At 72.0% G+C, this 50,606-nt stretch carries 45 protein-coding genes; 28 read left to right on the forward strand and 17 right to left on the reverse strand.

Going from position 1 to position 50,606, the window contains the following annotated elements:
- Positions 1 to 101: 101 nt before the first annotated feature.
- From ACFWBY_RS36160 to ACFWBY_RS36170, 3 genes are all read right to left on the reverse strand, one after another.
- On the reverse strand, positions 102 to 1,082 hold the full coding sequence (locus ACFWBY_RS36160; protein ID WP_385345253.1) for a carbohydrate kinase family protein: 981 nt from the start codon (positions 1,080 to 1,082) through the stop codon (positions 102 to 104).
- 56 nt (positions 1,083 to 1,138) lie between these two features.
- The gene (gene metK, locus ACFWBY_RS36165; RefSeq protein WP_385409754.1) at positions 1,139 to 2,347 is read right to left on the reverse strand and encodes a methionine adenosyltransferase; all 1,209 of its coding nucleotides are present in this window, start codon (positions 2,345 to 2,347) and stop codon (positions 1,139 to 1,141) included.
- A gap of 166 nt (positions 2,348 to 2,513) precedes the next feature.
- Positions 2,514 to 4,289: an MFS transporter gene (locus ACFWBY_RS36170; protein WP_385343976.1), complete on the reverse strand. Its 1,776-nt coding sequence runs from the start codon at positions 4,287 to 4,289 to the stop codon at positions 2,514 to 2,516.
- A gap of 195 nt (positions 4,290 to 4,484) precedes the next feature.
- Between ACFWBY_RS36170 and ACFWBY_RS36175 the strand changes: the two genes are divergently transcribed.
- Both ACFWBY_RS36175 and ACFWBY_RS36180 read left to right on the forward strand, forming a co-directional pair.
- Positions 4,485 to 5,180: an N-acyl homoserine lactonase family protein gene (locus ACFWBY_RS36175; RefSeq protein WP_385343973.1), complete on the forward strand. Its 696-nt coding sequence runs from the start codon at positions 4,485 to 4,487 to the stop codon at positions 5,178 to 5,180.
- 13 nt (positions 5,181 to 5,193) lie between these two features.
- Positions 5,194 to 5,520, forward strand: coding sequence for an antibiotic biosynthesis monooxygenase family protein (locus ACFWBY_RS36180; RefSeq protein ID WP_385343970.1), 327 nt, complete (start codon positions 5,194 to 5,196; stop codon positions 5,518 to 5,520).
- A gap of 75 nt (positions 5,521 to 5,595) precedes the next feature.
- Here the strand turns inward: ACFWBY_RS36180 and ACFWBY_RS36185 are convergent, their stop codons facing one another.
- Genes ACFWBY_RS36185 through ACFWBY_RS36205 form a run of 5 tightly spaced genes read right to left on the reverse strand, consistent with a single transcriptional unit; the run spans position 5,596 to position 12,518 of the window.
- A complete protein-coding gene (locus ACFWBY_RS36185; protein ID WP_385343967.1) occupies positions 5,596 to 5,997 on the reverse strand; it encodes a cupin domain-containing protein in 402 nt (133 codons plus the stop codon).
- Between the two features lie 4 nt (positions 5,998 to 6,001).
- Positions 6,002 to 7,840 carry an AMP-binding protein gene (locus ACFWBY_RS36190; protein ID WP_385343965.1) on the reverse strand — a complete coding sequence of 613 codons (1,839 nt, stop codon included), beginning with the start codon at positions 7,838 to 7,840 and terminating at the stop codon, positions 6,002 to 6,004.
- Positions 7,837 to 11,151 carry an FAD/NAD(P)-binding protein gene (locus tag ACFWBY_RS36195; RefSeq protein ID WP_385343962.1) on the reverse strand — a complete coding sequence of 1,105 codons (3,315 nt, stop codon included), beginning with the start codon at positions 11,149 to 11,151 and terminating at the stop codon, positions 7,837 to 7,839. The genes ACFWBY_RS36190 and ACFWBY_RS36195 overlap by 4 nt, the downstream gene beginning before the upstream one ends.
- On the reverse strand, positions 11,148 to 11,669 hold the full coding sequence (locus tag ACFWBY_RS36200) for a cobalamin B12-binding domain-containing protein (RefSeq protein WP_385343960.1): 522 nt from the start codon (positions 11,667 to 11,669) through the stop codon (positions 11,148 to 11,150). Before ACFWBY_RS36200 ends, ACFWBY_RS36195 begins: the two co-directional genes overlap by 4 nt.
- A gap of 51 nt (positions 11,670 to 11,720) precedes the next feature.
- A complete protein-coding gene (locus tag ACFWBY_RS36205; protein WP_385343958.1) occupies positions 11,721 to 12,518 on the reverse strand; it encodes a hypothetical protein in 798 nt (265 codons plus the stop codon).
- A gap of 411 nt (positions 12,519 to 12,929) precedes the next feature.
- Here ACFWBY_RS36205 and ACFWBY_RS36210 point away from each other — a divergent pair, with 411 nt between their 5' ends.
- The 3 genes from ACFWBY_RS36210 (at position 12,930) to ACFWBY_RS36220 (ending at position 16,517) form a co-directional block, all read left to right on the forward strand.
- A complete protein-coding gene (locus ACFWBY_RS36210) occupies positions 12,930 to 13,682 on the forward strand; it encodes an SDR family NAD(P)-dependent oxidoreductase (protein WP_385343956.1) in 753 nt (250 codons plus the stop codon).
- A 140-nt stretch (positions 13,683 to 13,822) separates the two neighbouring features.
- Positions 13,823 to 15,265, forward strand: a complete 1,443-nt coding sequence (locus ACFWBY_RS36215; RefSeq protein WP_385343953.1) for a multicopper oxidase family protein — start codon at positions 13,823 to 13,825, stop codon at positions 15,263 to 15,265.
- Positions 15,266 to 15,323: 58 nt separating this feature from the next.
- On the forward strand, positions 15,324 to 16,517 hold the full coding sequence (locus ACFWBY_RS36220; protein WP_385343950.1) for a cytochrome P450: 1,194 nt from the start codon (positions 15,324 to 15,326) through the stop codon (positions 16,515 to 16,517).
- Here the strand turns inward: ACFWBY_RS36220 and ACFWBY_RS36225 are convergent.
- Positions 16,507 to 17,058 carry a MarR family winged helix-turn-helix transcriptional regulator gene (locus ACFWBY_RS36225; protein WP_385343947.1) on the reverse strand — a complete coding sequence of 184 codons (552 nt, stop codon included), beginning with the start codon at positions 17,056 to 17,058 and terminating at the stop codon, positions 16,507 to 16,509. The genes ACFWBY_RS36220 and ACFWBY_RS36225 overlap by 11 nt on opposite strands.
- A 98-nt stretch (positions 17,059 to 17,156) precedes the next feature.
- Between ACFWBY_RS36225 and ACFWBY_RS36230 the strand changes: the two genes are divergently transcribed.
- From ACFWBY_RS36230 to ACFWBY_RS36245, 4 genes are all read left to right on the forward strand, one after another.
- Positions 17,157 to 17,645, forward strand: a complete 489-nt coding sequence (locus ACFWBY_RS36230) for a hypothetical protein (protein ID WP_385343944.1) — start codon at positions 17,157 to 17,159, stop codon at positions 17,643 to 17,645.
- Positions 17,646 to 17,877: 232 nt separating this feature from the next.
- Positions 17,878 to 19,233: a TolB family protein gene (locus tag ACFWBY_RS36235; protein WP_385343941.1), complete on the forward strand. Its 1,356-nt coding sequence runs from the start codon at positions 17,878 to 17,880 to the stop codon at positions 19,231 to 19,233.
- A gap of 50 nt (positions 19,234 to 19,283) precedes the next feature.
- On the forward strand, positions 19,284 to 20,093 hold the full coding sequence (locus ACFWBY_RS36240) for a hypothetical protein (protein WP_385409755.1): 810 nt from the start codon (positions 19,284 to 19,286) through the stop codon (positions 20,091 to 20,093).
- Positions 20,093 to 21,862, forward strand: a complete 1,770-nt coding sequence (locus ACFWBY_RS36245; RefSeq protein ID WP_385343935.1) for a hypothetical protein — start codon at positions 20,093 to 20,095, stop codon at positions 21,860 to 21,862. The genes ACFWBY_RS36240 and ACFWBY_RS36245 overlap by 1 nt, the downstream gene beginning before the upstream one ends.
- Before the next feature lie 110 nt (positions 21,863 to 21,972).
- Here ACFWBY_RS36245 and ACFWBY_RS36250 read toward each other — a convergent pair whose 3' ends face one another.
- The gene (locus tag ACFWBY_RS36250; RefSeq protein ID WP_385342524.1) at positions 21,973 to 23,562 is read right to left on the reverse strand and encodes an FAD-dependent oxidoreductase; all 1,590 of its coding nucleotides are present in this window, start codon (positions 23,560 to 23,562) and stop codon (positions 21,973 to 21,975) included.
- The gene (locus ACFWBY_RS36255; RefSeq protein ID WP_385342522.1) at positions 23,559 to 24,398 is read right to left on the reverse strand and encodes a methyltransferase; all 840 of its coding nucleotides are present in this window, start codon (positions 24,396 to 24,398) and stop codon (positions 23,559 to 23,561) included. Before ACFWBY_RS36255 ends, ACFWBY_RS36250 begins: the two co-directional genes overlap by 4 nt.
- Positions 24,399 to 24,821: 423 nt before the next feature.
- Between ACFWBY_RS36255 and ACFWBY_RS36260 the strand changes: the two genes are divergently transcribed.
- From ACFWBY_RS36260 to ACFWBY_RS36280, 5 genes are all read left to right on the forward strand, one after another.
- Complete coding sequence (locus ACFWBY_RS36260; RefSeq protein ID WP_385342520.1) at positions 24,822 to 25,322, forward strand: SgcJ/EcaC family oxidoreductase; 501 nt, start codon at positions 24,822 to 24,824, stop codon at positions 25,320 to 25,322.
- 79 nt (positions 25,323 to 25,401) lie between these two features.
- Complete coding sequence (locus tag ACFWBY_RS36265) at positions 25,402 to 25,920, forward strand: MarR family winged helix-turn-helix transcriptional regulator (RefSeq protein WP_385342518.1); 519 nt, start codon at positions 25,402 to 25,404, stop codon at positions 25,918 to 25,920.
- A gap of 97 nt (positions 25,921 to 26,017) precedes the next feature.
- The gene (locus ACFWBY_RS36270; protein ID WP_385342516.1) at positions 26,018 to 26,596 is read left to right on the forward strand and encodes a DUF4865 family protein; all 579 of its coding nucleotides are present in this window, start codon (positions 26,018 to 26,020) and stop codon (positions 26,594 to 26,596) included.
- Between the two features lie 41 nt (positions 26,597 to 26,637).
- Positions 26,638 to 28,869 carry an MMPL family transporter gene (locus ACFWBY_RS36275; RefSeq protein ID WP_385342514.1) on the forward strand — a complete coding sequence of 744 codons (2,232 nt, stop codon included), beginning with the start codon at positions 26,638 to 26,640 and terminating at the stop codon, positions 28,867 to 28,869.
- Between the two features lie 412 nt (positions 28,870 to 29,281).
- A complete protein-coding gene (locus ACFWBY_RS36280; protein WP_385342512.1) occupies positions 29,282 to 30,775 on the forward strand; it encodes a peptide MFS transporter in 1,494 nt (497 codons plus the stop codon).
- 17 nt (positions 30,776 to 30,792) lie between these two features.
- On the opposite strand, the gene ACFWBY_RS36285 is transcribed toward ACFWBY_RS36280, so the two are convergent.
- On the reverse strand, positions 30,793 to 31,764 hold the full coding sequence (locus tag ACFWBY_RS36285; protein ID WP_385342510.1) for a helix-turn-helix transcriptional regulator: 972 nt from the start codon (positions 31,762 to 31,764) through the stop codon (positions 30,793 to 30,795).
- Positions 31,765 to 31,827: 63 nt separating this feature from the next.
- Here ACFWBY_RS36285 and ACFWBY_RS36290 point away from each other — a divergent pair, with 63 nt between their 5' ends.
- Entirely contained in the window at positions 31,828 to 32,961 is a 1,134-nt protein-coding gene (locus ACFWBY_RS36290) for an epoxide hydrolase family protein (RefSeq protein ID WP_385342508.1), read from the forward strand.
- A 50-nt stretch (positions 32,962 to 33,011) separates the two neighbouring features.
- Here ACFWBY_RS36290 and ACFWBY_RS36295 read toward each other — a convergent pair whose 3' ends face one another.
- Complete coding sequence (locus ACFWBY_RS36295) at positions 33,012 to 33,749, reverse strand: helix-turn-helix domain-containing protein (RefSeq protein ID WP_385342506.1); 738 nt, start codon at positions 33,747 to 33,749, stop codon at positions 33,012 to 33,014.
- A 223-nt stretch (positions 33,750 to 33,972) separates the two neighbouring features.
- On the opposite strand from ACFWBY_RS36295, the gene ACFWBY_RS36300 reads away from it, so the two are divergent.
- Both ACFWBY_RS36300 and ACFWBY_RS36305 read left to right on the forward strand, forming a co-directional pair.
- Positions 33,973 to 34,638: a DUF4097 family beta strand repeat-containing protein gene (locus ACFWBY_RS36300; RefSeq protein ID WP_385342504.1), complete on the forward strand. Its 666-nt coding sequence runs from the start codon at positions 33,973 to 33,975 to the stop codon at positions 34,636 to 34,638.
- 72 nt (positions 34,639 to 34,710) lie between these two features.
- On the forward strand, positions 34,711 to 36,993 hold the full coding sequence (locus tag ACFWBY_RS36305; RefSeq protein WP_385342502.1) for a DPP IV N-terminal domain-containing protein: 2,283 nt from the start codon (positions 34,711 to 34,713) through the stop codon (positions 36,991 to 36,993).
- A gap of 101 nt (positions 36,994 to 37,094) precedes the next feature.
- Here ACFWBY_RS36305 and ACFWBY_RS36310 read toward each other — a convergent pair whose 3' ends face one another.
- Positions 37,095 to 38,264 carry an alpha/beta fold hydrolase gene (locus ACFWBY_RS36310; protein ID WP_385342500.1) on the reverse strand — a complete coding sequence of 390 codons (1,170 nt, stop codon included), beginning with the start codon at positions 38,262 to 38,264 and terminating at the stop codon, positions 37,095 to 37,097.
- A 332-nt stretch (positions 38,265 to 38,596) separates the two neighbouring features.
- On the opposite strand from ACFWBY_RS36310, the gene ACFWBY_RS36315 reads away from it, so the two are divergent.
- The 8 genes from ACFWBY_RS36315 (at position 38,597) to ACFWBY_RS36350 (ending at position 45,599) form a co-directional block, all read left to right on the forward strand.
- Positions 38,597 to 38,740, forward strand: coding sequence for a hypothetical protein (locus tag ACFWBY_RS36315; protein WP_159046065.1), 144 nt, complete (start codon positions 38,597 to 38,599; stop codon positions 38,738 to 38,740).
- Positions 38,741 to 38,819: 79 nt separating this feature from the next.
- On the forward strand, positions 38,820 to 39,554 hold the full coding sequence (locus ACFWBY_RS36320) for a hypothetical protein (RefSeq protein ID WP_385342497.1): 735 nt from the start codon (positions 38,820 to 38,822) through the stop codon (positions 39,552 to 39,554).
- Between the two features lie 48 nt (positions 39,555 to 39,602).
- Complete coding sequence (locus ACFWBY_RS36325; protein ID WP_385342495.1) at positions 39,603 to 40,370, forward strand: hypothetical protein; 768 nt, start codon at positions 39,603 to 39,605, stop codon at positions 40,368 to 40,370.
- A 50-nt stretch (positions 40,371 to 40,420) separates the two neighbouring features.
- Complete coding sequence (locus ACFWBY_RS36330) at positions 40,421 to 41,788, forward strand: MFS transporter (protein WP_385342494.1); 1,368 nt, start codon at positions 40,421 to 40,423, stop codon at positions 41,786 to 41,788.
- Entirely contained in the window at positions 41,785 to 42,924 is a 1,140-nt protein-coding gene (locus ACFWBY_RS36335; RefSeq protein ID WP_385342492.1) for an insulinase family protein, read from the forward strand. The genes ACFWBY_RS36330 and ACFWBY_RS36335 overlap by 4 nt, the downstream gene beginning before the upstream one ends.
- Positions 42,921 to 44,042, forward strand: coding sequence for a hypothetical protein (locus tag ACFWBY_RS36340; RefSeq protein WP_385342490.1), 1,122 nt, complete (start codon positions 42,921 to 42,923; stop codon positions 44,040 to 44,042). The genes ACFWBY_RS36335 and ACFWBY_RS36340 overlap by 4 nt, the downstream gene beginning before the upstream one ends.
- 138 nt (positions 44,043 to 44,180) lie before the next feature.
- A complete protein-coding gene (locus ACFWBY_RS36345) occupies positions 44,181 to 44,348 on the forward strand; it encodes a hypothetical protein (protein ID WP_385342488.1) in 168 nt (55 codons plus the stop codon).
- A gap of 54 nt (positions 44,349 to 44,402) precedes the next feature.
- Positions 44,403 to 45,599 (forward strand): JmjC domain-containing protein, encoded by a 1,197-nt coding sequence (locus ACFWBY_RS36350; RefSeq protein WP_385342486.1) that lies wholly within the window; start codon positions 44,403 to 44,405, stop codon positions 45,597 to 45,599.
- A 31-nt stretch (positions 45,600 to 45,630) separates the two neighbouring features.
- On the opposite strand, the gene ACFWBY_RS36355 is transcribed toward ACFWBY_RS36350, so the two are convergent.
- Together ACFWBY_RS36355 and ACFWBY_RS36360 are read right to left on the reverse strand one after the other, a co-directional pair.
- Positions 45,631 to 46,014, reverse strand: coding sequence for a hypothetical protein (locus ACFWBY_RS36355; RefSeq protein ID WP_385342484.1), 384 nt, complete (start codon positions 46,012 to 46,014; stop codon positions 45,631 to 45,633).
- A gap of 158 nt (positions 46,015 to 46,172) precedes the next feature.
- Positions 46,173 to 47,192 (reverse strand): LuxR C-terminal-related transcriptional regulator, encoded by a 1,020-nt coding sequence (locus ACFWBY_RS36360; protein WP_385342482.1) that lies wholly within the window; start codon positions 47,190 to 47,192, stop codon positions 46,173 to 46,175.
- Positions 47,193 to 47,339: 147 nt separating this feature from the next.
- Here ACFWBY_RS36360 and ACFWBY_RS36365 point away from each other — a divergent pair, with 147 nt between their 5' ends.
- From ACFWBY_RS36365 to ACFWBY_RS36375, 3 genes are all read left to right on the forward strand, one after another.
- Positions 47,340 to 47,528, forward strand: coding sequence for a hypothetical protein (locus ACFWBY_RS36365; RefSeq protein WP_385342480.1), 189 nt, complete (start codon positions 47,340 to 47,342; stop codon positions 47,526 to 47,528).
- Positions 47,529 to 47,578: 50 nt separating this feature from the next.
- A complete protein-coding gene (locus ACFWBY_RS36370) occupies positions 47,579 to 47,812 on the forward strand; it encodes a response regulator transcription factor (RefSeq protein WP_385342478.1) in 234 nt (77 codons plus the stop codon).
- A gap of 82 nt (positions 47,813 to 47,894) precedes the next feature.
- The gene (locus ACFWBY_RS36375; protein ID WP_385342477.1) at positions 47,895 to 48,737 is read left to right on the forward strand and encodes a hypothetical protein; all 843 of its coding nucleotides are present in this window, start codon (positions 47,895 to 47,897) and stop codon (positions 48,735 to 48,737) included.
- A gap of 325 nt (positions 48,738 to 49,062) precedes the next feature.
- On the opposite strand, the gene ACFWBY_RS36380 is transcribed toward ACFWBY_RS36375, so the two are convergent.
- The gene (locus tag ACFWBY_RS36380; protein WP_385342475.1) at positions 49,063 to 49,485 is read right to left on the reverse strand and encodes a hypothetical protein; all 423 of its coding nucleotides are present in this window, start codon (positions 49,483 to 49,485) and stop codon (positions 49,063 to 49,065) included.
- Between the last annotated feature and the right edge of the window lie 1,121 nt (positions 49,486 to 50,606).

Genomic DNA, 50,606 nt, shown 5'->3' on the forward strand with positions numbered 1-50,606 from the left:
CTGCGCCTGGAGCATCGTCCCCATCGCCCCGTCGGCCACCACCACACGCGAAGCGAACGCCTCACGCAGCGCGGCGACCCGCGACCGCTGGTCCCGCGCCATCACAGCGCCCGCAGGTGGGGGACGAGGCGCTCGACCGTGTCCGCGCCGTAGCCGGCGGACAGCCGGTCCAGGAGCGCGCCGGGGTCCAGCTCGTACTCCTGGGTGCCGCGGGACTCCAGGGCCAGCGCCGCCACCCCGCTGCCCAGCCGGGCCGCGTCCTCGTGGCCCAGGCCCCAGGCCAGTGCGGCCAGGAAGCCCGAACGGAAGGCGTCCCCCGCACCGGTGGGGTCCACCGTCTCGACGGAGGGCAGCGGGGGCACGCTCAGCGGCGCCGCGTCGGCGCCGGTGACGTGAGCGCCCTTGGATCCGTGCGTGGTCACCCAGGTTCCGACGCGGTCCAGGATCTGCCGCTCGGTCCAGCCGGAGCGCTCCTGGATGAGCACGGACTCGTAGGCGTTGGTGAACAGGTAGAGAGGGCCGTCGAGCAGCGCTCGGACCTCGTCCCGCTCCAGCCGGGCCAGCTGCTGCGAGGGGTCGGCGACGAATGGGATGCCCAGTTCGACGCAGTCCCTGGTGTGGCGCAGCATCGCCGCCGGATCGTTGGGCGAGACGACGACGAGGTCGACCGCGCCGGTGCGCCGGACGAGTTCGCCCAGGTCGATCTCGTGCGCCTCGGCCATCGCACCGGCGTAGAAGAAGCCGATCTGGTTCTGCTCGGTGTCGGAGGCGCACACGAAGCGGGCGGTGTGCAGGGTCTCGCTGATGCGCACGCCGTCGGTGTCGACACCGTGCGCCTTGAGCCAGAGTTGGTGGTCGGAGAAGTCCACGCCGGCGGCACCGGCCAGCAGCGGCGACAAGCCGAGCGAGCCGAGCCCGAAGGCGATGTTGGCGGCGACGCCGCCGTGGCGGATCTCGAGTTCGTCCGTCAGCAGCGAGAGCGAGATCTTGTCCAGCTGCTCAGGGATGAGCTGATCGGAGAATTTCCGGGGAAAGGCCATCAGATGATCTGTGGCGATGGAACCTGTCACTGCGATGCGCATCTCTGCTCTCCTCTGCCGGCCCGTGTGGCGGCCGCGTGTCGCTCGTCGGGGCGGCTTCAGAGCCCGGCGACCTCGCGCAGCCGCTGCGCGCGGTCGGTGCGTTCCCAGGTGAAGTCCGGCAGCTCGCGGCCGAAGTGGCCGTAGGCGGCGGTCTGGGCGTAGATCGGGCGGAGCAGGTCGAGGTCGCGGATGATCGCGGCCGGGCGGAGGTCGAAGACCTGGCCGATGGCGTCCTCGATCTTCTGCACGTCCACCTTGTGGGTGCCGAAGGTCTCGACGAAGAGGCCGACGGGCTCGGCCTTGCCGATGGCGTAGGCGACCTGGACCTCGCAGCGCGAGGCGAGGCCCGCGGCGACGACGTTCTTCGCGACCCAGCGCATGGCGTAGGCGGCGGAGCGGTCGACCTTGGACGGGTCCTTGCCCGAGAAGGCACCGCCGCCGTGGCGGGCCATGCCGCCGTACGTGTCGATGATGATCTTGCGGCCGGTCAGGCCGGCGTCGCCCATCGGGCCGCCGATCTCGAAGCGCCCGGTCGGGTTCACCAGCAGGCGGTAACCCTCGGTCTCCAGCTTGATGCCGTCCTTCGCCAGCTGCGCGAGGACGTGCTCGACGACGAACTCGCGGATGTCCGGGATGAGGAGGGCCTCGAGGTCGATGTCGGACGAGTGCTGCGAGGACACGACGACGGTGTCGAGGCGGACGGCCTTGTCGCCGTCGTACTCGATGGTGACCTGGGTCTTGCCGTCGGGACGCAGGTAGGGGATGGTCCCGTCCTTGCGGACCTCCGCCAGCCGGCGCGAGAGCCGGTGCGCGAGGTGGATGGGCAGCGGCATCAGCTCGGGGGTTTCGTCGGTGGCGTAGCCGAACATCAGGCCCTGGTCGCCGGCGCCCTGCTGGTCGAGCTCGTCCTCATCGCCCTCGACGCGCTGTTCGTAGGCGGTGTCGACGCCCTGCGCGATGTCCGGGGACTGCGCGCCGATGGACACCGACACGCCGCAGGAGGCACCGTCGAAGCCCTTGGCGGAGGAGTCGTAGCCGATGTCCAGGATCGCCTCGCGGACGAGGGCGGGGATATCGGCGTAGGCGCTGGTGGTGACCTCGCCGGCCACGTGGACCTGGCCGGTGGTGATCAGGGTTTCCACGGCGACACGGGCCGTGGCGTCGTCCCGCAGGATCGCGTCGAGGATGGTGTCGCTGATCCTGTCGGCGATCTTGTCGGGGTGGCCTTCGGTCACGGACTCCGAGGTGAACAGGCGCAGGGACACGGACCCTCCAAAGGGAAGCCAACGGGCTTTGTCGGTCGGGCCAGGGTGGAGGCCCGCTCTTCAAAGTGACTCGAAGGCTGCTGAAGCCCGCGCAACGCACGAGACCCCGGATCCCGGCGCTGTGCGCCCGGATCCGGGGTCCGCGGTCAACGACCGCGCCGGTGGATCAGCTCTCGGAGGTACGGACCGCCTGCGGCGCCCCGTCCGCGGAACCGTCCGCCTGGGCGGGCAGGTCGACGTCCTCGTCTCCGGCCCATTCGGGCTCGCGGGGCCGCTGCGGCAGCAGGAACGTCAGCAGGAAGCCCAGGGCGATGATGCCCACTTCGTACCAGAGCACCTTGCCGGTGGCCTTGGCGTAGCCCTCCTCACGCGCCGTCTCTGACGCCTGGGCCAGCACCTTGCCGACCTGCTCCGCCGCACCGGCGGGTACGGCGCTCTCGGGGACGATCTGCTTGCAGGCCTCGGGCACGTTGCCCGTATCGCCCTCCTCGGCGCTCGCCTTCGCACAGGCGCGGAAGTTGACCGCGATCTGTTCCTGCGCGGGCGCCGCCACTCCGACGGCGGCGAGTTCCTTGCGCAGCTGTGGCAGCGCGGCGTCCGCGCCCGGCACCGCCTGCGAGGTGAGCAGGTTGAAGAAGAGCACGCCGATCACGGCGACGCCGGCCGCCGCGCCCAGCTGGTCGGCGGTGCTGAGGACGCCCGAACCGGAGCCCGCGTGTTCGACCGGCACCCCGCCGAGGACGATGTCCACGACCGGGGAGATGACGAAGCCGAGGCCGAGGCCGAGCACCGCGAGCGAGGGGGCCAGGTTCCAGCCGCCCACGTCGGCGCCGTAGTGGTTGATGGTCCAGATCAGGGCGACCATGCCGACACCCATGATCACCATGCCGATGCTGAGCACCTTGCGGCCCATCTTGAGCGCGAGCACCGCGGAGAAGGAAGCGGTGATCATCGCGCCGAAGGAGAACGGGATGGTGGCCAGGCCCGAGGCCAGCGGCGAGAAGCCGAGGCCGACCTGCAGGTACAGGGTGAAGGGGAAGAACAGACCGGCGATGATCGCGAAGAAGCTCAGCATCACCACGAGGCCGGCCACGAAGGACCGCTCCTTGAAGAGACTGGGCTCCACGAGCGCCGAGCCGTCCCGCGCCGCCTTGCGGACCTCGTACACGCCGAAGACGACGAAGAGCGGGACGGAGCAGGCCATCGCGATGAAGGTCCAGGCGGGCCAGCCGGATTCGGCGCCCTGGATCAGCGGGAACAGCAGTGCCAGCAGGGCGGCCGTGATCAGCGCGACACCGACCAGGTCGAGCCGCTTGACGTGCTCGGAGCGGGACTCGCGCACGTACATCGCGACACCGATCAGAGCGGCGATGCCGATCGGCACGTTGACCAGGAAGATCGGACGCCAGGTCCAGCCGAACAGGTCCGCGTTGACCAGTACGCCGCCGAGCAGCGGGCCGATCATCGCGGCGATGCCGGACAGCGCGCCGAACAGCCCGAAGACGGCCGCACGCTCCTTGGGCGGGAACGCCACCTGGAAGATGGACAGGCCCTGGGTCATCACCATGGCGCCGCCGAAGCCCTGGAGCACACGGGCCGCGATCAGCATTTCGGTGCTCTGGGCGACGCCGCACAGCAGTGAGGCCAGCACGAACGAGATGATGCCCGCGGTGAGCAGCCGTTTGCGCCCGAGCATGTCGCCGATGCGGCCGACGGTGATCAGGCTCAGCGCGAAGGTGAGCGTGTAGGAGGCGGCCACCCACTGCAGTGCCGCTTTGCCCGCTCCCAGATCGGTCTGGAGCACCGGAAGTGCCACATTGACGATCGTCGTGTCGATCAGGTCGAGGGCGATGGCCACGAGAATCACGGTGGCAGCACGCCACCGTTGCGGATCGGGCTCCTTCACCCCTTCTGGGAACGGCTTGTTGTCCGCGTCGGTCACGGTGGCTCTCCTTGATAGACGGGTGGCCGCGAGCATTGTGGCGAGGTCCGCTCGAGGCCCGCTAGAGAGCGGGAACCGCCCTGTTCCAGCCGTACTCGCGCCCCCCGGGGCGTCCGGCTCCATCGGGAGTCGAGGAGCTCTGCGGACCATGCCCGGGGCAGCGGCGCGGGCCGCTCCGGAAGGGGTTGCGCGGACATGAGGCTGTACCTGCTGAGGCTGGGCGTCATCGCCGGACTGGAGGCGCCGGTGCCCGGCTACCTGATCCGTACCGACGACGGTGTGAACGTCCTGGTCGACACGGGCGCCCCCGTCGACCCGTCGCCCGACGCCCGCATCAAGGTGGCCGCCGGCCAGGACGTGGTGACCACGCTCGCGGCGCTCGGGCTGAGCTGCGACGACATCTCGTACGTGGTCTGCTCGCACCTGGACCCCGACCACGCGGGCTTCCACGCGTCCTTCCCCGGCGCCGAGTTCGTCATCCAGCGCGAGCACTACGACCTGGCGCGTTCCGGAACCGAGCCCCGCCTCACGGCCTCCAGCGGACTGTGGGACATCCCGGGCCTGAACTACCGGACCGTCGAGGGCGACACCGAGCTGCTGCCCGGCATCGAGCTGCTGGAATCAGGCGGCCACGTCCCCGGCCACCAGTCGGTTCTCGTGCGCCTGCCCGAGACGGGCCCGGTGCTGCTGGCCGTCGACGCGATCCCCATGGCCATTGCCATGGACCCCGACAGCCGACCGGTCTTCCCGTTCGACCAGGACGAGAAGGCGGTCCGGGCGAGCACCCGCAAGCTCGTCGCGATCGCCCGCGACGAGGACGCACTGATCGTGCACGGCCACGACGCCAAGCAGTGGGAGTCGCTGCGCGTCGCCCCCGAGTACTACGCGTAGGAGGAGAGCGGACATGAGCGGCGAACGCATTCGTGTGGTCATCTACCTCCGCGCGCCGGAGGGCGAGGCGCACCTGTTGGAGAAGACGTACCGGGAGATCAGCTGGGTGCGCGGCGAGGGTGCGGGCACCCGGATCGCGGGCCTGATCCGCAGCGAGCTGCTGCGGGACGTCGACCGGGCGGGGGAGTACCTGCTGCACAGCGAGTGGGAGACCCTCGAGCACTACCGCACCTGGCAGTTCGGGCCCGACCACAAGGACAACCCCTCGGTGCTGCGGCCCTACCAGGACCGCTCCCGGGGACGGCACTACGCCGTCTACGGCATCACCTCCGAGGACTGACGGGCACCGCGCACGAGCGAAGGCCGCCCGGGGAGGTCCCCGGGCGGCCTTCGCGTCGGTCCGCGTCGGCCCGCGTCAGTCGACGGGCTCCGCCGGCTCCACGGGCGCCTCCCACACGACCAGCATGAGCGCGCCCTGCTCGGTGCGCGGGGCGTGCACGCTGCCCGGCGGCATGACGAGCATCGAATGCGCCGGGTGGCGGCCGTCCTCGGTGATCAGCTCCCCCTCCAACACCATGATGATCTCGAAACTGGTGTGCCGGTGCGGGGCCGCGCTGGCACCGGGGTGGTAGCGGACCAGGGAGGCGGCCGAGCCGCCCGGCCCGGTCTGCGCGGTCGTGTAGAGCGGGAACACCTCCACACCGACCCTGCCGTCGGCGGTCATCGGCGTGAACTTCAGCTTCCGCTCCAGCTCGCCGGGGCGGTCCAGGCCCTCGACCAGCAGCGGCGCGGCCGGGTCGTTCTGCGTCACCGTCATGGCGTCAGTTCCTCGCGTCGTCACGGATGCGGCCCGCACCGGCGGTGCCGGTGGCGTCGTTGCCGGGCTCGGTGGATTCGGTGGATTCGGTGGATTCGGTGGATGCGGTGGATGCGGGGTCGGCGCCGGGCGCGGCGAAGAGCTCCCTTACCGCCCCGCGGCGGATCTTGGACGAGGTCGTACGCGGCAGGCTCCCGGCGAACCGCAGGCGCTGCGGCCGCGCCACCGAGGAAAGGGCCAGGGCGGCGTGCGCCAGGATCTCCGCGGCCAGTGCCGCGTCCGGCTCGTACCCGGGGGAGGGGACCACCACCGCCAACGGGACCAGACCGCCCTCGGGATGGGACACCGGCACCACGGCCACCTCGGCGACCGCCGGATGGCTGCCGAGCGCCGCCTCCGCCTCGTACGGGGAGACCCGGTGGCCGTACGACTTGAACACGTCGTCGCGCCGCCCCAGCACCCTGATCCACCCGTCCGGCGTGCGCTCCCCGAGGTCGCCGGTGGCGTACCGGCCCCGCCCCAGCACGCGTTCGGTGCGCTCCGGATCCTCCAGGTAGCCGGCCATCACCCCGACGGGCCGCTCCCCGTCGAGCTCGACGCAGATCTCGCCGGCCTCCGCCGGCTCCCCGCCGTCCGGATCGCACAGCACGATCCGGTAGCCGGGCAGCGGCCTGCCCAGCAGCCCGGCCCGGGGCGCGGTGCCCGGGGTGGTGCCGATCAGGGCGGTGGTCTCCGTCTGCCCGTAGCCGTCGCGCACCGGGACCCCCCAGGCGGCCAGGATCTCCTGCGTGAGGCCGGCGGGCAGCGGCTCGCCCGCGCTCGTGGCCTCGCGCAGCCGGGGCACGGCCGTGCCCAGGTACGGCCGCAGCGCCTGCCACAGGCTCGGCGGCGCACAGAAGCTGTCCGCCGCCCGGTCGCGCAGGAGCGCCGGGAGCAGGGCCGGGTCCGGCCGCCCCTCGGGCAGCGCCACGATGGTGGCCTCCGCGTTCAAGGGAACGAAGAAGCTGCTCCAGGAGTGCTTGGCCCAGCCGGGGGAGGAGACGTTGACGTGCCGGTCGCCCGGCAGCAGTCCGTTCCAGTAGAGGCTGGAAAGGTGTCCCGCCGGATAGCTGAGGTGCGTGTGCGCCACCAGCTTGGGAGCGGAGGTCGTCCCCGAGGTGAAGTAGCAGAAGGCCACGTCGTCCGACGGGGTCGGGCCGTCGGGCAGGAAGCGGTCCGGTCCGCCGTCCGCGTCGCGGTAGTCCGTCCAGCCCGCGACCGCCCCGGACACGCAGATCCGTACCCCCGGCACGGGCACGCCGGCGAAGGCGCCCGCGGCGGAGGCCCGGCACACCACGTGGTCGATGCGGCCCCGCCCGACCCGGTCGGCGGCCTCGGCGGCGGTCAGTTCGGGATGGCTCGGCACGAGCACCGCGCCGATCTTCAGCGCGGCGAGCAGCACCTCCCACAACTCCCGCTGGGTGCCGAGGACCACCATGAGGCGCTCGCCGCGGCGCACGCCGAGCCCGCTCAGCCAGACCGCGACGGCGTCGGAGCGCCGGGACAGCTCCTCGTACGAGACGCTCTCCACGCCGCCGCCGGAGTCGAGCAGTTCCAGCGCGGGCGCCGCGTTGCCCGCCGCGACCACGTCGAACCACTCCAGCGCCCAGTTGAAATGGGCGGGGCGCGGCCAGCGGAAGAGCTCGGCCGCGGTGTCGAGGTCGGTGCGGTGGCGCAGCAGCAGGTCCCTGGCGGCCCGGAAGCCGTCGGACGCCGCAGTGCGCCGCGCGGCCCAGTACGGGTCGGTGACGGCTCCGGAGTCCTGGTCGCGGTACGCAGCCCGTGCGGAGGTCGGCGCGGTCACCGCATGCCCCCTTCGTCCTCGGCGGCGAGGATGCCCCGCCAGCGCTTGCCGACCACCAGGCCGCTGTACCCGCTGCCCGGCGGCCGGGCCCCGGCCAGCGCGTCCTCGGCGATCGCGTCGGCGTCCGCCGTGAACTCGCCCCACACCCCGGGCCGCGCGCTGCCCACCTGCGTGAACCATCGGGTGAACTCGGCCGGGATGCCCAGCACGTAGACGCCCTTCTCGGGCTTGCCGTCGGCCCGCACCGGGTGGAAGGGGGAGCCGGTGACGTGGACGCCGCCGGTGGCGAACTCCTTGCCGTCGTGGCCCCTGTTGACGTAGGTGCTCAGCAGCCCGGACGCGTGGAGCCGCGAGCTCAGACCGCCCGGCCCGCGGCGCAGGTCGGGCTCGGGTATCCGGGCGTCGATCACCGCGTCCAGCAGGGTGCGGCTGCCCGGGACCTGCGGGGACTCGACGAGGAACCGCCCGCCCCCGGAACCGGCCAGCGGGTCGGCCCCGAACCGTACGCCCGGCCCGGCGATCCGCAGCACACCCGACTCCATCAGGGCGAGCACCTGGTGGAGCCGGACCATCGGCGGGCCCGTCGTCAGCTGCGAGACGAGCGGGACGAACTCCTGGAGGAAGTCCCGGCTGTGCGAGTCGGGGGTGAGCCCGGAGAAGTCCACGGCGGTGCGGATCACCCCGCGGACGTCCCGGATGGCGTCCAGGCAGGCCTTGACGGGGCCGTCGCAATTGCCTTCCCGCGCCAGCTCCAGGTCCTTGCGCAAGAACTCCGCCAGCTCCTGCTGGAAGGCGTCGGTCCCGGTGAAACGGCGGTCGCGGAACGGCCGCGCCCAGCGCTCGATGTCCACCGGGGGCAGGCCCCCCATGCCGCGGTGGGCGGCCACCCGGGCCAGCACGGCCCCCGGGTCGCCGGGGTCACGCAGGACGACGTCCTGCACCTCGCCCGCGAACTTCTCGGCGATGTCCGGGCCGTAGAGGCTCTTGAGGTAGGTGGAGTAGTAGACCAGCCCCACCTCCGTCAGCAGCCAGGGCAGCACGTCGCGGCGGAAGTCCAGGCGCCCGCGGTCGCGCAGGGCGCGCATCCGCTCGTGGGTGAACAGCCTCGGACGGTAGCTGTACTGCGGGCCCTTCTGGTTGCGGCCGCGGGCAAGCAGCGGCACACCGCTGCGCGAACCCGCGATCAGCCGCGGCTCCCGGCCGCCGGGCAGGTAGCGCAGCTCCTCGCCCCCGGCCGGGACGAAGCGGCCGCCGCGGCCGGTGGTGAGCGCGGACACCACGTCGTAGAAGGACAGCCCGAGGCCGAGGATGCCCACGGACGCCCCCGGCTCGATGCCGTCCAGCGGCATGTCGATCGCGGAGTCGCCGCGCACGTACCGCAGGTGGGGCCGCTTCTCGGCGAAGGCGGCCAGCTCCCGCTGGTCGGAGCGCAGGGCGGGCAGCGGATGCCCGGTCGTCAGCACCACGCGGTCGGCCCGCAGGTGGCGGCCGTCGCCCAGCGACAGCAGGTAGCCGCCGTCGGGCTCCTTCTCCAGTGCCTCCACGGACTGGCCGGGCATCCGGCGCAGCCGCAGGACGCCTGCGGGCAGCCCCTCCTCGATGCGGTCGAGCGCGAAGGAGAGGTAGCGGCCGTAGACGGCGCGCGTCGCGCAGACGTTCGCGTCGGCCGCCTCCGGGTCGACGGTGCGCCACCACTCGTACAGCGAGGGTCCCGCGCCGGCCCGGTGCGGGCCCTCGTCGGGCCGGCCCGAGAAGATGGTGACCTCGCCCGACACCGTGTTCATCAGGGACCAGTCGGGCTGGTCGGTCCGCCAGATCCGTCCGGTGCCGACCTGGTGGGTGTCCACGGCGTAGACCTCGACCGGGCGCCGCGGCGGCTGCTCACCGAGCCGGGCGGCGATCCGCTCCAGCACGGACAGCCCCCGCGGTCCCGTTCCCACGATGGCGATGCGGTACGGCTCGGAGTCCTGGTCGTCGGGCAGTTCGAGCGGGGCGTCGGTCCAGTCGGCCTCCGCGGCGGCGTCCAGACCCAGCAGGTCGTGGCGGTCCGCCGTGTAGCGGAGCATCTGGAGCAGCCGGCCCGCGGTGACCGCGCCCCGCGGCGCCGTGCGGCGCGGCCCGGGCAGCGGCAGCCGGCCGGCCCGGGTCCAGTACAGGCGGCCCTCGCCGTCGATGGCCGCCTGCGTCAGGCCCTGGTTGTCCTCGTGCAGGCAGAACGGCACGTCGAGGATTCCGGCGGAGAAGGCCCGTACGAGCGCCTCGCCGACGTCGTCGCTCAGCGAGAGGGTCGCCTCGATCATGGCGCGGGCCTCGGCCAGCACCTCGCCCGGATCGACCTCGTGGCCCCAGGGGATCTGGCTCTCGGTCCGGGCGCGCGAGGCGAGGGCCGAGGCGGAGCGCAGCGAGGCCAGGTTCTCCTCGACGGTGGGCAGCCGGACGGCCTCCACCGGTGTCTTGACGATCAGCCGCTGGGCGCCGCCCCGGACCGCGAGTTCGGCGCTGCGGTCCATCAGCAGCTGGGCGCCCTGCGCAGTGCCGGGGAAGACGCCCATGTACGTGTAGAGGACGATGTGCCGGTCGACGCCCCCCGGCAGCCACTCGTCGGCCAGGACGCGCAGCGCGGTGAGCGCCTCGACGTCCTGGCGCACGTCGGTCTGCTGGGCGTAGCTCAGCGAGACGCTCGACACCCCCTGCTGGGCGAAGAAGAGGGCTTCCAGCAGGCTCATCGCGACGAGGAGCGAGGGCGGGCACAGCTGTCCCATCAGGCAGCCGCCGAAGGTCTCCAGGTGGGCGCGCAGGCCGTGGGAGCGGCTGAGCTCGGCGAACTCCGCCGTGGCCTCGCGCCAGTTGGCGACCGAGGTGGCGAGCGGTGTCCGTCCGTAGGGCAGGCAGTACGAGACCGGGCCGCCCTCGCTCGCGGACAGCCCGGCCTCGACCATCGTCTTGAAGATCGCCCGGGGGGTGGCCGAGCCGTGCCGGACCTGAACCGGCCGGCCCGCGCCCTCCGCGGCCACCCTGATGGTGGTCCGCGGTCCGTGGACCACGATGGGGAAGCCGTTGAGCCCTTCGCCCGCGGCGAGCGCCGCCCGCGCGTGATCGTGTTCGCCGACGCGCGTGTAGGCGTCGAGGGTGATCGTCCCGACGGTGGGGAATGGCAGCGAGCGCACGGCCCGCAAGCCGGCCGCCATGGTGTCGGCGTCCGCCATGCCCATCCTCGGCTGGACCACCAGCCGGCCTGCGGCCGCCGCCTGCCGGACGAATGCGCCGAGGTCCGCCGGGCGGTTGCCGCCGTGCGGAAGCGTCTGCGTCATACCGCTCTTCCTTCGGTCGCGGGATGCGGCTCCGACCTGCCGTCGGCGCTGCGCTCGGCCGGCAGGGACAGGGCCGCCTCCGGGGTCCCGCCGGGCAGCGAAGCGAGCAGGCGGCTGACCAGAGAGGGGTCCGCGGTGTCGGTGAACACCGCGTCGAATCCCGCCTCGACGAGCTCCTGGGCGGGACGGTCGCCGGTGTCCCCGGTGATCCCCAGCTTGCCGCCGATGATCGCCGGGGTCCCCCCGGCGACGGGATCCGCCCGGAGCTTGCGGATCATGCGCGCGCCGTCGAGCTGGCCGTGGCCGTTGACGGTGCTGATGACCAGGGCGTCGGGGCGGATCCTGCGGACCGAGTCGATCAGCAGCTGGTCGGGGACGCACGGTCCGAGATTGACGACCTCATTGCCCATTTCCTCGAGCAGAAGCTGGAGGAAGACGAGATTCCAGGTATGGGAATCCGAGGAGACCGTCGACAGCAGGATGCGCCGCCGTCCGTCTCGTGGGACCACCGTCCTCATATTGTGCTCATCTCTCTCTCGTGGACTGGTGACGGACAGCCGACCGACGCGTCAGCGCAGGGTGACGAGCTTCCACATGCCTTCGAAGGCCCGCTTGACCAGCGTTTCGCGGTTGCTGATGAAGGAGGTGACCAGGTACTGGCCGGGCTCGAGCGACTGCGAGAGGACCGCGGTGGAGCCGGGGGAGAGGGGGGTGATTCCCGAGGGCACCCCGGTGAACGGATACGTGGGCGGCTGCTGGCCGTGGGCCAGGGCCTCCATGCAGGCGGCGACTTCGGAGCTGCCGGCCCCCGGGGTCACCCGCAGGAACATCACCTCGTTGAGCTGCGAGGTCTGGTTGACGACGGTGAACTCGCCGCGCGCGTCCAGGGTGTTGCCGATCAGGTAGCGGCCCAGCGGGCCCTCGTCGTACGCGGCGATGAGGTCGGGCGCCCAGCGGGGCACCGAGGTGCCGGGGCGGGTCGGCGCGCCGACCCGGATGCTGCGCACGAGCTCGGGACGGGCCGGGTCGAGCAGCGTGTAGTCGAGCAGGTGGTAGGTGCCCGGGGTCAGGATCCAGGAGATCTCGATCTTCCCGCTGGCCTTGGTGACGGCGGGCCCGCCGAAGTAGTGCGCCTCGGAGTCGATGAGCGCCAGCGCGGCGTGCCGCTCCGCGGGGTCCTTGGAGGTCGCCGCCGTCTGGTAGTGCGTCAGGAAGCTGGTCAGGGCGACGCCGGCGCGCAGCCGGACCAGGCCCAGCGGCCGCTGGACCTTGTCGTCGGTGGTGCTCGCGACGAGCGTCACCGCGCCCGCGGGCACCTGGTCGGTGGTCAGCCGGATCCCGTCCGCGGCGGCGACGGCTCCGATCACGGCCGCGTCACCGCGGTGGCGGTCGCCCGCCCCGCCGTGTGCCACTGCGGGGGCGGCCGCCAGCAGGGTCGTGGCCCCCGCCCCCAGGCCGATCAGTAGTCTGCGTCGTCCGAGTCCGTGCCCGGGACTCTGCGAGTCCTCGGCGCTTGGGGTCGCGTGCATCTGGGGTTCCTCCTCCGTCCCGGCCGCTGCCGGCCGGGACGCTGCTCGCACCCGGGGGTGCGGATCGATGTCCGGGATGCGGCATGCTCCGCAGAGCGCCTCAAGAGCGACTTCAGGTCTCATCGAGAGCGGGCCCCGTCACCGGGCCTTGAGGGCCTTCGCGCGAGACCCGGTGCAGGCGTTCTCTAGCGGCTGCGGGCACGATGCGGCGGGTCACGAGACCCGGCGCAACGCCCCGCAGGAGGCTCCATGTCCACCCGTACCGCTGTCGTCACCGGTGCGAGCAGCGGCATCGGTGCCGCGACCGCGCGCCGGCTCGCCGCCGAGGGCTACCGGGTGGTGCTCGCCGCCCGCCGCAAGGACCGGATCGAGGCGCTCGCCGCGGAACTGGCGGACGCGGGGCACGAGGCCCTGGCGCACGCCCTGGACGTCACCGACCGCCGGGCCGTCCGGGCCTTCGCCGACGGGCTGGACCGGGTGGACGTCCTGGTGAACGTCGCGGGCGGGGCGATCGGCACGGAGACCGTCGCCGAGGCCGACCCCGACGACTGGACGGAGATGTTCGCGGTGAACGTCGTCGGCGCCCTCCAGGTCACCCAGGCGCTGCTGCCCGCCCTCGTCGCCTCCGGCGACGGCACCGTCGTCGTCCTGTCCTCCACGGCCGGCCTCCTGCCGTACGAGGGCGGCGGCGGCTACGTCGCCGCCAAGCACGGCGCACACGCCCTGGCCGGCACGCTGCGGCTGGAACTGTGCGGCAGCCCCGTACGGGTCATCGAGGTCGCCCCCGGCCTCGTACGCACCGAGGAGTTCGCCCTCAACCGGTTCCGCGGCGACGCCGAGCGGGCCGCGGGCGTGTACGACGGGGTCGCGTGCCCCCTGACCGCGGAGGACGTCGCCGACACCGTCGGCTGGGCGGTGACCCGCCCCAGCCACGTCAACGTCGACCTGCTGGTGGTCCGGCCGCGCGCCCAGGCCGCCCACCACAAGATCCATCGCGGCTGAAACACCTCCCCCGCATGGCCGGTACGCACCACCGGCGCTCAAGTGCGCGACGAGCCGACTGCGCCTGAATGCGCCTAGGGCGTGTTGCTCGGATCTCGGCGCAGCACCCCCCTGGGAGACACACGGGATGAGGAGAGAGCGTGCTGACGCGCAGACAACTGATCAAGGCGGGCGCAGCCACCGGTCTGATCGCGGCGGCCGCCCCCGCCGGGGTCGCCCTCGCGGGCTCCGCGGCCCCGGCCGGCGCGGGGAGCCTCTTCGCGGTACCGCTGCGCATACCGAAGGTGCTGCGCCCCTCGGGCCGGTCCCAGGGACGCGGCAGTGACCGGGGCGGCTACGACGTCTACCGGCTGACGACCCGGGAGGTGGAGAGGACCGTCATACCGGGCACCACGACGAAGATGCGCACCTTCAACGGCGAGCTGATGCCCGTCATCCGGGCCACGCGCGGCCGGCCCGTCGTCATCGAACAGGTCAACGCCCTCGACGTGCCCTTCTCCATGCACCTGCACGGAGGCCACGTCCCGGCGTCCTCGGACGGGCACCCCAACAACCAGGTGTCGCCCGGCGGCAACAGGGTCTTCTACTACCCCAACAACCAGCGCGCCTCGACGATGTGGATGCACGACCACTCCCACGAGGCGCACGCCGAGAACATCTACCGGGGCCTGGCCGCCTCGTACATCCTCACGGACGACTTCGAGGAGCGGCTGCCGCTGCCCAAGGGCCAGTACGACGTGCCGCTGCACCTGCGCGACGCGCAGTTCGCCGAGGACGGCACGCTGGTCTACGACCCGGAAGGCTTCATGAAGCGCCCGACGATCCTGGTGAACGGCGCCCCGCGCCCGTTCTTCGAGGTCGCCGCGCGCAAGTACCGCTTCCGGCTGGCGAACACCTCCAACGAGCGCGCGTTCCTGCTCCAGCTCGGCGAGGGCGACGAGATGACGCACATCGGATCCGACGGCGGTCTGCTGCCCGCCCCGGTGTCCGCGCGCGTCCTGGAGATCTGGCCGGCGGAGCGCCAGGAGATCGTGATCGACTTCTCGCGCTACCCGGTCGGCTCGAAGATCGTCCTGCGCAATCTGATCGGCTTCGCGGGCGAGCCCCCCGAGGTCATGCGCTTCGACGTCGTGCGCAGGGCGGACGACCCGAGCCGGGTGCCCGACACGCTGCGCGCGGTCCCGGACATCGGCACGCCGACGGTGGAGCGCAAGTTCGTCATGAACTTCGACCCCGCGACCGGCCACCACCTGATCAACGGCCTGCACTTCGACGTCAACCGGGTGGACCTGCGCCCCAAGGTCGGGGTCACCGAGCTGTGGACGGTCGAGAACACCGACGTCCGCTTCGGCATACCGCACTCCATGCACACGCACCTGGAGCACTTCCAGGTCGTGGAACGCGACGGAGCGGCGCCCGGGCCGGGCGAGGCGGGGCTGAAGGACACCGTCACGGTCATGCCGGGCAAGACGGTCAAGTTCAAGATCAAGTTCACCGACTACACCGGTCTGTTCATGTTCCACTGCCACCTGATGGGCCATCTCAACATGGGGATGATGGGCCAGATGGCGGTGGAGAACTGACCGCGCCGGCCTCCTAAACGCGCGCCGCACGTCATCGATCTCTTCCGGGAGGAAGGCTGTGTCAGACGACACCGGGGGGCTGCGCTTCCCGTTCCAGCTCAGTCAGCTCTTCACCCCTCCGCCCGAGTTCCGCGAGCTGCGCGAGTCCTGCCCGGTGGCCCGGGTGGACCTGCCGACCGGGGACTGGGCCTGGCTCGCCACCCAGTACGAGGACGTGCGCGCGGTCCTCAACGACGCCAGGCTCAGCCGCGCGGCCACCACCCGTCCGGGGGCCCCGCGGCTCGGCCCGGCCAGTCCCGAACCGGACTCCATCATGGCGATGGACCCGCCCGACCACACCCGGCTGCGCCGGCTGCTCGCCTCGGTGTTCACCGGCCGGCAGGCGGAACGGATGCGCGAGGGCATCGTCCGCACCACCGAGGAACTCCTCGACGTCATCGAGGAGTCCGGCAAGCCCGCCGACCTGGTCCCGATGCTCGCCAGGCCGCTGCCGATCACGGTCATCTGCGATCTCCTGGGCGTGCCCGAAGCCGACCGGGAGGCCTTCCGCGACTGGACCGACGCGGCCCTGACGCTCGCTCCGAGCGCGGCCGGCGCCGTCACGGACGCCAGGACCCAGCTCGCCGAGTACCTCGCCGCACTCGTCGAGGACAAGCGCCGCACACCCGGCGGCGATCTGCTGAGCGGCCTGATCGAGGCGCAGGCGCAGGAGCGGCTCAGCCAGGGCGAGCTGATCGCCGTCGCGGCGACCCTGATCACCGCTGGCTACCACACGGTGGCCAACTCCTTCGCGAACTCCGTGGTCGCGCTGCTGCGCCACCCCGAACAGCTCGACCCGCTGCGCGGGGCGGACCGGTTCCCGCTCGCCGCCGTGGAGGAGCTCCTGCGCTGGACCCCCGGGCCCGTCAGCGGCGGCACCATCCGGATCGCCACCGAAGAGGTCAAGATCGGCTCCGTGATCGTCAAGCCGGGTGAGGCCGTCATCCCCTCGACGGCTTCCGCCAACCGGGACTCCGCCGTCTTCCCCGCGGCGGACGAGCTCGACCTCACCCGGCCGGAGAACCGGCACATCGCCTTCGGCCACGGCATTCACCGCTGCCTGGGCGCGCCGCTGGCCCGGGTCGAGCTGCAGGTGGCCTTCGGAGCGCTCCTGCGCCGTTTCCCGGAGCTGCGGCTCGCCGTTCCCGAGGAGGAGCTGGTCTGGGGCGGCGGCATGATCCGCGGGGTCGCCTCGCTCCCCGTCACCTGGTGACGGCGGCTCGCGGTGCGGCGGGCGGTGCGGCGGCCGGTGCGGACCCGGGTGCGGCCGGGGACCCTCCCCGGCCGCCCGGGATCGCTCTCGTCACCTCGCGGAGCAGCGAGTTCACCCGCGAGGTGAACTCGTCGATCAGCTCCAACTGCGCGTCGTCGTACGACTCCAGCAGGGAGCGCATCGCGTCCTTGAGCGGGAGGAACGCCTCGGCGACCTCCTGCTCGCGGCGTCCCGTGGACACGACGATCACCCTGCGGCGGTCCTCGGGGTCGCGCACCCGCTCGATGAATCCGGCCCGTTCCATCCGGTCGAGCACCGCTGTCGTCGCGGAGGTGCTCATCCCCGTGATCTCGGCGAGCCGGCCCGCGGTCAGCCGGGGTTCGCTCCTGGCCAGATCGACGCACTTCATGTCCGTCGGGTTGAGACCGAAGTGCTGGGCGATGGCCTGGTGCAGCAGCTGGCCGCGTCCGCCGTTGTCGCGGACGCCGTCCTCGATCTGCGCAATCAGCTCTGACCTGGGGCGACTTGGGCGAGTTGACATCGGGCACCTCCGGGAGCACCATTTATTTCGATGAATCGAGATTTCCCAGTCATGGAGAAGTCCCACGTGCAGGAATAGTTTAACGGTGAGGGGAAGCCATGAACACGTCGATGCCGGAGCAGGCCAAGTGGATCGTCACGGGCACCGTGGACGCGCCGGTCGAGCAGGTGGCCCAGCTGCTGCTGGACGTCCGGACGGGTGACGCCGGAGTGGACGGCAACGCCCTCGTCCTCGCCGGCGACCACGCACAGGAGAGCGGCGCGCTGACACTCGAAGGCGGACCCGCACAGTTCACCGGCCGGTTCGGTGACTCGGGCGAGGACTACCTGGAGGTCACCGTCGACCGCGGGGCCCGCAGCGTCCGCGTGCAGACCTGGTACGGAGGCACGTACGCCGTCGAGCCGGACGGCCAGGGCAGCCGCGTCGTCCTCAGCGTCCACAACCTGGTCCCCGGCTCCGGCCGCATCGGGCAGATGGTCGCCGGCATCGGCGTCGAATCCCGCCTGGAGCGCCGACTGCAGGCCGTACTGGCCGCCGTCGGACAGCGCCTGGGCTGCGCCACCCGCGTGGGCGCCGCCCTGAAGTAGCCGGTCACGGCGCGGCCCGCGGCCGCCGCCGCCCCAAAGAGCCACAGCCATCCGGGTCGTCCGTCCCCCGCGGATCCGGGTGGCTGTGCCGCGTCCCGGCAGTCTTCCTCGCCGGCCACCGCTGGGGCGGATCTCGGCCGTCAAGTCCTTCTTAAGCCTTTTCCGAGGTCCCGGTGTGAGTCTCTGCGCGACCGAACGGCCGCCTGGCCGAGCGGTGTACGAGGAGGCATGCATGAGAAAGGACCGAGCGGGCCGAGTCCGGGCCGCGTGCGGAGCGATGCTGGGCACCGCGCTCGCGCTCGTCGCGGTGGCCGCCGCCCCCGCACCCGCCGCCGGACGTCCGGGCCGCCACGTCACGACCGACGAGACGCTCCTGGTGAGCGTCGGAGTCGGCGGGCAGCCTGCCAACGGCCCCAGCGAGCGGGCCTCGATCAGCGGGAACGGACGCCTGGTCGTCTTCGCGTCGCACGCGAGCAACCTGGTCCGGGGAGACCGCAACGACTGCAGCGACATCTTCCTGCGCGACCTGAACCGCGGCGTCACGACGCGAGTGAACCAGGGTCTCGGCGGCGCGGAGTCCAACGGCTGCACGGGCATCGACCCGATCATCAGCTCGGACGGCCGCTACGTCGTCTACACCGCCGACTCCACCAACCTGGTGGCCGGCACCACCAACGGCAAGTCCCACATCTTCCGTACCGACCTGCGCACGGGCGTCACCGTCCTGGTCTCCGCGGCGGGCGACGGCACCCAGGGCAACGGCGACAGCATGCGCCCGACGATCACCGCCGACGGGCGGCTCGTCGCCTTCGCGACCTCCGCCGACAACCTCATCCCCGGCGACACCCCCGCCAGCGTCTGGGACACCGTGGTCCGCGACATGGACACCGGCACGATCGTGCGCACCAGCAGGGCCGACGACGGAACCCCCGGCAACGCCGCCACCGACGGCACCCAGATCAGCGCCGACGGCAAGTTCGTCACCTTCTTCTCCAACGCGTCGAACATCTCGCCGGGAGACACCAACCACAAGGTCGACGAGTTCCTGCACGAGCTCGCCACCGGCAAGACCACCCGTCTGTCGGTCTCCCCCACGGGCGTCGAGTCGGACCAGATCACCATCGGCGGCACGATCAGCGACGACAACCGCTACGTCGTACTCAACTCGCACGCCACCAACCTGACGGCGGAGAGCCCGGCGACCGGCCAGAACCACACCTACCTGCAGGACCTGCAGACGGGCGAGCTGCGCCTGATCGACAAGGGCGCCGGCGGCGTCCCCGCGCCCGGCGGCACCTTCTGGGCGAGCATCACCGGCGACGCCCTGCACATCCCGATGTCGTCCTCCGGCCCCAACCTCGTCGGCGCCGACACCAACAACGTCCGCGACATCTTCGTCGCCACCCTGCCCGGCGGCGAACTGCGCCGCGAGAGCGTCGGCAGCGCCGGCCAGCAGGCCGACGCCGCCAGCTACTTCCCCGAGGCCGACTTCAACGCCTCCACCGTGGTGTTCACCTCGTACGCCACCAACCTGACGGCCGGTGACACCAACGGCCAGCCCGACATCTTCGTACGCCGGCACCCGTGACCTCGGCTCCCACGCCCGACACGACTGCCATGCAGAAAGGGACGCACACCATGGGGATCACCCTCGGCGGGCGCAGGCGCACCGCCGTGTACGCCGCGACGTTCGCGCTGCTGCTCGGCGGCCTCGCCACCGGCATCGCGCAAGGCGCGACCGGTTCCGAGGCGGCCGCGACCACGGTCCCCGGCACGATCGTGGTCAAGGAGGACGCGCACGCGAAGGTTCTGACCGCCGACGCGTCGGTGCGCGACAAGCGCGACCTCGTCAAGGCGGTCCGGGAGCAGCGTGCCCAGACCCGCAAGGCACCGAAGCCCTCCGCCCCGGCCGGCCCCGCCCAGGTCCAGTCGGACGACGGCGGAGGCCACGGCGACCAGAGCGGCTTCCCGGTCCGCGACCAGTGGCTGACGTCCGCGAAGTCCGAGCGGATCTCCGTCCAGGGCGGCAGCCAGAGCGATCTCACCGCCGCCGGCTCCAGCTTCGTCAAGGTGCCGTTCATGGAGTACTACGCCATCTTCACCGGCACCTCCTCCGACGTGGCCTGGCTCGGTGGCCGCCCGTTCAACGCGGACAGCATCGAGCACACCGACACCTGGCGGATCGGTTCCGTCGGCGCCCCGTTCTGGGTGGTCGGCGCACCGCAGGGCGCGGCGGTCAAGAGCACCGGCAGCCTCGCCGAGGCGAGCTGGAGCACCAGCGTGCAGAACAACTGGTACAGCGAGCACGCCTACGACCAGGTCGCCTTCTACCCGCCGAGCCAGGACGACTACTCCAACGTCTTCCGGATCAGCCACTCGGTCACCGGCACCTTCCAGTTCGGTTCGTCCTTCTTCACCGTGACGAGCCAGGACAGGTCCTACAGCTGATGCCCGCCGACCCCCGGCGCCCGCACCGCTCCCCCCGGGGAGCGGTGCGGGCGCGCTGTGCCGCCGTGCTCCTCGCCGCCGTGGCCGCCGTCAGCGCCTGCTCCCCGCAGCAGGGCGGCGCCGGCACGCAGGGAGCCGCCCCCTCCGTGGCGCCCGCCGCCGCGCCCCCCGTCGACACCGACGCCCTGCTCCTGGACTCCTGGGTGAGCGACGGAGAGCGCGGCTGGTTCGTGGACGGCGCCCAGTCCGCGGCGAACTCCCCCTTCTCCCTCTACGAGACGGCATGGCGGCTGCGCCTCGCCGAACAGGCCGGGACCCCGGACGTCCGCGTCGAGGCGGCCCGGCTCACCTTGTGGACCGCCGCCGCGGAGGAGGGCCGGATGGCCTCCTCCGGCCTGCCCGCCGTCGCCCAGATCGCACTCGCCGTGGACGCCCGCCTCACGGCCGGAAGCGGCGTCGACAGCGACCGCGTCGCGCGCACCCTGGAGTCCCTGCGCAGCGGCGGCGGCTACCGGACCGGCCCGAGCGCCGCCGCGGCCGACCCCGGAAGCACCGCCGTGGCCCTGCGCGTGCTCACCCGCCTCGGGCTGCCCGTACCGGCGCCCGTCCGGGAGGCCAACCGCGCGGCCCTGGCGGCCATGACCGCCAGTGATACCGCCGCGAACCCCAACGCCGCCGCCGCCCTGCTGCAGAGCGCCGGAATCCTGCGCGGCTCCACCGCCGTGCCCCCGCACACGGCCGAACTCGTCACCGCGACCCACCGGGCGCTCACCGCGCTCGGCGCCGACCCGGTCCGCCTCGCCTCCGAGGCCGCCCTGCGCGGCGCCGCGGAGCAGCTCGGGGTGCCCCTGCCCGCCTTCGATCCCGCCACCTGCGCCGGCCTCGTCCGCCCCGACGGCGGCGTCGCACTGCCCGGCGCCGCCCGCAGCGATCCGCAGGCCACCTCCGTCGCGCTCGGCCTGGGCTGCGCCGGGGTGCGGGCCCCGGAGGCCGGCGCCCACTCCCGGGCCGGCTGGCCCGCCGAGCAGGCGGCGGAGGGGGCCCTGAGCGCGTCCGCCGCCGCCGTCGCCCTGGCGAACGGCACCGGCTCCCTGGCGCGGTTCGCGCCCGGCCTCGACCGCCAGGTCCGCGAGGTCTGGCTGCCGGCAGCGGCCGGCCGCGGGGCGCCGTACGACACGGCCGCCCTCGTGGAACGCGTCGACCTGCGGCTGATCGGCAAGGTGATCGGCGGCGCGGCCGCCGGCGAGGTGGACCGTACGCTGCCCGCCCCGTCCACCGAAGGAATCAAGTCCGACGACGACGCACGCCTGCTGCTGAGCGCCATCGACCTCCGCGGTTCCACCGCGGCCGCGTCCCTGGTGTGCGAAGCCGGTTCGGTCTACCGCACGGCCGCCGCCGCGGCGTCCGCGCCGGGCGCCGGGCACTCGGTGGTCCGCGGCGCCTGGCTGCGGGCCGCGGCCCAGGAGTGCGGCGACCCGGAACTGGCCCGCCAGGCAGCCGCGGAAGCCGCCGCGCAGCGGGTCGGCGAGGGCGTCTACCGCGCGGGCGAGAACGCCTCCTTCGAGGCGTCGGTGCTCGGCCTGTGGGCGGAGCGGCCCGCCGCGGACGCCGTGGCCGGCTGGACCCGCGCGGGCCTGTGCTCGGGCGACCGCTGCGCGGAGACCCCCCAGGCCCTGAACACGGCCGACCACACGCCCCTGCGGACCCTCGCGGTCCTCCGGGCAGCCCGCACGGCCGACTTCGAGGCCCTGTTCCCCCTGGCCTTCTGACCGCCGGCCCCCGACCCGAGGGCCGGCACGGCCCACGGAAGCGGCCCCGCGACCACAAGGTCGCGGGGCCGCTTCCGTGCGCGGGGGCCGGCAAGATCCGAGAGAGCGGACTAGCCGAGCACCGCGTCCAAATGGCGCTCCAGCGCCGCGCCGTCGTGCGCGCCGCCGCGGAAGGCCACGTACCCGTCCGGGCGGACCAGGAAGACCGCCCCGGCCTCCGCGCCGAACGCCGCTCGCAGCGCACCGTCCGGGTCCGCGAGCGTCCGCGTGCCGCCACCGACGGTGCCGCCGAAGGCGTTGCCCACCACTCGGGCGGTGACGCCGGCCCGCAGGACGGCCGGCCCGATCTCCTTGGCCGCTACTCCCGCCGATTCGGCGTCGGCCGGGTCCGCGGGGAACGCCAGCAGCGTCCAGGAGGCCCGCCCGATCAGGCGGAACAGCCGGCCCTCGGGGGAGTGCAGCGGCGCGTCCGGCACGCGGTCGCCCGCGGCCGGCCCCGGCCCGTCCGCCGCCACGCCTTCCGGCTGCCCGCTCAGCGGGCTGTCACCGTAGGCGAGCGGCAGGCCGGTGTGGCCCGCGCCCATGTGGTCGAGCGCCGCGTACAGCCGGTCGAACGGCGGTACGGGGCCCGTACCGCCCCAGTACGTGCGGTGGTTGCGCTCGGCCAGGCCGAGGGCCACCGGCCGGCGCTCCGCCTCGTAGCTGTCGAGCAGGGTGTCCCCGGCCTCGCCCCGGACCACCGCGGCGAGCTTCCAGCCCAGGTTGAAGGCGTCCTGGATGCCGGTGTTCATGCCCTGGGCGGTCACCGGCATCAAGGTGTGCGCGCTGTCGCCCGCCAGCAGGAGGCGGCCGTCGCGGTAGGACCCGGCGACCGCGTTGTACAGCCGCACCCGCCAGTTGAAGCGGGCGTCGTGGAACTCCAGGTCGTGGACGCCGGTGACCCGGCGCGCGGCCTCCAGCACCTCCTCGACCTCCGGGTCGCCGGTCCGCCCGGTGTCGGCGACGCCGATGTAGAAGCGGTGGCGCCCGTCGGGCAGCGGCGCGCTGCCCAGCGAGCCCTCCCGGGTCAGGAACAGGTGGCAGTGCGCGGGATCGCCCGGGAGCGAGCCCCGCCAGCGCGCGTCGACCTGGAGCAGCTGGGTGCCGGGGTAGTGCTTCTTCTCCCAGGAGGCGTCCATCCCGTCGCGGACCGAGCTGTGCGGGCCCTGCGCCCCCACCACCCAGCCGGCACGGATCAGTTCGGCGCTGCCGTCGGACGCTTCGAGGCGCACGGTGACGCCGTCGGCGTCCTGCGCCACGGGCTCGGCCGTACGGTTGCGTTCCACCTCGACGCCGAGCCCCGACAGATGGCGGGTGAGCATCGCCACGGTGTCCTGCTGCCCGATGAGCAGCGGCCGCGGGTACGGGGTGCCCGGCTGGGCGGCGTCGCGGACGTGCGGGGGGTGCCCGGTGAAGTGGTGGGTGCGGAAGGTGTACGGCACGCCCGAGGCGAGGTACTCCTCCACGGGCAGGCCCATGAGGTCGAAGACTTCGAGGGACCGCTGCCACACGGTGCAGGCCCGGGTGCCGGTCCGCGGCTCCGGCCGCCGGTCGACGACCCGTACGCGGACCCCGCGCCGGACCAGTTCGATGGCGGTGCAGAGCCCGACCGGGCCCGCACCCACCACCAGCACCTCGGGACCGGGTGTCCCCGGCGTCACGCGCGTTCCCATTCGAGCAGCGAGTGGTAGGAGGGCAGCCCGGTGACGCCGCGGAGCTTGAGGCCGGCCCGGGCGGCCAGCGCCGCGAACTCCTCCACGGTGCGCTCGCGGCCCTTGTTGAAGACGAGCATGCGCAGGTCGTACTCGGTGTTCAGCTGCTTGCCCTCGTCCTCGGCGATGACCCGCTCGACGATCATGACGCGGCCGTTCTCGCCCGCGGCCTCGGCGCAGCGCCGCAGGATGGCGACGGACTCCTCGTCGTCCCAGTCGTGCAGGATCTGGCTGAGGACGTACATGTCGGCGCCGGCGGGGAGTTCGTCGAAGAAGCTCTGGCCGACGAGTTCCGTACGGCCGGACAGCCCGGCCGCCTCGAAGCGGGCGGCGCCGCCCTCGACGGTGCCGGGCAGGTCGACGACCGTGCCGCGGGCGGCGGGGGCGACCTTGAGTATCTCCGCGAGCAGCGCGCCGGTGCCGCCGCCGATGTCCGCGACGTGGCCCAGGGTGTCCCAGGGGTAGGCGCCGGCGGCCGCGGGGGCGAGCTTGCCCTGGACGGCGGCCATCTGGTCGTTGAAGGTGTCGGTCAGCACCTGGTCGTCGGCGAGGTCGTCCCAGAAGGGGCGGCCGAAGACCTGGTCGTAGCCGGGCTCGCCGGTGCGGACCGCGTGCAGCAGACCGCCGCAGGCCGCGAGGTCGATGCGCCCGCTCGCGCCGTCCAGGTCCAGCCAGTGCCGCATCCGCGAGGGGTGGGTGTCCAGCAGGAGCCTCGAGGTGTCGGTGAGCGCGTAGGCGCCGGACTCCGTCTCCTCGAAGACGCCCCGGCAGGACAGGAAGCGCATCAGCCGGCCCAGGGAATCGGCGTCGGTGGTGGTCTTCGCGGCGAGTCCGTCGCGGGTGTCGATGCCCGCCGCTATGTGGTCGGCGATGCGCAGGGTGGCCGCGACACGGACCCCGATGGGGGTGAAGACGTCCAGGAACGCCGGGCGCCCGCCCGGACCCCGCGGTGTCGTCTGTGCCTGCGGCGGCCTCGGACCACCGGTCTGCGCGGTCTCGTGGTTGTCGATGGGAATGCACCTCTTCCGAAAGTCTCCGGTGCCCCCTGGCGGGTGGCCGGGCTCCTCTGACGGGCGGCCCGATGGTCCTGAAGGTTCCTCGACACCCGCTCAAGCGCGGCTGGCGGGGTTGACAGACGTCACTACACCTCTCTAAATTAGAGATACACGGAAAGCGAGAAGCACGAAAATAGAGCAAAGGAGACCGTCATGCAGACCACCGCCACCCGCCCCGCCGTCCTCGAAGAGGTCCGCTCCCTGCTGGACGAGCTGTCCGACCACTGGAACCGCGCCGACGCCGCCGGATACGCCCGGCTCTTCACCCGGGACGCCGCGTACGTCCAGTTCAACGGGGTCGTGCTGGACGGCCGCGAGGAGATCGCGGACATGCACGACCTGATGTTCCGCACGATGCTGTACGGCACCCGCCTGCTGTGCGACGAGATCGAGAGCGTCCGCGTGATCGACGAGCACACCGCGGTAGTCGTCTCCACCGGAGCGGCGCTCTTCCCCTGGCAGCGCGAGGTCACCGCCAAGCGGCTCTCGAGGCAGACACTGGTCCTGGTGCGCGAAGGTGGCCGCTGGATGATCGCGTCCTTCCAGAACGGCCGGGTGAAGCCGTTCCCGACTTCCGGACCGCTGTTCGAGGTGGCTTCCAGGGCCGTCCGCTTCCGGGTCGACCGGGCCCTGCGCTCCCGGCAGGCCCGCTGACCGGCCGGGACCGGACGCACACATGCGGATCCTCGCCAGTACTCTGGCCGCACCGGACCGGCAGAGAGGCAGCTCGAGGATGCAACCGCACGGTGAAGAGGACCGCTCCTTCGGCACCCTGATGTCGCTCGCGACCGCACTGCGGGTGCAGGCCGCGCGTACCGTCCTCTTCCAGTCCGCGGTCGCCCAGTCGGTGGGCCTGAACGCCACCGACTTCAACTGCCTGAGCCTGCTCGACCTGGAAGGCCCGATGAGCCCCGGCCGGCTCGCCGAGCGCGTCGGACTCAGCCGGGGAGGAGCTATCACCGCGGTGATAGACCACCTCCAGAAGGCCGGATTCGTACAGCGCCGCCCCGACCCCGAGGACCGCAGACGGGTCATCGTCGAAGCCGTCCCCGAGGCCTTCGCCGAGCGGGTCGAGACGGTCTTCGCCGAATACCGCGCCGCCCTCGGCAAACTGCTCTCGGGACTCACCGAGGAACAGCAGCAGCTGCTCCTGGAGATCACCACCAAGGGCAACGAGATCTTCCACACCGAGACCCTGCGGCTGCTCTCCCGCGAACCGGTGAAGGCCGCGAAGGTCCCCGCCGGCTCCTGACCCCACCGCCATCCGGCCGCACCACCGCCGCTCGAGCGCGGCGCGTCACACTCCGGTCACCGGCAGCCTTGTCCGCCGGCCAGAGCAACCGGATGAGGTGACCCCGACCGTGCTGAGCGCCCACTACTCCATCACGCTGCCGGCCGACTACGACATGACCGGCATCGTCCGGCGCGTGGCCGACCGCTCGGCCCCCTGGGACCGGCGGCCCGGGCTCCTGATGAAGGCCTTCTGCGTCTCGCACGCCGCCGACGCGGGCCACAACAGCTACGCCCCCTTCTACATATGGGCCGATCCGGCCGAGTTCGGATCGTTCCTCACCGGCGCCGAATACGCGGGACTGTGCGCGGCTTTCGGCCCGGTGCCCGTCCACACGGGAACCGTGCTCCAACAGCACCTCGGCACCGGGGAGACCTCGTACCTCCTCTCCGAGAGCGAGGCGCTCGGTCCCCTGACCGATCTACGAGAAGCCGCGCGGGCCGAGGAGGCCCGCCACCGGACCGTCCTCGAAGACCCGGCCGTCCACTCGCACATCACCGAACTCGATCCGGCCACCATGACGGTGACCCGGCGCACCCTCCTCCACGAGGGACACGGCGCCCCGCAGCCCAAGGACGGCGTCCGCGTGCTGCGCGTGCTGCACCTGTCCCGCCCACCGCAGAACACGACCAGCTGAGTCCAGGCACATCCGCCCGGTGCTCGAGCCAGGCTCCAGCCATGCTCGACGCCGCTGTGGAGATCTGGGCGAGTTGCCTAGACAAGGAGTGCATGGTGACCACCACCCCGGTCAGGGGCGTCGGCAGCCCCGCCACGCCGCCGCCCCCCCGCAAGACCCTTCTGGAACGCACATCGGGCTTCAGCCAGCGCCACCGCTGGACCGCCCTCATCCTGTGGACCGTCATCCTGTTCGGCGTCTGGGGCGGCGCTTCGGCCGTCGGAGACTCCTACAAGGACGACTTCTCACTGCCCGGAACGGAAACCCAGCAGACGCTGGAGGTCCTCGGGAAGCACGGCTCCGCCCAGGCCGGCGACAGCGTGGAGATCGTGCTGCGCGACGAGGCCGGACTCGACGGCACCGACACCAAGCAGCGGGTGACCGCGATGCTGGACGAGGTCGCCAAGCTCCCCACGGTCGCCCAGGTCCAGAGCCCCTACACGGAGACCTCGGCCGTCTCCAGGGACGGCACGATCGGCTACGCCACCGTCGTCCTCAAGGGCAAGAGCGAGGACATGGAGAAGGCCGACACCCAGAAGATCCTCGACACCGCGAGGACGGCCCAGTCGGACCAGCTCCAGGTCGAGCTGGGCGGTGACGCCGCCCGCAAGATCGCCGAGCAGGAGAGCGGAGCCGCCGAAGGCACCGGCATGCTCGCCGCCCTGGTGATCCTCGCGATCATGTTCGGCACGATCATCGCCGCCGGACTGCCCATCATCACGGCCGTGTTCGCCGTGGGCAGCACCCTCGGCGGGATCGTGATCGTCTCGCACGTCTTCACCATCGCCAGCTACACGCCGTACATCCTGATCCTCGTCGGTCTGGGCGTCGGCATCGACTACGCACTGCTGATCTTCGCCCGCTACCGGGCCGAACTGGTCAAGGGGGCCAGTCCCGAGGAAGCTTCGGCCAAGGCCCTCGACATCGCCGGGCGCACGGTCTTCTTCGCCGGCTGCACGGTCATCGTCGCTCTGCTCGGCCTGGTGGCACTGGGCCTCGGCTCGCTGCAGGGCACCGCGGTCGCCCTCGCGCTGACCGTGCTCGTCACCATGCTGGCCTCGCTCACCCTGCTGCCCTCCCTGCTGGCGATCTTCGGCAAGCGGTTCGCCCGCCAGTTCACCGCCAAGGCGCAAAAGCGCGTCGCCAAGGGCAAGTCCGCCGAGGGCGGGGCCGCCTGGCGCCGCTGGGCGAGCGGTGTGCAGCGCCGCCCGCTGGCCGGCCTGCTGCTCGCCGTGGTCGCCCTCGGCGCGCTGGCCGCACCGGCCCTCGACATGCGCCTCGGCTTCGCCGACGCCGGCAACGACCCCGCCTCGTCCACCAGCCGCCGGGCGTACGACCTGCTCGCCGACGGCTTCGGCCCCGGCTTCAACGGCTCGCTCGTCGTGGTCGCCGAAGGCGACAGCCAGGCCGGCGAGGCACTGTCGGCCAAGCTCAACTCCACCCCCGGCGTCGCCGCGGCGACGCCCGCCTTCCCCTCGAACGACCAGCAGGCGTTCACCGTCATCGTCTTCCCGACCTCCGCACCGCAGGACGCCAAGACCTCCGACCTCGTCCACGAGCTCAGGGACAACGTCCTGCCCGCACTCGCCGAGCAGCACAAGGCGACGTACCTCGTCGGCGGCGCCACCTCGGCCGTCGTGGACTACTCCGACACCGTCGCCAAGCGCATGCCGGTGTTCATCGCGATCGTCGTCGGCCTGTCGCTGGTGCTCCTGGTGATCGTCTTCCGCTCGATCCTCATCCCGATCAAGGCCGCCCTGCTGAACCTGCTGAGCATCGGCTCCGCGCTCGGCGCGATGACCCTGGTCTTCCAGAAGGGCATGTTCGGCGTCGAACCGGGGCCGATCGAGGCCTTCCTCCCGATCATGATCTTCGCGATCGTCTTCGGCCTCTCCATGGACTACGAGATCTTCCTGGTCTCCAGGGTCCGCGAGGAGTGGGACCGTACGAAGGAGCCCGGCACGGCCATCCGCGAGGGCCTCGCCCACACCGGATCGGTCATCGTCGCCGCCGGCGCGATCATGATCTCGGTCTTCGGCGCCTTCATGCTGGGCGGCGACCGGATGCTCCAGCAGTTCGGCTTCGGCATGGCCGTCGCGGTCTTCGTCGACGCCATCGTCATCCGCCTCCTGATCGTCCCGGCCGCCATGCAGCTGATGGGCCGCAAGGCCTGGTGGATCCCGGCAGGCCTGGACCGGATGCTGCCCAAGCTCAACATCGAGAAGCACGGCTGACCAGGCGTCACCTCGCGCGAGCGGCCCGGGACGGACACCGTCCCGGGCCGCGGTGCGTCCGCCCGCCCGCCACCGTGCCCGGCAGGTCCGGCACTGCTGTAGTCCATCGCGAGCAGCGGGCGCTTTCCTGACGGTGTGCGGGACGAACCACCAGGGCGGCCCCACCGACGGCGAGCATCCCCCCGCCCCGTCGTCGCCGGGCCGCCCTGGATCCCGCCTTCCTCACCGCGGCGCCCGGCATCCCCCTGCCCGGGCGCCGCAGCTCTTCCCGCCTCCGCCGGCCGTGCGCGAGCCGTCTTCGAGCCGCTCTCCGTTCGCCCTGCGGCGGTTCTCCGGTCGTCCCCGAAGGGTCGCCGCGACCCTCTCCCCCTCTGCCCCGAATGCCCGTACGCACGACAGGAGCCGAAGACGGATGGCCGCCCCGACCCAGCCCCGCCTCGCACCGCACCCTCCCGAGCAGTCCGCCGCCGGACTGCTCGGCCAGCCCCGCTGGTTCGTCACCCTGTGGGGCACGGACATGTGGGAGCGCTTCAGCTTCTACGGGATGTCGGCCATCCTCGTCCTCTACGCGACCGAGCCGGCCTCCGACGGCGGCCTCGGCATGTCCAACGACGACGCGGCCCTGCTCTTCGGCCTCTACATGGCCTCGGTGTTCATCGCCTCCGTACCCGGCGGCTGGATCGGGGACCGCGTCCTCGGCTCGTACCGCGCGGTCCTCTACGGCGGTGTCACCATCGGCCTCGGGCACCTGTGCATGGCCGTACCCCTCACCGGCTTCTTCTACCCGGGACTGCTGCTGATCGCGGCGGGCACCGGCCTGCTCAAGCCCAACATGGCGAGCCTGCTGAGCTCGTTCTACGACCGCCAGGACCGCGCGGGCCGCGACGCCGGATTCGCCGTCTTCTACATGAGCGTCCAGGTCAGCGCCCTGATCGCTCCGCTCGTCGTGGGCGCGGTCGGCGAAGGCGTGAACTGGCACCTGGGCTTCGCACTGGCCGCCCTGGGCATGGGCGCGGGCCTCGTCCAGTACGTGCGCGGCGGCCGCCACTTCCAGGGCGTCGGCGGGGCACCCGAGCGCGCCGCCACCCCGCTCCAGCGCGGCCGCGTCCTGCGCGTCTCGCTCGCGGCGGCCGCCCTGGTGCTCGCGGGGTACGGAACGGACGCCCTGCTGGGCTCGTTCGAGATCGGCCACGTCATGGCCCTCATCGGCCTGCTCTGCGTGGTCTCGCCCGTGATCTGCTTCTGGCGGCTGATCCGCAACCCCCTGCTGAGCGCGGCGGAGCGGATCCGGGTCAAGACCTACATATGGCTCTTCCTGGCCTCCGCGGTCTTCTGGGCGCTGTTCCTCCAGGGCGGCTCGGTCTTCACCCTGTTCGCCAAGGAGTCCACCGACCGGGAGATGTTCGGGACCACGGTCCCCGCCAGCTGGTTCCACGCGGCCATCCCGATGTTCGTCCTCCTCACCGCGCCCTTGTTCGCCTGGCTGTGGAAGCGTTCCGGCGACCGCATCCCCACCGCCGTGAAGTACGCCATCGGAATGGGGTCGACCGCCTCGGCATACCTGGTTATGGCGCTCGCCGCGCTCGCCGCCTCCGGCGGGGAACGCGTCTCACCGCTCTGGCTCGTCACGTCGTTCCTCCTGCTCGCCGCGGGCGAGGTCGCCTTCGCCCCCGTCGGCATGAGCGCCACCACGGCCGTCGCCCCCGCCACCTTCACCAGTCAGATGGTTTCCCTGTTCTGGCTGTCCGGCGCCCTCGGCGGCGGCGTGGGCGGCAACGCCCTCAAGGTCTCCGGCCACCAGGTCCCGGGCCCCGGCTACTTCCTCGCCCTCGGCCTCGCCGCCCTGGTGGTGGCCGCCTCCCTGCTCCTCGCCCGCCGCCCCCTGACCCGCCTCCTCGGCGTCTGACCGGCCCGCGCCTCCGCTCAGCCGGCGGGCGGAGGCGTGGAGCGGGCGTAGCGGTTCGCCAGCCGGCGCAGGTGGTCGACCAGTTCGGGCGGCTCGGTGACCTCGAAGTCGAAGTCGAGCAAGCCCAGGTGCACGGCGACGGTCTGCACGGTGTCGCCGCCGGTGACCAGCACACAGGTATCGGCGTCGAGCGCCTCGACCGTGCCGACCGCGGGGTTGATCCGCTCGATCACCGCCGCCGCCGGCGCGCGCACGGTCACCCGCGCGTGGTGGCGCCAGGCCGCCCCCGAGACCCGCTGGGAGACGTACGCCGCGAGGTCGCCGCCGGGCGGCTCGCGCGGGGGGAAGCGCGGTCCGGCCGGGGTGCGGGGCCGGATCCGGTCGATCCGGAAGGTCCGCCAGTCCTCGCGCTCCACGTCCCACGCCACCAGGTACCAGCGCCGCCCCCAGTTCACCGCCCGGTACGGCTCCACGGTGCGGCGGGTGGGCGAGCCCGCGTGGTCCAGGTAGTCGAAGCGCAGCCGCTCCCGGTCGCGGCAGGCGGAGACCAGGGTGGTCAGCACGTCCGCGGACACGGTCGGGACCGGCTTGTCCGCCGGCACCGCAACGGTGTAGGCGGCCAGCGCCCGCACCCGCCGGCGCAACCGCGAGGGCAGCACCTGCTCCAGTTTGCCCAGCGCCCGCAGCGAGGTCTCCTCGGTGCCGGGGACGGCGCCCTGCGCGGCCGTACGCAAGGCGACCGTCACCGCGACGGCCTCCTCGTCGTCGAGGAGCAGCGGGGGCATCGCGGCGCCCGCGCCGAGCCGGTAGCCGCCGGTGGTTCCGCGCGTGGCGTCCACGGGATAGCCGAGCTCGCGCAGCCGGTCGATGTCGTTGCGCACGGTGCGGCCGCTCACCCCCAGACGTTCGGCCAGTTCGGACCCCGGCCAGGCCCTCGGGGTCTGCAACAGCGAGAGCAGGCGCAGCAACCGCGCGGAAGTGTCCGTCACAAGACTCAGCCTGCTCTGTCATTAGGAAGAAAACGTGCCTATATCGAGACTACCGTCATACCCATGGAGAACAGCAGCAAGACCGACGCCCGGATCCGCCCCTTCCGCATCGACGTCCCGCAGGTCGAGCTCGACGACCTGCGCGAGCGCCTGGCCCGCACCCGCTGGGGCCGCGAGGTCCCGGGCGCCGGCTGGAGCCGGGGCGTGCCCACCGACTACCTCAAGTCCCTCGCCGCGTACTGGGCCGACGGCTACGACTGGCGCGCAGCGGAGGCCGAGCTCAACGAGTTCCCGCAGTTCACGACGGACATCGACAACCAGAACGTCCACTTCCTCCACGTCCGTTCGCAGAACCCGGCCGCCCTCCCGCTGCTCCTGCTGCACGACTGGCCCTGCTCGTTCGTGCAGTTCGTCGACGTCATCCGGCCGCTGGCGGAGGACTTCCACGTCATCGTGACCTCCACGCCCGGCACCGGGTTCTCCGGCCCGCTCGGCGAGGCCGGCTGGAACACCGGCCGCATCGCAGGCGCGTTCGTCGAGCTGATGGACCGTCTCGGCTACGCGTCCTACGGAGTCCAGGGAACGGGCGGCGGCGCCTGGATCGCCGCCGAGATGGGGCGTCAGGCCCCGGACCGGGTCACCGGCGTCCACGTCAACGGCCTGGTCACCTTCCCCTCCGGGGACCCCGCCGAACTCGACGGGCTCACCGCCTCCGAGCAGGAGCGCCTCGCCCGGCTCGAGGACTTCCAGCAGGACAAGATGGGCTTCGCCGCCATCCAGTCCACCCGCCCGCAGACCCTCGCCCACGGCCTGCACGACTCGCCCGTCGGCCAGCTCGCCTGGATCGCCGAGAAGTTCAAGGAGTGGACGGACCCCGCCGCCGAGCTCCCCGAGGACGCCGTGGGCCGCGACCGCCTGCTGACCAACATCAGCGTCTACTGGTTCACCGGGACGGCCGGCTCATCGGCGAACCTCTACTACGAGTCGGGCCACGACCCGAGCGCCTGGGCCCCCAAGCCGCGCGGCACCGTTCCGACCGGCGTGGCGGTGGCCCTCCCCACCGACATCGCCGTCCGCCGCTTCGCCGAGCGCGACCACCACATCACCCGCTGGACCGAACTGGAGCACGGCGGCAACTTCCTGTCCCTGGAACAGCCGCAGGCCTTCGTCGCCGAAGTCCGCGCCTTCTTCGCCTGAGCCACCCCGGGGCCGCCCTCGGGCGGCCCCGAACCGGCCTCACACCTCCCTCACACCCCGCCGCCGCCCGAGGGCGGGCCGGCCTTCGTGTGGAGGACGTCGCGGGCCTGCTCGGCGGCGCGGGTGATGCTCTCGCTGACGAAGTCGAGGAAGCGCGCGATGTTCTCCAGGCGCGTGGCGGCAGGGGTGTCGGGGACGAGGACGTCGACGCCCTGCCGTGCGATCTCGACGAGGTGGGCGGCGGCGCGGGCGCTGGCCATCATGGACTGGTACCAGACGTCGTCATCGACGACGTAGCGCTCGCGGCGGCGTTCGTCGCGTTCCCGGCGGATGAAGGCCTGGCTCTCGAGGAACGTGATCGCCTTGGAGACGGACGCCGGGCTGACCTGCAGGTGCTGGACGAGTTCCGACGCGGTGAGGCTGCCCGCGTCGGTGAGGGTGAGGCAGGCCATCACCCGGGCCATCATCTTGGGCATGCCCGAGGCCATGAGGACGGTGGTGAACGTCTCCTCGTACGCGCGCACTGCCTCCGCGTCGCGTCCGTGGTCCTGCGGGGGCGCCTCGGTTCCCCGGGACGGGGCCTGCCTGCGCCGGTGGGTGCGGCGTTCGGTGGCGCGGTGGGCCAGGTCGGCGCGGTAGGCGGTGGGGCCGCCGTTGCGCATCACCTCGCGCGTGACCGTCGAGGTGGGGCGGTCGAGGCGCCTGGCGATCTCCGCGTAGGCGAGGCCGTCGGCCACTCCCAGCGCGATCTGCTGGCGTTCCTGCTGGGTGAGCCTGCCTCCCGGCATCGCGATCTCCTTCGTTCTCCCGCTGTGCCTCCAGCATAGCGTTCACCTTCAGTTCATTGCAACGAACGAGCAGTCGTCGTTGCGTTAGCTTTGAAGGCCGTTGCAACGATTTACTACCTCTGACCTGCGTAAATAGAGATCCGACGCAACGATTCTGTTGAGGCATCCATGAATGCAACGTAGCTTTTCCTTCATCGGAAACAACGAGCCGAAGGAAAGCACAATGCAGAAGTTCGACACCACCGCCCCCATCTCCGCCGTCCTCGACATCCCCGCCGGACGCATCCGCTTCATCGCCGCCGACCGGTCCGACACCACGGTCGAGGTCCTGCCCGCGGACGCCTCGAAGAGCCGCGACACGAAAGCGGCGGAGCAGACCACGGTCGAATACGGCGACGGAGTCCTGCGGATCGGGGTCCCGGCGAAGAACCAGCTCCTCGGACCCACCGGATCCGTCGAGGTGACCATCCAGCTGCCCGCCGGCTCCCGCGTCGAGGCGAAGACCGCCGGCGCCGAACTCCGGGGCGTCGGCCGGCTCGGCCACGTCGCCTTCGAGGGCGCGCAGGGCTCGGTCAAGCTCGACGAGACCGCGGGCGCCCGCCTCACCGTCCTCGCCGGCGACGTCTCGGTCCGCCGCCTGGGCGGCCCCGCGGAGATCAGCACGCAGAAGGGCGACATCCACATCACCGAGGCCGCGCACGGCACGGTCGCCCTGCGCACCGAGGCCGGCGAGATCTCGATCGGCGCCGCCCGCGGAGTCTGCGCCTCCCTCGACGCCGGCACCTCCTACGGCCGGATCCACAACGCCCTGAGGAACACCGACGGCGCCGCCACCCTGACCATCCACGCGACCACCGCCTACGGCGACATCACCGCGCGCAGCCTCTGACCGCGGCCCACGCGGCCCCGCAGACCCCTGTCGGCTCCGCTGCCGACCGACCAACGAGGAAGGAAAAGCACCATGAGCACCACCGAGGACTACCAGGCCGCGGAGCAGCTCCTGCGCCGACCCGCCCGCCCCGGCGAGCTCGTCACCGGCGACAAGGTCAGGCCGCAGTGGATCGGGACGGGCGACCGTTTCTGGTACGCGGTGAGCAACGGCGCCGGCAAGCGGTTCGTCCTGGTCGACCCGGCGGCGGGCACCCGCGAGCCGGCCTTCGACCACGACCGTCTCGCCGCCGCGCTGGCCACCGCCACCGGGCAGCAAGTCGACCCCGAGGCCCTGCCGTTCACGGCCATCGACCTGCACGAGAACGGCAACGCCGTGGAGTTCGCCGCGTTCGGCGCGTACTGGCGCTGCGGCCTGGCCGGCTACACCTGCGAGCCCGCCGAGTTCACGCTCCCGGGCAGCCCGCTGGACGTGCCGTCACCCGACCGGAAGCTGGCGGTCTCCCAGCGGGGCGACGATTTGTGGGCACGCTCGCTGTCCGACGGCCGCGAGTGGGCGCTGACCACCGACGGCGAGCCCGACCACCGTTACGGCTCCGGCCCGGACTGCACGAGCAACACCACCCTGCTGCGCAAGATCGGCCTGCCACACCTGCCGCCTGCGGTGGCCTGGTCACCCGACTCGACGAAGGTGCTGGCCCACCGGACCGACGAGCGGGGCGTCCGACGGACCCACCTCGTGGAGGCCAGGCCCGCCGACGGCGGCGCGCCCCTCCTGCGCACCCAGCGGTACGCCTACCCCGGGGACGAGACCATGCCGAGGGCCGAGCTCGTCGTCCTCGACGTCGCCGAGGGCACGGTGGTCCGCGCCCAGGCCGAGCCGCTGCTCATGCCCCAGTTGTCGCCGGTCACGGCCAAGTGGGCATGGTGGGCCCCGGACGGCTCGGCGGTCTACTACCTCAGCCGGCCCCGCGACCTGCGCACCCTCACCCTGCACCGGCTGGACCCCGCCACCGGCGAGGTCACCACGGTGCTCAGCGAGAGCGGCACCACCCGCGTGGAGCCCAACCAGTGGACGTACGAGCCGCCGATCGTGCGGGTGCTGGCCGACGAGGCGCTCTGGTACTCCCAGCGGGACGGCTGGGGCCACCTCTACCGGTACGACCTGCGCACCGGCGAGCTGCTCGGCCAGGTCACCTCCGGCCAGTGGGCGGTACGGCAGATCCTGCGCGTCGACGAGGCCGAGCGCGTGGTGTACTTCACCGCCTCCGGCCTGGTCGAGGAGGACCCGTACCGGCGCACCGTGTGCCGGGTGAACCTGGACGGCTCCGGCTTCGCCCGGGTCACCGACGACACCCAGGACCACGTCGTCACCCTCCCCGACCACCAGGAGTACTTCATCGACTCCGCGTCCACCGTCGACACCCCGCCGGTGACCCGCGTCCGTGACTGGACCGGGCGCGTGCTCGTCGAACTGGAGCGCGCCGACATCACCAAGCTCACCGCGACCGGCTGGACGCCGCCGGAACGGTTCCGCGTCAAGGCGGCCGACGGGGTGACGGACATCTACGGAGTGCTGTACCGGCCGCGGGGGTTCGACCCCGCCCGCCGCTACCCGGTGGTCGACAACGTCTACCCCGGCCCGCAGGTCACCCGGGTCGCCCCGTGCTTCGACCCCGGCGGGATGGGCCTCGACGCGGAACCCCTCGCGGCACTGGGCTTCGTGGTGATCGCACTGGACGGACGAGGCACTCCCGGCCGGAGCAAGTCCTTCCACGACGCCTCCTACGGCCACCTGGCCGACGCGGGCTGCCTGGCCGACCACGTCGCGGCGCTGCGCCGGCTCGCCGCGACCCGGCCGTGGATGGACCTCGACCGGGTGGGCGCCTTCGGCCACTCCGGAGGCGGGTTCGCCGCGGCCCGGGCGATGCTCGACCACCCCGACGTCTACAAGGCCGCGGTCGCGCTCTCCGGCTCGCACGACGCCCGCCACTTCAACCTGGGCTTCGTGGAGAGCTACGACGGCGCGGACGACCCCGAAGCCTGGGCCCGTACCTCCAGCGTGGACCTCGCGGACCGGTTGGCCGGCAAGCTGCTGCTCGTCCACGGCGAAATGGACGACCAGGTCCACCCGCACCACACGCTGCGGCTGGCCGACCGGCTCACCGCCGCCGACAAGGACTTCGAACTGCTCATCGTGCCCGGTGCCGAGCACACCTTCATCGACTGCCTGGCCCACGTCCGAAAGCGGTCCTGGGACTTCCTGGTGCGCGAGCTGATGGGCACGCGGCCCCCCGCCTACCGCCCCGCACCCATAACCATCGGCCCCGAACTGCTCGCCGAGCTCTTCTCCTGAGCACGGGACCACGGCCGTTCGGCACGGACGGCGGCGGGTGCCCGTGCCGCCCGCGTCCGGTCAGGGCGGACCACGACGGGCGCCCGGAACCCCGGACACCCTCAAGGGGCGGGTGCGTAGTCGCCGTCCTCGTCCATGACGAAACTGCCTTGGGTGTGTCCGTCGACGGCGCCGTGTTTGAGCCACTTGCGGGAGAGGTGGTGCACATGCGCGGAGGCCCGCTCCCAGGGAATCTGATGACCGGCGCAGGCGATCTTGAACATCAGCTTCCGGCTGCCCGGGATGGCTTTGTAGAGGTCGGGGACCGAAAGGAAGGGCACGGTTCCCGGCGCGCTGTTGACCGTCGTGTCGTGCGCGCCGTACGCGATGAGCACCGGCACCTCGTCGCCGAGGACATTGCCCACCTTGGCGCCCGCGTTGTTCCAGCCCCACCAGAAGGGGTTGCGGAAGCGCAGCACACCCTGCGCCATCCCGGACACCGGCTTGCCCCAGGTGCGGCCCAGGGGGTCGTTGTCCATGAACGCGTCCCACACCGTCTGGACCATGCCCGCTTCGCGCTGCTGCGGGCAGCCCAGCTCGCTGTTCCAGCCCTTCTCGAAGCCCTCCCTGTTGACGAGGTTCACCGGGAAGCCCCAGGTCCCGGCCGGAGTGGAGACGGGCAGCGGGCCCGGCGGGTCCCAGTCGGTGCCGGGCAGCGGGCCCGGGCCGTTCGGGGGGAAGACCGGCGCCAGCAGGAACAGGCTGAGCACGTTCTCCGGGTGCTGGATGGTGTACGGGCCGTACACCTGGGCGGCGGCGGACCAGCCGGCCAGGGCGACCTTCGCCACGTCGTGCCGCTTCTTGATGAATTCGACGACCGTGTGGACCTCCGACCAGTCGCTCCTGGAGTCCCCGAGCTGGCTCGCGTACACCGGCGGGCAGGTCGCCGTCAGGGGATGTCCCTCGAGCAGCAGCGGCTGGTGCTTGGGATTGACGTTGCAGGGCTGGTCCATCACCGCGGGCCGCTGTGACCGGCCGACGCCTTGGAGGTCCATCGCGAAGACGTCGAAGCCGGCCTTGGCCAGGAACAACATCCAGTTGTACTTGCCGGTGCCCAGGTCGACACCGGGCAGGACCGGGACACTGCGGCCGTGCAGCAGGAGCACGGCCGTGCGCTTGCCGTTCTGCTTCGTGCCGTCCCGCTCCCGCACGGCGAGTTGGACGGTCTGGCCCTGAGTGGCGGGGAGCTGAGAGGTGTGGGGGACCGTGTGGTCCGTGGTGATGACGGCCATCGGAGGCGGTCCGTTCGCTCGGCTTGCCCGGCGGACGCCCGGCCGTCCGCCAGTGTCCGCGCCGCGGCCCGAGCGCACAGCGCGGACGGGGCCGGTGCGGGTCGCAACCGCCCCATCGGGTGTCCGCGAACAGCCCGATCGGCCGGGCGGACGGGACCCTCGCGCACCCCCCGCACCGGCCGCCAGGGGTAACGCCTTCCGGGGACCAGGAAAGGGGTAACGAAATGAAGTGACTATCCCGGAATCCCCCCATGCGAGAACCTATTTCTCGTGAGCGGCGGACGGAAAGAAAACAACCGGACGCCGGAAACCGAAAAGAATGGGGATACACCATGAGCAACATCTCTGACAACGAGCTCGTCCGCGTCGACACCATCGTCGAGGACCTGCGCGCCCTCGACGCCACCGAGACCGGCCAGGAGGCGCTGTCGATGACCCAGGCGCTCGCCAGCCCGGGTGAGCACGGCGAGTTCTGATCCATTCAGCCTCGTGCCGGGGTCAGCGTCTCGCTGACCCCGGCACGGCCGTCTCACCACCCGGGAGGGGTTGTACGTCATGGGGCTGAGCAGCGTGGAGCACCCGTTGCTCGCGCGGTACGCAGAAGTCCGTTCCGAAGTGTCCGCCAAATACGGACCTGATTCCCAGGCCGTTGTCTTCCTCCTCTACGAGGAATTGCTGTCCTTGCGGGCGGTCCTCGTCAAGAACCGTTCCGATGCGGACGTCGCACGACGGGTCCGCGAACTGGGCGAGGAGATCCAGCGGCGATATGACATCGGTGGAATGGTGGACAGGGGCCGCCACCATCGGCTGATCCACGACCGTCCGGTACTCATCGAGTACGACCGGGCGGTTTTCGACCGTCTGTACGGCAATTTGCGGGAGACCTGTGCGATCCGGCCGGTGCACGTCACGAGCGCCGCGGTGGCGTTCGGGCACCTCCAGGCGGGTCCCACCCACATCTACGTGGTGGACGACGCCTACCGCCTGCTGGTGTGGCCCGAGCCGTTCACACTCGCCGAGATGGTCTTCGGCCGGACCCCCGACCGCCGCGTGGACGGCATGCGGGTCGTGCACCCGATGCTGGTCCCCGAGCGCCTGAGGGTACGGGCGGCCGGCGAGCTCTCCGTCCTGGGCGGGCCGGAGGACTGCATGGTCATCGCCAACATGAAATCGGGCCACTTCAGGCCCCCGCCCCCGTGCGCGGACGTCCTGCGCGACGTGCTGCGCGGTGTCCTCCCCCTCACCGACGAGGACATCGACATCTTCACGGTTCCCCAACCGCGGCCGTGACCTCCGGCCGCCCACGCCTTCACACCTCACATCCTTGGAGAAGCGCTCATGCCCGACACGCTTGCGGCGACGGGAGAAGCCCGGGCCCCCCTCACCAGCCCGGGCCGGACGGCCTCCGTCGGGGTGGAGCACGAATGCAAGTGGGACCTCACCCGCGCCGAGTACGACGCGATCCAGGACCCCGGCCGGTTCTTCGAGGGAAGCGTCCTCACCACGGCGCTGGAAGCCCTGCGGCCACCGCTGACCTTCGTCTCCTCCACCATCTATCTGGACGACGCGAACCGCTCGCTGATCCGTGCCGGCCACACCCTCGGAGTGGTCGTCAACGTCGGCAGCGCGTCGGGCGTGTGCTGGATGACCCTCAAGCAGGCGGTGCGCCGGCACGCGTGGCGCGACGGGCTGGAACTGGCCGAACGCCTGACTCCTGCCGAGGTGTCCGGGGCGCTCAACGACCCGCGGCGGCTCCCGGTCGGGCACGTGCGCGACTCCCGGCTGGCCGAAGGGCCGCTCGCTCCGGTCGCCGTCGCCAGCCAGCGGCGGGTCAAGTGCCTGGGCCGTGACCGGTTCGGCACCGAGGTCGCCTACAGCCTGGACCTGGTCACCTTCCGCGCCCCGGCCGACGGCTGCCCGCCCCTCGGGACCTACGCGTGCGTGGAGGTGGAGGTCAACTCGTCCGCCCCCCGCGCGCTGCGGCTGCTGGAAGAGCTCGCCGACGGGATGGACGTGTGGCTGGGCCGGGCGCGCACCGACCGCACCAAAGCCCAGCACGCCCTGGCGGCACTCGAAGCCGGCCGTGCCCCCGGGCGTGCGGCGTGACGGGCAAGCGGCCGTCGGGAGGAGAAGGAGAACGCACACCGCTGGGATCGGTGTTCTGGACGCTGTGGGCCGGACGGAGCCTGTCGACCGCGGGCGGGTACCTGCAGTTCCTCGCGCTGCCCCTGTGGGTGCAGCAGACGACGGGGTCCTCACTGGCCGGTGTGCTGGCCTTCGTCGTGTTCCACCTGCCCAAGGTGGTGGTGTCACCCTTCGCGGGACTGATCGCCGACCGGTTCGACCGGCGTGCGGTGGCCATCGCCACGGACCTGGCATCGGCCCTGGTCACGGTCGCCATGGCCGTCGCCGCCGCCGGCCGGCACGTGACGGCCGTCGTGGTGCTGCTCGGCGTGCTCCAGGTCCTCGCGGCGGTCCGGGTACCGGCCCTGTCGAGCATCCTGCCGGACACCATCCCCGCGGGCCGTCTCATGGCGGCCAACTCCCTTCTGGACGCCGCCACGGGAGCCGCGATGACGCTCGGCCCCCTGCTGGGCGCGGCCCTGCTGAGCGGCTGGGGCATCGAGTGGGTGCTGCTGCTCAACGGACTGACGTTCGCCGTGGCGGCCCTGTGCCTCCTCCCGCTGCCCTCGTCGCCGGCGTCCGACCGCGCGGCGCAGTCCGGCCCGGCGGCGATGGCCGCCGGTCTGCGGGCCGTGTGGGGCGACCGGGTCGTGCGGTACGCCGTCGCCGCGGAATGCGCGATGTACCTCTGCGTGGGAGCGGCCACCGAGGAACTGGCCATCTGGCTCGGCCAGGTCCAGGCGGAAACCGCCGAACGGATGATCGGTGCGTTCGGAGTCGGCTGCGGCCTGGGATGGCTCGGGGTCACCATCGTCCTGGGCAGGGCACAGGAGTCCGTCGCCCCGACCCGGATGATGGGGTGGAGCGCCTTCGCGGCCGCCCCGGTCGGCGCGGCCGCCGTCCTCCTCCTCGACGGAGCGACGGGCGTCGTCCTGTCCGCGGTGGCCGGACTGCTCATCAGCGTGCACCAGTTCCTCTACGGGATCGGCCCGGTGATGCTGTGCCAGCAGCGGGCCGCGCCCAGCCGGCGCGGCCGGGTGCTGGCGCTCCGCCGGACCGCGACGACGCTGAGCCAGCTCCTCTCGCTGGGCGCCGGGGCGCTCCTCGCCGGCCGCTTCGACCTGGGATCCGTCATCGTGGTGTCCGGCTTCCTCGCCACGGCCGCGACCGTGCCACTGGTCCGACGGGCCAGACGCGCAGAGCAAGCAGAGGAAGCAGAGCAAGCAGAGCAAGCAGAGCAAGCAGAGCAAGCAGAGCAAGCGGGAACGGCCACCGCGCCGCCCGACCCGCCCGCCGCCCCCACTCCGAAGGCGTCCGCCTCGAACGCTTCCATCCCGAAGGCGGCTTCCACCCCGAAGGCTTCCGCCCCGCAGGCCCCCGCCCCGGTGGGTACGCGATGACCGCCCGCCCTCCGGGCCACGGCCTCATCGTCGACCTACCGCGCGGACACGACGACGACGCCCCCCACCTGCGCGGCCTGGCAGCCCTGGCCGCCCGCGTGCTGGCCGACCCCGCCCGCCCCGGAGCCGCCCGTCTCGCGGCGGAACGCGGCTGGCGGACGCGGCACCAACTCGACGCGGACCGCTCCGCCTTCGCCTTCTGGTCCGCGGACGACGACGTCGCCGACGCCGCCACGGCGCTCACCGCCCATGCGGGCCGCTGGTCCGCACAGGACGCGGACCGCCTCGACCGCGCCAAGGCCGCCCAGAGCGCCCTCGCCGACCAACGCGCCGCCCAGATCCTGACACGCCTCAACCAGGCCTCCCACCAGGCAGCCTGGGGATGGGCGCCCCCTTCGCCGCTCGGCGACCGCGAGACCATCGGCAACCTGACGCCGGACGTGGTCCGCGACGAACTGGCCCGACTGACCCGCGGCGCCCGCACCCACACCGCCACCCGCCGGACCCCGGACGGCACCCGCCCCCCGCAGCCCGGCGAACAGCGCTCCGCACCCGACGACCGGACCTGGCAGGGAGGTCTCGCACACGCGCCGACCACGGCGGAATCCGCCCGCCTGTCCGTGCGCCTTCCCTGCGAGTCCTCCCGCCCCGGCGCCCTTGAGGTGCTGGTGGAGGTGCTCGGCTCCGGCCCTGAAGGACGCCTGCACCGGTCCCTGCGCACCGAGCGCGCCCTCGCCTACGGGTTCTCCGCCGGACACTGGTCCCAGGACAGCACCAATAGCGTCGCCGCCACCGCCTTCGTCCGCGCCTGCGACGCGGCGGCCACCTCCCGGATCCTGCTGCGCGCCGTACGGGACCTGCTCGAAGACCCGCTGGTCCCGGAGGAAGAGTTCGAAGCGGCCCGGCACCGCTGCCTGGCCCGCCTCCTCGCCTCCCTGGACGACCCCTTCGCCGAAGCCGACGAGGCACGACGAGCGGCCCGGGGCCAACGACCGGTCGCCGACCTGGTCCGGCACGTGACCGAACTCCCCTCCCTGGAAGGCCTCCGCGCGGCTCCCGGCCGCCCGGCCGTGGCCGTCGTCGGACCGGAGCCCTGCCGCCCCGCCGTGGAAGAAGCCCTCGGGAGGTACCTGTGAACGACACCAGCACCCCGGAACACGAGATCCCCGCCACCGAGGTGCGGGTGGCCGGCCTGCGGCTGAGACTCGTCCCCATGCCCTGGGCCCGCTCGGTCGGCGGCTGCCTCGCCGTCGCCTGCGGATCCCGCGACGACCCGCCCGCCGCCGCGTCCACCGCACACCTGGCCGAACACGTACGGGCGCTGAGCGGCGCCGGACACGTACGCCGGAGCGTCCCCGTCTTCGCGCAGACGGACATCGCCCGCACCCTCTTCAGAGCCACCGCCGCACCCGGGGCCGCGGCAGACCTGGCGACCCGGCTCGTCGACGTTCTGGGCGACGCCTCGGTCGACGAACCGACCCTGGAGTCCGAGCGGACGGCCGTCGAACTGGAAACCGCGAGGATGGACTCCAGCGCCCTGCTGCGCGCCGGAGGCCTCTTCGCGGCGGCCGCCGCCGACGAACCCGGCATGGACGCCATCGCCCGCACCCGACGCGAGGACGTCAACCTGGTGACCCACCGACAGGTGGCCGCACTCACCGCCTGGGGCTACCGGCCCGACCGCAGCGTCCTGGCCGTCGCCGGACCCCCCGAGGCGCTGAGGACCGTGCCCGACGCGGTGGCGGAACACCTCGCCCGCCACACCCGCCCGCCCGCGGTCGCAGGACCGGACACGGCCGCCGCCCCGCGGCTGCGCCTACCGGCCCTCGACGGCCTGCTCGCGGTCACCCTCACGCGCCCCCGCCAGGCAGCGGACCTCCACGCCCTCGCCGTACTCGGCGACCAGGGCCCGCTGGTGGAAGCGGGCCTGCGCATCGGCGTACCACTGCTGGGCAGGACCACCGTCGAGAACGCGGAACAGGCCGTGGACGTCCTGTGCTGGAAGCCGGCCGACGACGGAACACGACTGACCGACCTCCTGCGCGCCGCCTGCGCCGCCCAGGAAGTCAGCGACACCGTACGGGCGCTGGCGGCCCGCCACGCCCGCCAGGACCACGCCTTCACCACCCACACCCCCATGGCACAGGCGATGCGCAGCGCCCTCGACGACCCCCGCGCGCCCCGGCGGATCACCGGCCGCCTCCGGCTGGCGGTGTGGCGCGTGACCGACGGAATCCCGGTCGCCGTCGGCTGAGCGCCGTCCCGGCGACACGGTCCTCGACTCCTGGTAACGCGTTGTCGGGGCTACCGGCCGCGACGTTCCCACAGGAGGCTGGACGTCAGTCCTCGACACACCACCTGTCCCTGCCCCAGCCCACGAAGGAGCCGACCGATGCACGAGACCACCGCGGCCGAACTGAAGCGGGTCGACTCGCTCGTCGAGACCCTGCGCGCCCTCGACGCCACCGAAGGGGGCCAGGAAGCACTCGCCATGGCCCAGGCGCTCACCAGCCCCATCGACCTCGACCCCGTCCCCGTCCCCGTCCCCGCCCTCGCCTGAGCCGGCCGGCCCGCCCGCGCCCTCACCCCATCCACCCACCCACCCCCGAAAGGCATGGCCATGGTTCTCCGGTTCGTCCAGGAGCTGGCGGACGCGCTGCACCACCCCCAGCAGCGGACCCTCGGCTCGCGGTTCACCCGGGCCCAACTGCCCGGCTGGAGCGAACGCCTCCTGACGCCCACCGGGCTGCTCGACCTGCTCACCTACCGGACGCTGTCACGGCCCGGCCAGGTCCTGTGCCTGCGCAAGGGCGTCTTCCTCCCGCCCCGGGACTACATGACCGCCCGCACCACACGCGGCGACGAGCACGAGATGGTCGACACCCACCGCCTCGGCCTCCTCCTCCAGGAGGGCTGCCAGATCGTCGTCGGAGGCCTCGAGAAGATCGACCCCCGCTTCGACGTGGCCTGCCGGGCCCTGCAATGGCTGACGGGAGCGAAGGTGTACGCCACGGCCTTCCTGGCCACCGGCGACACCGGCGGCTTCAACCTCCACGTCGACACCTCCGACTCGGTCATCCTCCAGCTCGCGGGAACCAAGAGCTGGGAGGTCCGCGGGGAGACGCTGAAGGACCCGCTGAACGAGGTCCGCCGCACCGCCGCCCCCAGCGAGGAAGTCCTGTGGCGAGGCTCCCTGGAGGCCGGTGACCTCATGTGCGTCCCGCGCGGCTACTGGCACACCGCCACCCGCAACGACCAGGACCCCGGCGGCTACTCCCTGCACGTCACCTTCGGGATCGTGGAACGCACCGGAATGGACTGGCTGCGCGCCCTCACGGAGCGGGCCTGCCACGTCGGACTCTTCCGCCAGGACATCTCCACGTCCACCGACCCGGACGACTTCGTCCGGGTGCTCACCGCGCTCGCCGAGCAGTACCCGCCGGCCGAGTTCGCGCGGTCCGGGGCGATGTTCCTCGACCGCGGCGGCCTCGGCCTGCGCGAGAACCAGCGGGTGACCACCCGGGGAGCGTTCGGCCCCGCGACGACGGTGGCCTGCCTGACCGAGTTCCCGCCCCGCGTCGAGGACCACGGCGAAACGGTCACGGTCACCGCCACCGGCCACACCCTCACCTTCCCAGCGCAGGCACGGCCGGCCCTGGATTCCCTGCTCTCGGGCCACCCCGTCGACGTCGCCGCCCTCACCGCGCTGACGGCCACCGACGTGCCCGCCTACGTGGGACAACTGCTCGACGCCGGCCTCTGCGTAGAGGTCACCCACGCCCTCGCCTCGGCCTACACCGCCCTTGTCTGAGCCGGCCGCCGACGGACGGGGGCGAAGCCGTTCACGGCCCGAGCGGCGCCTCAGCGGCGCCCGGCCCGGCCGCGATCAGCAGGCAGAACAGCCTGGCCGAGCCGGCCCGCTCGACCCGGGCCGTGTATCCGCGCGGTACGAACAGCGCCTCACCCGTACGCAACCGCAGACCCTCCGGAACGGCGACGGGTCGGCCGGGCGCGGTGATGCGCCAGCCGCTGCCTCCCGCCTGCTGCAACACGAGCAGGTCTTCGGGGCACGGCGACACCACGGACTCGGGGCGGCCGACGGTCACCTCACGGTCCAGCAGCAGCGCCAGCCCGGCAGCGAGGTCATCCGGGCCGCCGCACCAGCCGTCGAGGACGGCGTGATCGGGCCACAGGATGCCCGGCCCCTTACCGCTGTGGGTGCGCACGAAGACAGCGAGCTCCCTGAGCTGCCGGCCAGGCCGCATGTACGTCCCCCTCAGTCGCATGCTGCTCGCGACGCCCGCGAGGATGGCACAAGCCTCGCGTAGCAGCCCCGCGGGGGAAAGTCACAGCTTTGCGCTACTCCCCGTGCCCCGGGCGCGGCTCAGCCGTCGCCCAGCAAGCCGCTCCGGACCGCGGCGGCTCCGGCCTGGAAGCGGCTCTCCGCGCCCAACTGCTCAAGTATGTCGGCGATGTGACGGCGCGTCGTCCGCAGGGACATGCCCAGGCGCCGGGCGACCGACTCGTCCTTGAGCCCGGCCGCGAGCAGCTGCAGGATCGTGCGGTCGAGTTCGCTCGCCACCTTGGCGAAGCCCTCGTCGCTGGCGTTGGCGAAGGGCGTGGCGGTCTCCCACGTCTGCTCGAACAGGCCGCACAGGTAGGCGACGGTGTTGGGCTCGCGGATCACCACCGCACCCCAGGATCCGTCGGTGGTCGGCAGGAAGGCCGTCTCGCGGTCGAAGATGATGATCCGGCCGAACAGCTCGTGGCTCGTCCGGTACTGACCGCCCAGGGCGGAGGCCGCGGCCACGTACACCTGACTGGCGCCGTGGAACCGCGCCGTGTGGTGGTAGAGGGTCCGCAGCCTGACACCCCGTTCCAGGAGGGGCCGGTCGCGCGCGAGCGCGTCCTCCATGGGCTCCCGCACACGGGCTCCGCCGCCCGGCTGGCTCGACAACACCTCTTCCCGGCACTGCGCGGACATGCGGTTGAGCAGGATGCGGACCTCGTCCAGCGTGGAGATGACCTCCACGTCGCCGGCGTCGCGCGTGCCACGGTGGTGGTAGACGGGGGCGAAGCGCGCGGCCCGCACCTGGATCCCGGCGATCTGCAGCTGCCTCTCCCTGATCCCCGCCTCCAGAGAGGCGATACGGGCCCCCGTGGCGGCCTCGGGTGCTACCGGGCGCTCCTGGGAGTGATCGCCGGGCGCGCGCTGGATCAGTCCGGCCTCACGCAGACGCACCGCGGCCGCGTCCAGCTCGGACCGGCTCCTGCGCAGGTCCGCCGCCGCACTGGCGGTGTCGACGCTCTGGTGCTGAAGGGCCCAGTCGTACAGGGCCAGTTCAGCCTCCAGCGCGTCACTGTCCTCGCCGTTTTCGTCTGACTTCTGGCTAATAAAGTCCACTTTGACCCCCCGACTTCAAACTGCCATGCAACTTGGTGAGGTGCATGATCCGTTGTCGACACCCAGCAGAACGCGGCAGGCTCCCACCAGAAGCTGAATACCAGATGACCTGCAAAAACCGCATCCTTCACCCCCTCCGGAGTTCCCGTGAAGCGTCTTGTGCTGATCATGACGGCCGCTGTCCTGCTCGCGTTCCCTGCCGTCCCGCTCGTCTCCGCGACCGGATCCGAAGCCACCACGATCGCCGCGCTCCCCGGCGACACCACCGAGCAGCCGGAGCCCGACTGCGGGCTGCAGGAATGCCAGGAGACCACCGACACCTCCTGGGGCGGCTGACCGATCCGCGTACGTGACACCACCCGCAACCCGCACTCCAGGAGGACCGCATGAAGGACACCGCACCCACCCTGACCGGACGCGAGCGCCAAGTGCTCGTCCTCCTCAGCACAGGGGACACCGTCTCCTCCATCGCCCGCCAGCTCTGCCTGAGCCCCCACACGGTCGACACCTACCTCCGCCGCCTCCGCACCAAGACCAGGACCTCCAACCGCACCCAGCTGACGGTCTTCGCTATCCAGAACGGATACACGGGCGGATCCCCATTCCTATCCGCACCCTGAACTGAAGCACGAAGCATCGTCAGGCATGGAAAGGCATGTTTCGCTGATCATCGGGCCCCGCCCGCCGGTCTAGGCTCGGCTCGTGGAACAGCCCGAGCAGCGCGCCGAAGGCGCAGGACCGTTCACCACCCGGCTCACCTGGCACCGCCCCGGAGGGGAGACGGTGGTATGGGAGTCGCGGCTGGCGCGAAGGCGCGGGTCGATGGCGGTCCAGGGTCCGGAGGGCACCGTCACCACCTCCTCGACCGCCGACGCCAGGACCCTCGACCGACTGCGAAGGCTCAATGCCCTCGCCTCCGGTGCGTTCTTCATCGGTGGAGCACTCTTCGCCCTCGGCGCCGCCGTAGCCCAGTTCGGCTCGGGCGACGCGATGGAAAGCGCCTCGATCTACTTCGCAGGCGGCCTGTTCTTCAACGCCGGGGGTTACACCTCCCTCTTGCAGGTGCTGAACGCGCCTCGACACTCCCCAGACGAAGGTACATTCCGCGCGGCCGGCTGGAGGTGGTGGGGATACGAGCCGATGCGCCTGGACTGGTTGAGCACATTCGTACTGTTCGTAGGGACGCTCGTGTTCGGCGTCAATCTCCTCGACTCCTTCCTGCAGGGCCTCACGGCCGAGCAGACCAACCGGCTGATCTGGGCTCCCGACATGATCGGGTGCCTGTTGTTCCTGATTTCCGGGCATCTCGCCTTCGCCGAGATCTGCCATCGCCCCTGGCCCTGCCTCCGCTCACGCAGCCTCGGCTGGTGGATCGTCGCGGTAAACCAGTTCGGCTCAGCCCTCTTCATGGTCTCCGCCCTGGCCGCATTCACCCGACCCGCCACCGGAAGCCTGATCAACACCGACATCGCCAACTGGGGCACACTGCTGGGCGCCCTCTGCTTCTCGATCGGTGGCGCACTCCAAGCTTTCGAGCGCCCATAAAAAAAACCGCCCCCGCCCCCAAGGAAGTGCGCAGCGCCGCAAGTGCCATCTGCGCACGGGCCGCCCGCCACCTCGCCGTCAGGCAGCCGCACACGGACCGGCGGGAGCGTGCTGCAGGTGGGGTGCGGCCTGGCCGCGCGGTGCCGGACCTGCCATACCTCCGCATCCACCCAAATGTTCGATCATGGCAAGCGGGCGCATCGGCAGCCCCACGCAGGGACACCGTTTGGTACTACCAAGAGCATGCCGTCAGCTGGTGGGCGCGCGGATGGGCCAGGAGCCTGAAGAGCAGTGGCTTTCCGGCCCATCCGCGCGTCGTGCGCTCCTACCAGAAGCCGATGCAGGCGTAGGAGGTGCTGTAGAGCTTGTCGCCTACACACACGCGGGACTGGTAGTCGCCTCCGTCGTAGAACCAGCCGGTGACGTCGCTGGCCGTGTGGGTGGCAGAGACTTGCACAAAGGGTTCGCTCGGGCTTGTGCGGCGCTCCAGCCAGCCCTTGCACACCGTGCCGCGAGTGCTCGTACCGAGTACGAATGATCCTCTCGCGTACGGAGTCCCGCTGCCCTCTTCGTAGCCCATGTCGACCCAGCCCCGGCAACCGACGAACTCGCTATAGGTGCCTGCCGCCGTTCCGCTGTAGTAGATGGTGCCGGTCACGGTGGCAGAGGACGAACCCGTCCCGCAGACCGTCGCAGCGACCAACACACCCGCCGTGGCGAGCGTCCGGATCACGTTGGAACTCTTCATGGTCCCCGCTTCCTGCTAGAGACGTCCGCCGGTGGCACTCCTTGCCTGCCGGGGTGTCATGGTCAAGCCTTAGCAAGCCGAAGGCGGACTCCTGCCGCGAGGCAGGCGACCGGACTGATAAGCAGCACGGTTTGGCTGGCGGTGTCTCCTTGCGCGGATGGCATGTTCGACGAGGGTGACGAAGGCGGTCACTACAGGTCACCGAGTGCCCCGTTGTACGGCGGGGCGAGAGCGCCGCCTCGGCGAGTCGGACCGGAAGCGATCGAAACGCTTCTTTCCGAGGTCGACCCGGAAGACCTGGACTCGGATGATCCGGTGTGGACGATTGTCCGTGCGTTGAACAGGGTAGAGAAATCCGGCGTGTCCTGAATTCGCCTCGATCGTGCAATTCATAAAACTCGTAGCATTTCCTCGGAATTCCCGCGGCGGACAGGATCTAATGATCCGTCAGGTCTCGTTTGTGGGCCGGGGTCTGTAATCCCGACTGTGCGTCACCAGCTGTACAGCGGAGCGAGTCATCGCCGGACCCCATGCCCCTCCCTTGTAGCCAGCGGTCCGCGGAGCGGGCCCGGGGCCGGGAAGCGAAGCGACCGGGCCCCACACCCACGACAACCCAGTAATACCAAGAGGGAGCGAAGCGAGCCCGACCCCCAGCAGCGTCTGGAGCGAAGCGGAAGACTCCGCGGCCAATCCCGCGAAGCGGGCGCCGGCCCGCCCCGCGCGAAGCGCGGGGCCCTCACACTCCGTCACTAAGAGCGCGGAGGAGACCGCCCCGAAGCAGCAGCACTGGAGCGCGTAGCGCTCCCCTCTTCGCGAAGCGAAGAGCTTCCTTCCTCCGCGCGCAGCGCGGAGGTTGTCCCGTAGCGAAGCGAAGGACCCCGGCCCGAAGGGCGGGCACAGGAGCGCGGAGCGCTCCCCCCGAGCGAAGCGAGGGGGTTCTCTCCTCCGCGCGCAGCGCAGAGGAAGGTTGTCCGTAGCAAAGCGGAGGACAACTCCGCTTCAACTCAGATGTAGTCCGTAGCGAAGCGGAGGACCCCGGCCCGAAGGGCGGGCACAGGAGCGCGGAGCGCTCCCCCCCGAGCGAAGCGAGGGGGTTCTCTCCTCCGCGCGCAGCGCGGAGG

The sequence above is a fragment of the Streptomyces sp. NPDC060049 genome, from assembly GCF_042736715.1.
Classification (GTDB): domain Bacteria; phylum Actinomycetota; class Actinomycetes; order Streptomycetales; family Streptomycetaceae; genus Streptomyces.

What these genes read in the sequence shown, in the direction of transcription:
- ACFWBY_RS36160 (WP_385345253.1), bottom strand. Translation starts at nt 1,082, where the DNA reads ATGCGCATCGCAGTGACAGGTTCCATCGCCACAGATCATCTGATGGCC.
- ACFWBY_RS36175 (WP_385343973.1), top strand. Translation starts at nt 4,485, where the DNA reads ATGAGGCTGTACCTGCTGAGGCTGGGCGTCATCGCCGGACTGGAGGCG.
- ACFWBY_RS36180 (WP_385343970.1), top strand. Translation starts at nt 5,194, where the DNA reads ATGAGCGGCGAACGCATTCGTGTGGTCATCTACCTCCGCGCGCCGGAG.
- ACFWBY_RS36185 (WP_385343967.1), bottom strand. Translation starts at nt 5,997, where the DNA reads ATGACGGTGACGCAGAACGACCCGGCCGCGCCGCTGCTGGTCGAGGGC.
- ACFWBY_RS36195 (WP_385343962.1), bottom strand. Translation starts at nt 11,151, where the DNA reads ATGACGCAGACGCTTCCGCACGGCGGCAACCGCCCGGCGGACCTCGGC.
- ACFWBY_RS36200 (WP_385343960.1), bottom strand. Translation starts at nt 11,669, where the DNA reads ATGAGGACGGTGGTCCCACGAGACGGACGGCGGCGCATCCTGCTGTCG.
- ACFWBY_RS36210 (WP_385343956.1), top strand. Translation starts at nt 12,930, where the DNA reads ATGTCCACCCGTACCGCTGTCGTCACCGGTGCGAGCAGCGGCATCGGT.
- ACFWBY_RS36225 (WP_385343947.1), bottom strand. Translation starts at nt 17,058, where the DNA reads ATGTCAACTCGCCCAAGTCGCCCCAGGTCAGAGCTGATTGCGCAGATC.
- ACFWBY_RS36230 (WP_385343944.1), top strand. Translation starts at nt 17,157, where the DNA reads ATGAACACGTCGATGCCGGAGCAGGCCAAGTGGATCGTCACGGGCACC.
- ACFWBY_RS36235 (WP_385343941.1), top strand. Translation starts at nt 17,878, where the DNA reads ATGAGAAAGGACCGAGCGGGCCGAGTCCGGGCCGCGTGCGGAGCGATG.
- ACFWBY_RS36240 (WP_385409755.1), top strand. Translation starts at nt 19,284, where the DNA reads ATGGGGATCACCCTCGGCGGGCGCAGGCGCACCGCCGTGTACGCCGCG.
- ACFWBY_RS36245 (WP_385343935.1), top strand. Translation starts at nt 20,093, where the DNA reads ATGCCCGCCGACCCCCGGCGCCCGCACCGCTCCCCCCGGGGAGCGGTG.
- ACFWBY_RS36255 (WP_385342522.1), bottom strand. Translation starts at nt 24,398, where the DNA reads ATGCGCTTCCTGTCCTGCCGGGGCGTCTTCGAGGAGACGGAGTCCGGC.
- ACFWBY_RS36260 (WP_385342520.1), top strand. Translation starts at nt 24,822, where the DNA reads ATGCAGACCACCGCCACCCGCCCCGCCGTCCTCGAAGAGGTCCGCTCC.
- ACFWBY_RS36265 (WP_385342518.1), top strand. Translation starts at nt 25,402, where the DNA reads ATGCAACCGCACGGTGAAGAGGACCGCTCCTTCGGCACCCTGATGTCG.
- ACFWBY_RS36275 (WP_385342514.1), top strand. Translation starts at nt 26,638, where the DNA reads ATGCTCGACGCCGCTGTGGAGATCTGGGCGAGTTGCCTAGACAAGGAG.
- ACFWBY_RS36280 (WP_385342512.1), top strand. Translation starts at nt 29,282, where the DNA reads ATGGCCGCCCCGACCCAGCCCCGCCTCGCACCGCACCCTCCCGAGCAG.
- ACFWBY_RS36290 (WP_385342508.1), top strand. Translation starts at nt 31,828, where the DNA reads ATGGAGAACAGCAGCAAGACCGACGCCCGGATCCGCCCCTTCCGCATC.
- ACFWBY_RS36295 (WP_385342506.1), bottom strand. Translation starts at nt 33,749, where the DNA reads ATGCCGGGAGGCAGGCTCACCCAGCAGGAACGCCAGCAGATCGCGCTG.
- ACFWBY_RS36300 (WP_385342504.1), top strand. Translation starts at nt 33,973, where the DNA reads ATGCAGAAGTTCGACACCACCGCCCCCATCTCCGCCGTCCTCGACATC.
- ACFWBY_RS36305 (WP_385342502.1), top strand. Translation starts at nt 34,711, where the DNA reads ATGAGCACCACCGAGGACTACCAGGCCGCGGAGCAGCTCCTGCGCCGA.
- ACFWBY_RS36310 (WP_385342500.1), bottom strand. Translation starts at nt 38,264, where the DNA reads ATGGCCGTCATCACCACGGACCACACGGTCCCCCACACCTCTCAGCTC.
- ACFWBY_RS36315 (WP_159046065.1), top strand. Translation starts at nt 38,597, where the DNA reads ATGAGCAACATCTCTGACAACGAGCTCGTCCGCGTCGACACCATCGTC.
- ACFWBY_RS36320 (WP_385342497.1), top strand. Translation starts at nt 38,820, where the DNA reads ATGGGGCTGAGCAGCGTGGAGCACCCGTTGCTCGCGCGGTACGCAGAA.
- ACFWBY_RS36325 (WP_385342495.1), top strand. Translation starts at nt 39,603, where the DNA reads ATGCCCGACACGCTTGCGGCGACGGGAGAAGCCCGGGCCCCCCTCACC.
- ACFWBY_RS36335 (WP_385342492.1), top strand. Translation starts at nt 41,785, where the DNA reads ATGACCGCCCGCCCTCCGGGCCACGGCCTCATCGTCGACCTACCGCGC.
- ACFWBY_RS36345 (WP_385342488.1), top strand. Translation starts at nt 44,181, where the DNA reads ATGCACGAGACCACCGCGGCCGAACTGAAGCGGGTCGACTCGCTCGTC.
- ACFWBY_RS36350 (WP_385342486.1), top strand. Translation starts at nt 44,403, where the DNA reads ATGGCCATGGTTCTCCGGTTCGTCCAGGAGCTGGCGGACGCGCTGCAC.
- ACFWBY_RS36370 (WP_385342478.1), top strand. Translation starts at nt 47,579, where the DNA reads ATGAAGGACACCGCACCCACCCTGACCGGACGCGAGCGCCAAGTGCTC.
- ACFWBY_RS36380 (WP_385342475.1), bottom strand. Translation starts at nt 49,485, where the DNA reads ATGAAGAGTTCCAACGTGATCCGGACGCTCGCCACGGCGGGTGTGTTG.